The 57671-nt window shown below is 61.7% G+C and carries 52 protein-coding genes (1 of these 52 only partly in view); 32 read left to right on the plus strand and 20 right to left on the minus strand.

The window, feature by feature from the left end; translation table 11 throughout:
• On the minus strand, positions 1–197 hold the 5' end (the start) of the coding sequence (locus ACP151_RS05970) for a mechanosensitive ion channel domain-containing protein (RefSeq protein ID WP_424977946.1). The gene continues 2173 nt to the left of window position 1, outside the view; 197 of the gene's 2370 nt are visible here — the first part of the coding sequence; its start codon is at positions 195–197; its stop codon lies off the left edge, out of view.
• 405 nt (positions 198–602) lie between these two features.
• On the opposite strand from ACP151_RS05970, the gene ACP151_RS05975 reads away from it, so the two are divergent.
• The 8 genes from ACP151_RS05975 to ACP151_RS06010 all read left to right on the plus strand — a co-directional run bounded on the left by ACP151_RS05975 (position 603) and on the right by ACP151_RS06010 (position 8145).
• A complete protein-coding gene (locus ACP151_RS05975) occupies positions 603–1829 on the plus strand; it encodes a glycosyltransferase family protein (RefSeq protein ID WP_424978022.1) in 1227 nt (408 codons plus the stop codon).
• The gene (locus ACP151_RS05980; protein WP_424977947.1) at positions 1826–3070 is read left to right on the plus strand and encodes a glycosyltransferase family 4 protein; all 1245 of its coding nucleotides are present in this window, start codon (positions 1826–1828) and stop codon (positions 3068–3070) included. The genes ACP151_RS05975 and ACP151_RS05980 overlap by 4 nt, the downstream gene beginning before the upstream one ends.
• Before the next feature lie 5 nt (positions 3071–3075).
• Positions 3076–4161 carry a glycosyltransferase family 4 protein gene (locus ACP151_RS05985; protein WP_424977948.1) on the plus strand — a complete coding sequence of 362 codons (1086 nt, stop codon included), beginning with the start codon at positions 3076–3078 and terminating at the stop codon, positions 4159–4161.
• Positions 4158–4745 carry a histidine phosphatase family protein gene (locus tag ACP151_RS05990; RefSeq protein WP_424977949.1) on the plus strand — a complete coding sequence of 196 codons (588 nt, stop codon included), beginning with the start codon at positions 4158–4160 and terminating at the stop codon, positions 4743–4745. Before ACP151_RS05985 ends, ACP151_RS05990 begins: the two co-directional genes overlap by 4 nt.
• Entirely contained in the window at positions 4742–5878 is a 1137-nt protein-coding gene (locus ACP151_RS05995) for a glycosyltransferase family protein (RefSeq protein ID WP_424977950.1), read from the plus strand. Before ACP151_RS05990 ends, ACP151_RS05995 begins: the two co-directional genes overlap by 4 nt.
• On the plus strand, positions 5875–6633 hold the full coding sequence (locus tag ACP151_RS06000; protein ID WP_424977951.1) for a polysaccharide deacetylase family protein: 759 nt from the start codon (positions 5875–5877) through the stop codon (positions 6631–6633). Before ACP151_RS05995 ends, ACP151_RS06000 begins: the two co-directional genes overlap by 4 nt.
• Positions 6634–7113 (plus strand): class I SAM-dependent methyltransferase, encoded by a 480-nt coding sequence (locus ACP151_RS06005; RefSeq protein ID WP_424977952.1) that lies wholly within the window; start codon positions 6634–6636, stop codon positions 7111–7113.
• A 348-nt stretch (positions 7114–7461) separates the two neighbouring features.
• Complete coding sequence (locus ACP151_RS06010; RefSeq protein ID WP_424977953.1) at positions 7462–8145, plus strand: DUF1045 domain-containing protein; 684 nt, start codon at positions 7462–7464, stop codon at positions 8143–8145.
• A 68-nt stretch (positions 8146–8213) separates the two neighbouring features.
• Here ACP151_RS06010 and ACP151_RS06015 read toward each other — a convergent pair whose 3' ends face one another.
• Genes ACP151_RS06015 through ACP151_RS06025 form a run of 3 tightly spaced genes read right to left on the minus strand, consistent with a single transcriptional unit; the run spans position 8214 to position 10428 of the window.
• On the minus strand, positions 8214–9017 hold the full coding sequence (locus ACP151_RS06015) for a substrate-binding domain-containing protein (protein ID WP_424977954.1): 804 nt from the start codon (positions 9015–9017) through the stop codon (positions 8214–8216).
• Positions 9014–9724: an ATP-binding cassette domain-containing protein gene (locus tag ACP151_RS06020; protein WP_424977955.1), complete on the minus strand. Its 711-nt coding sequence runs from the start codon at positions 9722–9724 to the stop codon at positions 9014–9016. Before ACP151_RS06020 ends, ACP151_RS06015 begins: the two co-directional genes overlap by 4 nt.
• The gene (locus ACP151_RS06025) at positions 9724–10428 is read right to left on the minus strand and encodes an ABC transporter permease (RefSeq protein ID WP_424977956.1); all 705 of its coding nucleotides are present in this window, start codon (positions 10426–10428) and stop codon (positions 9724–9726) included. The genes ACP151_RS06020 and ACP151_RS06025 overlap by 1 nt, the downstream gene beginning before the upstream one ends.
• Positions 10429–10769: 341 nt before the next feature.
• On the opposite strand from ACP151_RS06025, the gene nadA reads away from it, so the two are divergent.
• From nadA to nadC, 3 genes are read left to right on the plus strand one after another with little or no spacing between them, the layout of a single operon-like run.
• Positions 10770–11822 carry a quinolinate synthase NadA gene (gene nadA, locus ACP151_RS06030; protein WP_424977957.1) on the plus strand — a complete coding sequence of 351 codons (1053 nt, stop codon included), beginning with the start codon at positions 10770–10772 and terminating at the stop codon, positions 11820–11822.
• A gap of 3 nt (positions 11823–11825) precedes the next feature.
• The gene (locus ACP151_RS06035; protein WP_424977958.1) at positions 11826–13382 is read left to right on the plus strand and encodes an L-aspartate oxidase; all 1557 of its coding nucleotides are present in this window, start codon (positions 11826–11828) and stop codon (positions 13380–13382) included.
• Positions 13379–14233, plus strand: coding sequence for a carboxylating nicotinate-nucleotide diphosphorylase (gene nadC / locus ACP151_RS06040; protein WP_424977959.1), 855 nt, complete (start codon positions 13379–13381; stop codon positions 14231–14233). Before ACP151_RS06035 ends, nadC begins: the two co-directional genes overlap by 4 nt.
• Positions 14234–14282: 49 nt before the next feature.
• Here nadC and ACP151_RS06045 read toward each other — a convergent pair whose 3' ends face one another.
• Positions 14283–16268 (minus strand): CocE/NonD family hydrolase, encoded by a 1986-nt coding sequence (locus tag ACP151_RS06045; protein WP_424977961.1) that lies wholly within the window; start codon positions 16266–16268, stop codon positions 14283–14285.
• A gap of 137 nt (positions 16269–16405) precedes the next feature.
• Positions 16406–17509: a CaiB/BaiF CoA transferase family protein gene (locus tag ACP151_RS06050; protein WP_424977962.1), complete on the minus strand. Its 1104-nt coding sequence runs from the start codon at positions 17507–17509 to the stop codon at positions 16406–16408.
• A 299-nt stretch (positions 17510–17808) separates the two neighbouring features.
• Here ACP151_RS06050 and zwf point away from each other — a divergent pair, with 299 nt between their 5' ends.
• The 4 genes from zwf (at position 17809) to ACP151_RS06070 (ending at position 22748) form a co-directional block, all read left to right on the plus strand.
• Positions 17809–19257, plus strand: coding sequence for a glucose-6-phosphate dehydrogenase (zwf, locus tag ACP151_RS06055; RefSeq protein WP_424977963.1), 1449 nt, complete (start codon positions 17809–17811; stop codon positions 19255–19257).
• Positions 19258–19305: 48 nt separating this feature from the next.
• The gene (gene edd / locus ACP151_RS06060) at positions 19306–21114 is read left to right on the plus strand and encodes a phosphogluconate dehydratase (RefSeq protein ID WP_424977964.1); all 1809 of its coding nucleotides are present in this window, start codon (positions 19306–19308) and stop codon (positions 21112–21114) included.
• 3 nt (positions 21115–21117) lie between these two features.
• A complete protein-coding gene (gene eda / locus ACP151_RS06065; protein WP_424977965.1) occupies positions 21118–21765 on the plus strand; it encodes a bifunctional 4-hydroxy-2-oxoglutarate aldolase/2-dehydro-3-deoxy-phosphogluconate aldolase in 648 nt (215 codons plus the stop codon).
• Positions 21766–22079: 314 nt separating this feature from the next.
• Positions 22080–22748 (plus strand): DsbA family oxidoreductase, encoded by a 669-nt coding sequence (locus ACP151_RS06070; protein WP_424977966.1) that lies wholly within the window; start codon positions 22080–22082, stop codon positions 22746–22748.
• A 6-nt stretch (positions 22749–22754) separates the two neighbouring features.
• Here the strand turns inward: ACP151_RS06070 and ACP151_RS06075 are convergent, their stop codons facing one another.
• Together ACP151_RS06075 and ACP151_RS06080 are read right to left on the minus strand one after the other, a co-directional pair.
• Complete coding sequence (locus ACP151_RS06075) at positions 22755–24083, minus strand: aspartate aminotransferase family protein (RefSeq protein ID WP_424977967.1); 1329 nt, start codon at positions 24081–24083, stop codon at positions 22755–22757.
• Positions 24084–24085: 2 nt separating this feature from the next.
• Positions 24086–24862: a 3-keto-5-aminohexanoate cleavage protein gene (locus ACP151_RS06080; protein WP_424977968.1), complete on the minus strand. Its 777-nt coding sequence runs from the start codon at positions 24860–24862 to the stop codon at positions 24086–24088.
• Positions 24863–25142: 280 nt separating this feature from the next.
• On the opposite strand from ACP151_RS06080, the gene ACP151_RS06085 reads away from it, so the two are divergent.
• The 9 genes from ACP151_RS06085 to ACP151_RS06125 all read left to right on the plus strand — a co-directional run bounded on the left by ACP151_RS06085 (position 25143) and on the right by ACP151_RS06125 (position 37963).
• Entirely contained in the window at positions 25143–26540 is a 1398-nt protein-coding gene (locus ACP151_RS06085; protein WP_424977969.1) for an aspartate aminotransferase family protein, read from the plus strand.
• Between the two features lie 327 nt (positions 26541–26867).
• Positions 26868–28328: a PLP-dependent aminotransferase family protein gene (locus tag ACP151_RS06090; RefSeq protein ID WP_424977970.1), complete on the plus strand. Its 1461-nt coding sequence runs from the start codon at positions 26868–26870 to the stop codon at positions 28326–28328.
• A gap of 257 nt (positions 28329–28585) precedes the next feature.
• Entirely contained in the window at positions 28586–30358 is a 1773-nt protein-coding gene (gene xsc, locus ACP151_RS06095; RefSeq protein WP_424977971.1) for a sulfoacetaldehyde acetyltransferase, read from the plus strand.
• A 4-nt stretch (positions 30359–30362) separates the two neighbouring features.
• Positions 30363–31109 (plus strand): TSUP family transporter, encoded by a 747-nt coding sequence (locus ACP151_RS06100; protein WP_424977972.1) that lies wholly within the window; start codon positions 30363–30365, stop codon positions 31107–31109.
• A 44-nt stretch (positions 31110–31153) separates the two neighbouring features.
• Positions 31154–32182 carry a phosphate acetyltransferase gene (pta, locus tag ACP151_RS06105; RefSeq protein ID WP_424977974.1) on the plus strand — a complete coding sequence of 343 codons (1029 nt, stop codon included), beginning with the start codon at positions 31154–31156 and terminating at the stop codon, positions 32180–32182.
• Between the two features lie 144 nt (positions 32183–32326).
• A complete protein-coding gene (locus tag ACP151_RS06110) occupies positions 32327–33358 on the plus strand; it encodes a YeiH family protein (RefSeq protein WP_424977975.1) in 1032 nt (343 codons plus the stop codon).
• 25 nt (positions 33359–33383) lie between these two features.
• The gene (locus tag ACP151_RS06115; RefSeq protein WP_424977976.1) at positions 33384–36206 is read left to right on the plus strand and encodes a molybdopterin oxidoreductase family protein; all 2823 of its coding nucleotides are present in this window, start codon (positions 33384–33386) and stop codon (positions 36204–36206) included.
• An 87-nt stretch (positions 36207–36293) separates the two neighbouring features.
• Positions 36294–37076, plus strand: coding sequence for a 4Fe-4S dicluster domain-containing protein (locus ACP151_RS06120; RefSeq protein WP_424977977.1), 783 nt, complete (start codon positions 36294–36296; stop codon positions 37074–37076).
• Positions 37076–37963, plus strand: coding sequence for a dimethyl sulfoxide reductase anchor subunit family protein (locus ACP151_RS06125; RefSeq protein ID WP_424977978.1), 888 nt, complete (start codon positions 37076–37078; stop codon positions 37961–37963). Before ACP151_RS06120 ends, ACP151_RS06125 begins: the two co-directional genes overlap by 1 nt.
• 506 nt (positions 37964–38469) lie before the next feature.
• Here the strand turns inward: ACP151_RS06125 and dapA are convergent.
• The gene (gene dapA / locus ACP151_RS06130) at positions 38470–39342 is read right to left on the minus strand and encodes a 4-hydroxy-tetrahydrodipicolinate synthase (protein ID WP_424977979.1); all 873 of its coding nucleotides are present in this window, start codon (positions 39340–39342) and stop codon (positions 38470–38472) included.
• Positions 39343–39481: 139 nt separating this feature from the next.
• Between dapA and ACP151_RS06135 the strand changes: the two genes are divergently transcribed.
• On the plus strand, positions 39482–41440 hold the full coding sequence (locus ACP151_RS06135; RefSeq protein ID WP_424977980.1) for a lytic transglycosylase domain-containing protein: 1959 nt from the start codon (positions 39482–39484) through the stop codon (positions 41438–41440).
• On the opposite strand, the gene ACP151_RS06140 is transcribed toward ACP151_RS06135, so the two are convergent.
• Both ACP151_RS06140 and mnmD read right to left on the minus strand, forming a co-directional pair.
• Positions 41414–42301: a DMT family transporter gene (locus ACP151_RS06140; protein ID WP_424977981.1), complete on the minus strand. Its 888-nt coding sequence runs from the start codon at positions 42299–42301 to the stop codon at positions 41414–41416. The genes ACP151_RS06135 and ACP151_RS06140 overlap by 27 nt on opposite strands.
• 35 nt (positions 42302–42336) lie before the next feature.
• Positions 42337–43005, minus strand: coding sequence for a tRNA (5-methylaminomethyl-2-thiouridine)(34)-methyltransferase MnmD (mnmD, locus tag ACP151_RS06145; RefSeq protein WP_424977982.1), 669 nt, complete (start codon positions 43003–43005; stop codon positions 42337–42339).
• A 58-nt stretch (positions 43006–43063) separates the two neighbouring features.
• Here mnmD and ACP151_RS06150 point away from each other — a divergent pair, with 58 nt between their 5' ends.
• On the plus strand, positions 43064–44104 hold the full coding sequence (locus tag ACP151_RS06150; protein WP_424977983.1) for an NAD(P)/FAD-dependent oxidoreductase: 1041 nt from the start codon (positions 43064–43066) through the stop codon (positions 44102–44104).
• A 252-nt stretch (positions 44105–44356) separates the two neighbouring features.
• Here ACP151_RS06150 and ACP151_RS06155 read toward each other — a convergent pair whose 3' ends face one another.
• From ACP151_RS06155 to ACP151_RS06170, 4 genes are all read right to left on the minus strand, one after another.
• Positions 44357–44899, minus strand: coding sequence for an NADPH-dependent FMN reductase (locus ACP151_RS06155; RefSeq protein WP_424977984.1), 543 nt, complete (start codon positions 44897–44899; stop codon positions 44357–44359).
• A gap of 178 nt (positions 44900–45077) precedes the next feature.
• Positions 45078–45737 (minus strand): OmpA family protein, encoded by a 660-nt coding sequence (locus ACP151_RS06160; protein WP_424978023.1) that lies wholly within the window; start codon positions 45735–45737, stop codon positions 45078–45080.
• 132 nt (positions 45738–45869) lie between these two features.
• The gene (locus tag ACP151_RS06165) at positions 45870–46559 is read right to left on the minus strand and encodes a helix-turn-helix transcriptional regulator (RefSeq protein ID WP_424977985.1); all 690 of its coding nucleotides are present in this window, start codon (positions 46557–46559) and stop codon (positions 45870–45872) included.
• Between the two features lie 268 nt (positions 46560–46827).
• A complete protein-coding gene (locus tag ACP151_RS06170) occupies positions 46828–47697 on the minus strand; it encodes a methylated-DNA--[protein]-cysteine S-methyltransferase (RefSeq protein WP_424977986.1) in 870 nt (289 codons plus the stop codon).
• Between the two features lie 159 nt (positions 47698–47856).
• Here ACP151_RS06170 and nth point away from each other — a divergent pair, with 159 nt between their 5' ends.
• A complete protein-coding gene (nth, locus tag ACP151_RS06175) occupies positions 47857–48501 on the plus strand; it encodes an endonuclease III (RefSeq protein ID WP_424977987.1) in 645 nt (214 codons plus the stop codon).
• 61 nt (positions 48502–48562) lie between these two features.
• Positions 48563–49555: an adenosine kinase gene (locus ACP151_RS06180; RefSeq protein WP_424977989.1), complete on the plus strand. Its 993-nt coding sequence runs from the start codon at positions 48563–48565 to the stop codon at positions 49553–49555.
• Between the two features lie 209 nt (positions 49556–49764).
• Here the strand turns inward: ACP151_RS06180 and ACP151_RS06185 are convergent, their stop codons facing one another.
• Positions 49765–50250 carry a MarR family winged helix-turn-helix transcriptional regulator gene (locus ACP151_RS06185; RefSeq protein ID WP_424977990.1) on the minus strand — a complete coding sequence of 162 codons (486 nt, stop codon included), beginning with the start codon at positions 50248–50250 and terminating at the stop codon, positions 49765–49767.
• A gap of 76 nt (positions 50251–50326) precedes the next feature.
• Here ACP151_RS06185 and ACP151_RS06190 point away from each other — a divergent pair, with 76 nt between their 5' ends.
• On the plus strand, positions 50327–51202 hold the full coding sequence (locus ACP151_RS06190) for an EamA family transporter (protein WP_424977991.1): 876 nt from the start codon (positions 50327–50329) through the stop codon (positions 51200–51202).
• An 18-nt stretch (positions 51203–51220) separates the two neighbouring features.
• Here the strand turns inward: ACP151_RS06190 and ACP151_RS06195 are convergent, their stop codons facing one another.
• Positions 51221–51742: a hypothetical protein gene (locus ACP151_RS06195; protein ID WP_424977992.1), complete on the minus strand. Its 522-nt coding sequence runs from the start codon at positions 51740–51742 to the stop codon at positions 51221–51223.
• 1 nt (position 51743) lies between these two features.
• Entirely contained in the window at positions 51744–52226 is a 483-nt protein-coding gene (locus ACP151_RS06200) for an RNA pyrophosphohydrolase (RefSeq protein ID WP_424977993.1), read from the minus strand.
• 136 nt (positions 52227–52362) lie between these two features.
• Here ACP151_RS06200 and ACP151_RS06205 point away from each other — a divergent pair, with 136 nt between their 5' ends.
• A complete protein-coding gene (locus ACP151_RS06205) occupies positions 52363–54390 on the plus strand; it encodes an FAD-dependent oxidoreductase (RefSeq protein ID WP_424977994.1) in 2028 nt (675 codons plus the stop codon).
• A 76-nt stretch (positions 54391–54466) separates the two neighbouring features.
• On the opposite strand, the gene ACP151_RS06210 is transcribed toward ACP151_RS06205, so the two are convergent.
• Positions 54467–54811, minus strand: coding sequence for an antibiotic biosynthesis monooxygenase family protein (locus ACP151_RS06210; RefSeq protein WP_424977995.1), 345 nt, complete (start codon positions 54809–54811; stop codon positions 54467–54469).
• Positions 54808–55143 carry an NIPSNAP family protein gene (locus ACP151_RS06215; RefSeq protein ID WP_424977996.1) on the minus strand — a complete coding sequence of 112 codons (336 nt, stop codon included), beginning with the start codon at positions 55141–55143 and terminating at the stop codon, positions 54808–54810. Before ACP151_RS06215 ends, ACP151_RS06210 begins: the two co-directional genes overlap by 4 nt.
• Positions 55144–55429: 286 nt before the next feature.
• Here ACP151_RS06215 and ACP151_RS06220 point away from each other — a divergent pair, with 286 nt between their 5' ends.
• Entirely contained in the window at positions 55430–56320 is an 891-nt protein-coding gene (locus ACP151_RS06220; RefSeq protein ID WP_424977997.1) for an AEC family transporter, read from the plus strand.
• 163 nt (positions 56321–56483) lie between these two features.
• Complete coding sequence (locus ACP151_RS06225) at positions 56484–57395, plus strand: LysR family transcriptional regulator (RefSeq protein ID WP_424977998.1); 912 nt, start codon at positions 56484–56486, stop codon at positions 57393–57395.
• Positions 57396–57671 lie beyond the last annotated feature (276 nt).

The following is a 57671-nucleotide window of genomic DNA, read 5'->3' on the forward strand; positions in this document are numbered from 1 at the left end:
CCGGTTTCCAGCGGCGCATTCAGCAACCGCCCGCTGCTGTCAACCACCAGAACACTGACGCCGTTTTCCGCCGCTTGTTCGATTGCCTGCGAAAGCGCCTCTGCGCCGCTCACATCACTTTCCTGCGCGCCCGCATGGGCCGCCGACCCAAAGATCAGCACCAGACAAAGCAGTGTCCGAAACAATGATTGCAGCATGTCTGGCTATCCTTCTAAAATCTTAAACCAAATTAACCACCTGCTGGCCCGTTGCGCAAATGGCGCGAACGCATTTAGCTGTGCACTATGCAACAAGGTCGCATGATTGCATGCACACCGTCTCCGGGCTATACAAATCCGGATAGCTGCCCTGTGGGCAGAATGCCGCAACGCTCCGCCTCGGCAGAAATGTCCGGATCGCAATAGGCAAACGTAGATATAGACCGTCCCTTTGCCGCAAATGTGCAATGGGTACCCAAACTGAGTACGCAAACTGAGGCGAACGATGGCCGAGCACGAATGCACGCGCCCGGAGACAAGCGGCAGCAAAAGCTGGCCTTTTCCAAGCAGCGCAACCGTCTGCTGGCGGTCACACGCTCTGCGGCGATCCTTCCAGGTTTTCACATGACGCACCCAGGCATCTTTCCAATTCCAGATGAGGCAGCAGAGCGCGGCCCCCGGGTTATGTTCTATAGCCACGACACTTTTGGCCTTGGGCATCTGCGCCGTTCGCGGGCTCTGGCCGGCGCGATAACCGCTGCTTACCCAGACGCCTCAGCACTGATCCTCACTGGTTCACCGGTTGCCGGACGGTTCTCTTTTCCCACCCGGGTCGACCATGTGCGCCTTCCCGGCGTGATCAAGCGCTCAGACGGTTCGTATGCGTCGCGCACAATGGGAATGAGCATTGAAGAAACCGCTGACCTGCGTGCCGCTCTGATCCGTTCGACCGTGGAGCAATATGATCCTGACGTCCTGATTGCCGACAAGGAACCCAACGGATTTCGTGGTGAACTAATGCCTGCGCTTGACCTTCTGAAGACGCGTGGACGCTGCAAGATGGTTTTGGGTCTGCGTGATGTTCTGGATGAGCCCGAAGTGCTGGCAGCAGAATGGAAGCGCAAACATGCCGTAGAAGCCACCCGCGACTTTTACGATGAAATCTGGGTTTACGGTCCGCGATCCGTTTATGATCCGGCAGCGGGCCTGCCGTTCACCCCTGAAATGCGGGCCCGGATGCATTGGACCGGCTACCTGCGCCGCGATCTGGGCCAAGTGGGCGAACCGCCAGAGCAGCCCTATTTGCTGGTCACTCCCGGCGGCGGCGGCGATGGTGAGATGATGGTGGATCTAGTACTGTCCGCCTATGAGGCCGATCCAGAGCTCTCTCCCCGTGCCGTACTGGTGTACGGACCTTTCTTGTCGGGCGAGACGCGGGATGATTTTGAGGAACGTGTCGCCCGCTTGAACGGCCGTGTCACCGCAGTCGGGTTTGAATCCCAGATTGAAACCCTGTTTGCCGGCGCCCAGGGGGTTGTTTGCATGGGCGGCTACAATACGTTCTGCGAGGTCCTGTCCTTTGACAAACCCGCTGTAATCGTGCCCCGCACCACCCCGCGTCTGGAACAATGGATACGCGCCAGCCGGGCTGAGGAGATTGGCCTTACAACAATGCTGGATGAAACCCGGGACGGGTGGACAGCCCCCGCTTTGGCGCAGGCAATCCGCGCTTTGGCGACACAGCCGCCACCATCTTCTGCCGGTTCCGAAGGGCTGCTGGACGGTCTGGACTATGTGACACGGCGTGTCGCCGCCCTGCTTCAGAACGATCATCAAGAGGCTGCTGAATGAACACTTGCCGCCCGCCCCTTGCGGTGGTGGTCAAGGGCTGGCCGCGCCTGTCCGAGACATTTATCGCTCAGGAACTGGCCGCCTTGGAGGCAGCCGGGCATGCATTGGAAATCTGGCCACTGCGGCACCCCACAGACGTCAAGCGCCACCCGTTGCATACGCAGATAAAGGCCAAAGTGAACTATCTGCCAGAGTATCTGCACGAAGAACCGGAGCGCGTCTGGCAAGCGCGTGCCGTTGCTCAGCAACTGCCCAAATACGGGGAAGCCTACGAAATCTGGCGCGCTGACCTGCGCCGTGACCCCACCCCCAACCGCATCCGCCGCTTTGGCCAGGCCTGCGTGTTGGCGGCGGAACTGCCTGATGAGGTTTTGGGGCTCTATGCCCATTTCTTGCATACGCCTTCGTCGGTCGCCCGCTATGCCGCCATCATGCGTGGCTTGCCCTGGAGCTTTTCTGCCCACGCCAAAGACATCTGGACCTCGCCGGATTGGGAGCTGAAGGAAAAGCTTTCTGCGGCCCATCACGGCGCCGATTTCGGCGCCACCTGCACCGGCTTTGGCGCCAGGCATCTGCAAGAATTGGCCGACACGCCGGACCGCGTTGATCTGGTCTATCACGGTCTGGACCTGACCCGTTTCCCGCCTCCGCCGGAACGCAAACCACGGCTGCCGTATGATCCCATTCATTTTATGTCCGTCGGTCGCCTGGTTGAAAAAAAGGGCTTTGACCGTTTGATTGCCGCGCTCGCTTTGCTGCCCACAGGGCTTGACTGGCACTGGACCCATATCGGCGGCGGTGGATTGAGCGATCTGCTGCAGGGCATGGCAGAAGATGCAGGCATCGCCAGCCGCATCACGTGGCGCGGGGCTTGCGACCAGCCCGAAGTGGTCGCAGCGATGCGCACGTCAGATGTATTTGTGCTGCCGAGCCGCGTGGCTGCAGACGGCGACAGGGACGGGCTTCCCAACGTGTTGATGGAAGCCGCGTCTCAAGCTCTTCCAATGTTGTCGACCCCGGTTTCAGCGATCCCAGAATTCATTGATCACGGCACCCATGGCCTGCTGAGCGAAGACAGCCCGGAGGCGCTGGCTGAATCCCTGCTCTATGCTGCGCGCCAGCCGCAGAAACTCGCAGAAATGGCAGGTGCGGCACTTGTCCGACTGCGCACGGACTTCGGTATGGACCCCGGCATCGCTCAGCTGTCCAAACGGCTGAATGCGATGCTTCAAGGCAGCTGAAACCGATGCAACCGGGAGCCGGAAAGCGGGTCGCCTTCTACGCACCGATGAAGCCGCCGCACCATCCAGTGCCGTCCGGCGACCGCGAAGTTGCCCGCAACTTGATGCATCTTCTGGCTGCCAGCGGCGCCGACGTGCAGCTGGCGTCTGATCTGAGGATCTATGACAAGCACGGCACCCCCCAAAACCAAATCGCCCTGCGCGCCAAAGCGCAAACAGAGACCGCCAATTTGATCGCACAAATGGGGGAGGCGGACCTTTGGGTCACATACCACAACTACTACAAAGCCCCTGATCTGATCGGCCCTGCCGTCGCCCACGCCCGAGGCATCCCCTATGTCCAAATTGAATCCACCCGCGCCAAAAAACGCCTGACCGGCCCATGGACAGAATTCGCCAAGGCCGCGCATTTGGCTGCTGATGCTGCTGACGCGGTGTTTTACTTTACCGAGCAGGACCGCTTTGCCCTGGAGCGCGACCGCTGCGGGAACCAAAGCATCGCTCATTTGCCACCTTTCCTGCCGGTAACGGAACTGCCCGAAGCCTCCGTGTTGGCGGGGCCAATGCTGGCGGCCGGCATGATGCGGGCGGGTGACAAGCTAGCGTCCTATCGCATCATCGCCGAAACCTTGACTTATCTTGCAGGCGATTGGCGCCTGGAGATTGCCGGCGATGGCCCCGCACGTGCAGAAGTCGAAACACTGATGGCTCCCTTTGGCGAAAAAGTCCGCTTCCGTGGCCAGCTGACCCGCACAGAACTGGCCGCAGCCTATGCAAAGGCCAGTCTGTTTCTGTGGCCCGGCGTAAATGAAGCCTTTGGCATGGTCTACCTGGAAGCACAGGCCCATGGCCTGCCCGTCGTCGCCCAGGACCGGCCCGGCGTACGGGACGTGCTGCTTCCCAGGACTTACCCAGCTCCGGAAGGCGGGGCGCCAGCACTTGCATCAATGATCAGTCATCTGCTTGCAAACCCGCCGGTGCGCAACGAAACTGCCCGGGATGCGCGTGAATTCATTTCAAACAGCCATCTCGCACCCGCCGCCGCCAGGCGCTTCTGGGAAACCGTCCTGCCGCTGATGGAGACACCGTGATCCGCCTTGCCCTTCTCCGCCACGGACACACTGACTGGAACCGCGCTGGCCGCATTCAAGGCCGCAGTGACATCCCACTGGACGAGGCAGCCCGCGCGGAACTGCGCAGCTACGCCCTGCCCGCTGGCTGGCAGCAAGCAGAGCTCTGGTCCAGCACTCTGATGCGTGCGTCGGAAACCGCAGAGCTGGTTGCCGGACGAAAACCCCGCACAGCACCCGAACTGATTGAAATGAACTGGGGCGACTGGGAGGGGCTGCATGGCCTGGACTTGAAGGCAGATCCCGGCAGCGGCTTTCGGGATATTGAAAACTGGGGCTGGGATTACCGCCCGCCAGGCGGCGAGACACCGGCAGAGGTATGGGACCGTCTTGAACCCTGGCTTGCCAGCCTGACTCGGGACAGCATTGCTGTCTGCCATATCGGCATCATGCGGATGATACTGGCTCGGGCGCATGGCTGGAACTTTATCGGTCCCGCCCCCTTTCGAATCAAGCGCAACCGTCTGTTCGTCGTGGAGATCAGCGGATCGGGTCTCAATCCTTTGGCGGATCCGGTGCGGCTGCACCGCAGGGATACATTATGAAAGTCCTCATTGCAGTCACACATCTGCTGGGCACCGGCCACTTGGCTCGGGCCTTGACCCTGGCCCGGGCCTTCCTTGCAGCGGACCACAAAGTGCAGGTCGTAACTGGCGGGTTTCCGGCGCCGCATCTCAACGCCGAAGGCATTGAGCTGATTCAGCTGCCACCGCTGCGATCAGATGGCGTGAATTTCACCAGGCTGCTAGCAGAAGACGGTTTACCTGCGAATGCTGACTACTTTTCCCGCCGTCAATCTGCACTTTGTGCTGCCTTGCAGGATTTACAGCCTGACGTGCTGCTGACGGAGCTTTATCCTTTTGGCCGCCGTTCGCTGCGCAAGGAATTTCTGGCGTTGCTGGATGCTGCCTGCGCAATGAAGCAGCGGCCAGTCGTCCTGTCCTCTATTCGCGACATCCTTGCGCCGCCGTCCAATCCCGAAAAAGCAGCAAAAGCCGATGCCATCATCGGGCAGTACTACGACGCGGTTCTGGTGCACTCCGACCCGGGTGCCACCCGGCTGGAAACCAGCTGGCCAGTCTCCAGCATGCTGGCAGAGAAATTACGCTACACCGGCTATGTCGCGCCAGCCGCCGCTGGCCCCCACCCGCTCGCAGCCGGCAAGGGCGAGGTGCTGGTCAGTGCAGGCGGCGGCAGCGTTGGCACGCCGCTTTACCTTTGCGCACTTGAAGCCGCCAGACGGATGCCTGACACGCCTTGGCGGCTGCTGATTGGCGGCGCAGATTCCCGCGAGCGGATTGCGGAATTTGCCAAGGCAGGCTCTCCTGCTCTTTTGGAACCCGCCCGCAAGGACTTCCGGCAGATGCTCTCCCATGCTGCGGCCTCTGTCAGCATGTGCGGCTACAACACAGCGCTGGACCTTCTGCAGGCGGGGACACCGGCCGTTTTGATCCCCTTTGATGCTGGCAATGAGACAGAACAAGGACTGCGGGCCGCCAGTCTCTCTCCCTTGAATGGCATTCAAGTCATCAAGACTGAACAGCTCAACCCAGAGAGGCTATGCGCTGCGGTCAAGGCGGCAATGCAAGCGCCGCCGCGCCTTTCTGGCGGTTTCAGGTTTGACGGAGCCGCCCGGAGTGTGGAGATTGCCGCAGAGCTTACGGGAGGGCGGGGATGACACCGGATTGGAGTAGTCTGGAGCAGGAACTGGAGCAGTGGCAGGACGCAGGCCTTACGCTGCCTCTGTGGTGGCGGGACGACGATGCAATGTCTCAATCAGCAGAACTGGATCGCTTGACAGAGCTGTCTGCTGAACTGGATCTGCCGGTGCATCTGGCCGTGATCCCGCAGGGGGCAACGCCTGACTTGGCCCGCTTTGTTGCCAGCCATCCGCACCTGATCCCTGTGGTTCACGGCTGGGCGCATCAAAACCACGCCCCCGCCGGAGAAAAGAAGGCCGAATTCGGCACGCACCGTCCGCTGGAAGAACTTTTGGACGACGCAGAACACGGCTTGAGCGCATTGCAAGAACTGTTTGGAAACAGCTTGCGTCCGATGTTCGTGCCGCCATGGAACCGGATCTCGCCAGAGATGCTGACCTGGCTTGCCGGGGCCGGGTACACGGCAGTCTCCACCTTCGCCCCCCGCACATCTGCCAAGCCCGCATCTGGACTGCTGCGCGTCAACACCCATCTGGACCCGATTGACTGGAAGGGCGGCCGCGGCCTATTGACTCCGCAGAAACTGATCGCACAAGTAACGCGCCAATTGCGTGACCGGCGGCTGGGTGAGACGGACAACACAGAGCCCTTTGGGCTGCTGACCCATCACCTGGTGCATGACGAAGCCATCTGGTCTTTTACAGCGGCCCTGGCGAAACACCTGCTGGATGGTCCGGGAGAGGCCTGGATCTATGATGAAAGGATGTCCTGAATGAGCCGTCTTGATTCCATGCTGCGCCGTCTAACAGCCCAGCGCGATGGACTGAACTGGGCCGCTGCACAGATCAGTGGAATGGACGGTGACGTCTTGGACATGGGACTTGGCAACGGGCGGACATACGATCACCTGCGCGAAACCCTCCCCGACCGCCGGATCTGGGTAATCGACCGGGTGCTGCAATGCCACCCTTCTTGCATCCCGCCAGAGCAGGATTTCCTGCAGGGCGAAGCACGTCCAATGCTGAAACAGCTGGCCGCCGAAGGACACAAAATTGCTCTGGCACATTACGACTTCGGTTTCGGTGTCAAAGAAAAGGACGTGGCCGAGGCCACCGCCCTGTCGTCGGCCATTGCCAAGGTCATGACACCGGGCGGTGTTATCGTTTCCGGCCAGCCATTGACCGGTTTCGATGAACTCAGCGGGCCCCAGGACATCCCGCCCGGGCGTTACATGTTTTACCGCTCAGGCTGATCGACGTTCGCCCAGACTAGGAACAAGCCACACTTACGGCGCGGCTCCGCAGGCGTGGTTGCATTTTCCATCAGGTCAAGTTCCATCAGGTCAAGTGACGCGCAGCCCCCGCGCGACCAGCCGCGGCGGAGGGCCAGAGGCCTGCCTTGATGATCATGCCACAGGCTTTTCCGGCTCCAGCCGCCCGCTGTCAGCTCATCCTCGGCGACATGTCCCGAAGGCGACCGGCCGCAGATCAGGCGCAGACTTCAGCCGACAGAACAAGCGTGGCATTGGCAAGGATCCATTCATCTGTCATCTGAACTTCACATCTTTCAAGACATGTAAGGCCACGCCGAGGAGGCCAACGTGACATTCACGCGATATGCGATCTATTACGCCCCACCCGCCGATGCGGACTGGAGCCGGTTTGCTGCCAGCTGGCTGGGCTGGGACATGGACACAGGTAGGACTCTGGCACACCCGACAGGGACCGGGCTGGATGTCGCTGCCATCACGGCCGTACCGGGCAGATACGGGCTGCACGCAACGATGAAACCTCCGATGCGCCTTGCGGATGGTCAGGCGCAATCCGGGCTGGAAGATGCCTGTGCTGCATTGGCGGCCACCCTGGGGCCTGTTGCGCTAGACGGACTGCAACTGGCCCGGTTCGGCCGATTTCTGGCTCTGCGTCCAGCCGGGGATCAGACTGCGTTGAAAACACTGGCTGCTGCCTGCGTCACAGAACTCGACCAATTCCGCGCGCCTGCGCCCAAAGCCGAGCTGGACCGCCGCCGCACCATTGGCCTGACACCGCAACAGGAAGCGAACCTTACCCGCTGGGGCTATCCTCATGTGCTGGACCAGTTCCGCTTTCACATCACTCTGACAGGCCGGCTGCCCAAGCCAGAACTGCCTGCGGTGGAGGAAATACTGAACACACATCTTGTGCCGCTTCTGCCCGCCCCATTTGAAATCCGGGATCTGGCGCTAGTGGGCGAGGCCGATGACGGTAAGTTCCATCTGATCCACCGCTATCCCCTGTCCGGTTAAAGCGCGGCCCACCCCGGCTGTTCGGCGTATCCCTGACAGCCGGAATGGGCAGGTGTCACCCTGACGCGTTACTGCTCAGCGTTGAAAACAAACAGCGCTTCTCCATTGATCATATAGGTGTTGATCAACATTTTGGCCTTGTCGGAAACCAGCCATTCTTCCAGACGCGTGGCCAGCCCGTCTTTTACGTGACTATGCATCTGGGGATTCACCGGGATAAAGGCGTATTGGTTGAACAGAACCGGATCACCCGCGAAAAGAAGCGCCAGCCCGCCTTTGTTGCCAAAGTTCAGCCAGCTCGCCCGGTCTGACATGATGTAGCCATCCATACCCGAAGCCGTATTGAGAGCCGCCCCCATGCCGGCGCCGACTGCGCGGTACCAAGGACCGAAAGCCTCGGTATTCAACCCGGCAGACGCCCACAGGTTCAGCTCTTTCTTATGCGTGCCGCTGTCATCACCGCGACTGACAAAGGACGCTTCAGCATTTGCAATCCTCTTCAGCGCCTCCGCAGCATCTTCAGCATCTGCTATGCTAGCTGCATCCTCTTTGGGTCCGATGAACACAAAATCATTGTACATGATTTCGCGTCGGTGGGTGCCATGCCCAGCCGCCAGGAACGCCTCCTCAGCATTCTTCGAATGCACCAGAATCGCATCCACGTCTCCCGCTTCACCCAAGCGGATCGCCTGGCCGGTCCCAACAACCAGCAAGTGCACGTCCAGATTCAGATCTTTCTTGATTTCCGGCAGCAGCACCTCTGCCAGGCCGGAATTGTGGAATGAAGTGGTCACCGCCATCTTCATCTCTTCCGCCAAACCGGCCGTGGCCAGCGCTGCGGTGGCAGCAGCAGCCAAAATCAAACGTTTCATTCGACAATATCTCCGTTCAGAAATGCGCGTCCCTGAGAGGTTCCGGGCCCAGCAAAAAAAGGTTTCGCCGGGCTGAATTCGTGAATGCGGCCGCCAAGGACAAAGATCACCTCATCTGCCAGCCGCCGGGCCTGCCCCATGTTGTGGGTGGACATGATCAGCCTGGTGCCATTGTCCGAAGCTTGCGCCAGGATTTCTTCGATCTCGCGGGTGGCGCGGCCGTCAAGAGCCGCGCAGGGTTCATCGAGAAACAGAACATCCGGTTCTCGGACAAGCGCGCGTGCCAGCGCCAGTTTCTGCCGTTCGCCCCCTGAAAGCATGGTGGCCTGACGCTGCAGGATCTCTCCCAGCCCAACCCGAGAGGCCCAATCCGCCGCCCGTTCCCGCGCGTCCTTGCGCCCCACGCCGGTCAGCCGCAAAGGGTAGGCGACATTGTCGATCACCGTGCGCCGCAGCATCACCGGGGTCTGGAACACAAAGGCCTGCCGCTTCTGCGCTTCCTCCAGCGGACAGGCCCAATTGAGGCTGCCGCCATTCATCCGCACGATCCCGTGCAGCATCTTCAGCAGCGTTGTCTTGCCCGCACCGTTGGGGCCAATCACAATCGACGTCCCCTGCCCGCCCAAAGTCAGGTCAACCGGACCAACCAGCACCTTGCCGCGGCGGCGCACCTGCGCGCCTTTGGCTACCAGCGGGAACATCTGCATCACCAGCGCCCCTCGCTCTCGGTACGGCCCAGCCAATGGATGCACAGGTTCACCGCAATCGCCAAGGCGATCAGCACAAAGCCCAGACCCAGCGCCATGGCGAACTCACCCTTGCCGGTCTCCAACGCAATCGCCGTCGTCAGCACACGGGTGGCATGATCGATATTGCCGCCCACCACCATAATCGCCCCGACTTCTCCAATGGCCCGGCCAAAGCCCGCAAGCGCCGCCGTCAGCAGCGCCCGCCGCCCGTCCCACAGCAATGCCTGGATGCGCTGCAGCTGGGTTGCATTCATCGAGATCAGCAAATCGTGATAGTCGCTCCACAGTTCCCTGAGCGACTGATGGGCAATAGAGGCCACCAGCGGCACCACGATGATCACTTGTGCAATGATCATAGCCGTGGGCGTAAACAGCAGGCCGAATACTCCAAACGGCCCGGCACGCGACAGAAACACATAGACGACCAAGCCAACCACCACCGGTGGCAGCCCCATCAACGCATTCAGAACAGCAATTGTGGCCCGGCGCGCCCGGAACCGGCGCACCGCCAGAAAGGCCGCCAGCGGCAAGGCGATCACACAGGCAATGGCCAGCGCTGTCAGAGTCACCCGCAGCGACCGCAGGGTAATTTCCACCAGATCCGCGTCCAGTGTGACCAGCAACCAGAAGGCCTGGCTCAGTCCTGCCCACAGATCATCCATCCCGCCCGGCTTGCTCCCTTCGGCCCTAACGCTTGCGCGGTCTAACACCTGCTGCCCGATTTCAAAATCACAGGACAAGGCATTGGAACAGTCAAAAACGGCAGGCCACTGGAAAATGGCTGCTTTGACCATCATATTTCAACTGTCCGCCGCCTGCAGCGGACAAAAAAGCCCGCCTGCCGCACTAACAGATGGCAAAGGCTCAAAAAACCTTGCCGACTGTTAGCGCCAAATCACCGCATTTGGCTGCAAATCCGCCTGCACGCGCTTGCGTGCGCGATATGAACGTGAAACAAACCGCGCCCAAAGTGTCACCCCGGATGCAACTTTGAGGAAACGCCATGTTCGACCTGCAATCCATGCGGGATCAGCTCGCCAACCATTATGATTTGGCGCCGAATCCGGCTCTTGCCGAGAAAATGGCAGACATTTATGGCCGAATGGACCGGGTCGTGAACCCTGTCGAATGGGTCACCCATGCGCCTTATGTTGCGGCGATTCTAGAACTGAAAAAGCAGCGCAATGCGGTGATCCTGGCGCATAACTACATGACGCCGGAAATTTACCACGGCATCTCGGACGTAGTTGGCGACAGCCTGCAGCTGGCGATCGAGGCCACCCGTGTCGAGGCTGACGTGATTGTGCAATGCGGCGTTCACTTCATGGCCGAAACCTCCAAGATCCTCAGCCCGGACAAAACCGTTCTGATCCCCGATATGGAGGCTGGCTGTTCGCTGGCGGAATCGATCACCGCCGAGGGTGTTGCAGAGATGCGCCGCCGCTACCCCGGCGCACCAGTGGTCACCTATGTGAACACCACCGCCGAGGTGAAGGCAGCCTCTGACATCTGCTGCACTTCCTCCAACGCAGCCCAGATTGTGGCCGCACTGGAAGAAGACACCATCATCATGACCCCGGACCAGTATCTGGCGCAGAACATCGCCAATCTGGTGCCGCAAAAGAACATCGTCTGGTGGGAAGGCTCCTGCATCGTGCACGAGCAGTACACTGCCCAGGATCTGCGCGATTTCCGCGAATGGAATCCGGGCACCCGCCTGATCGCCCACCCGGAATGCCCCCCGGATGTAGTGGCCGAGGCAGACTTCTCTGGCTCCACCAGCGGCATCGTCAAATATGTGACCGACGAAAAGCCGGAAAAGGCGCTGCTGATCACCGAATGCTCGATGGCGTCGAACATTGCCGACCAACTGCCTGAGGTGGAATTCGTCGGCCCCTGCAACATGTGCCCCTACATGAAAAAGATCACCCTGGAGAAGATCCTGTGGTCGCTGCACACCATGTCCGAACCGGTCGAGGTCGATCCAGTAGTGGCCGACAAGGCGCGCATTGCGGTGCAGCGGATGATCGACCTCAGCCAGAAACTGGGCATCTGACCAGTGATTGAAACCGGCCGTATCGTTATTGCCGGCGCAGGTCTGGGCGCACTTTACGCCGCACTTGAACTGGCGCCGCGACCGGTGCTGGTGATCTCGCCGGAAACTCTGGGCGAAGGGGCAAGCTCTGCCTGGGCGCAGGGCGGCGTTGCTGCGGCGATGGCAAACACGGATACACCCGAAGCCCATGCGGGCGACACTCTGCTGGCTGGTGCTGGCACCGTCGACGCAGAGGTTGCCGCGATGGTCACCCGGCTGGCCCGCGAACACATCCTTGACCTGACAGAGCTTGGCACGCCCTTCGACCGCGACCCCGACGGAAACTATGTGATGAGCCGCGAAGCCGCCCATTCCGCCGCCCGCGTGGTGCGGGTGAAAGGCGATCAGGCCGGTGATCGGATCATGCAATCGCTGATTACCGCCGTGCAGGCCGAGCCCTCAATCCAAGTGCTGGAAAACACCCAAGCCGTACGGCTGGAAACAGAAGGGCAAGCCGTCACCGGCATCTGGATCAGCCGCGCCGATGCCGCTTCCGCTTCGGTGCTGATCAAATGCCCCGGTGTGCTTCTGGCAGGCGGCGGCTCTTGCGGGCTTTTTGCCCACACAACCAATCCGCCCCGCATCCGCGGCCAGGTGATCGGCTTTGCCGCCCGTGCCGGCGCCCGCATCGCTGACCCCGAATTCGTGCAATTCCACCCCACCGCTTTTGATATCGGCGAAGATCCGGCTCCGCTGGCCACCGAAGCTCTGCGCGGCGAGGGTGCGGTCCTGATCAACGCGGATGGCGAGCGTTTTATGGTCTCGGCGCACCCGGATGCTGAACTAGCTCCCCGTGATATTGTCGCCCGCGCGATCTTTGCCGAAACACAAGGCGGCCGCCGCCCGATGCTCGACACCCGCGAGGCCCTTGGCGCCGAGGTTCTGACCCGGTTCCCCACCGTCGCCGAAACCTGCACCCGCGCAGGCATCGACCCGGTGGCACAGCCGATCCCCGTTGCCGTCGCCGCCCATTATCACATGGGCGGTGTCGAGGCCGATCTTCAGGGCCGCACCAGCCTGGCCAACCTCTGGGTCTGCGGCGAAGCCTCTTCTACCGGCTTGCACGGCGCCAACCGGCTTGCATCAAACGGCCTGCTGGAAGCGCTGGTCTATGCCCGTAACGCAGCGCAGGATATCGGCGGCCTGGACCTGCCTGCAACAGCCGACGAGATCCGCCCAAAGTTTCCGGAAGGCGGCCAGGAACTTGCCTCCGCCGCTGTGAAATCCCTGCGCGAAGCCATGACCGCCCATGCGGGCGTCCGGCGTACGGCTTCTGGCCTAAAACAGGCACTCGCCACCATCGCCCGGCTTGAGGATGAACAGGCCACAGACGAGAACTTCCTCAATATGTGCGCCACCGCCACGCTGATCGCTGCGGCTGCGCTCAAACGTGAGGAAAGCCGCGGCGGCCACTTCCGCGACGACTTCCCCGAGACCGACCCGGCACAGGCGCATCGCACCCGCCTCACCCTGAATGAGGCCATGGCCATTCGCGCCAAGGTTCAAGAGGAGCTGACATGAGCACCCAATTCGCCACCCTGCCCGATCTGATCCTGGAACCGATGGTGCGATCCGCACTGATGGAAGATCTGGGCCAGAACGGCGACGTCACCACCCGCGCGGTGATCCCGGCTTCTGCCACCTATTCCGCCCGGCTGAACGCCCGCGAGGCCGGCGTGGTCTCCGGCATGCAGATCGCCCGCATTGCGTTCCACTTGGTAGATGCCGGGCTGAAGATCGAAACTCTCCTGCCCGATGGCTCATCTTGCAAAAAGGGCGACACGCTGATGACCATCGAAGGCTCAGCCGCTTCGATCCTGTCAGGTGAACGCGTGGCGCTGAACTTTGCCGGGCGCCTCACCGGCATCGCTACCCTGACTGCCGCATTCGTCGCCGAGACCAAAGATACTGCCACCCGCATCACCTGCACCCGCAAGACCACGCCGGGTCTGCGGATTGCCGAGAAACAGGCCGTGCTGCACGGCGGCGGCTACAATCACCGTTTCGGCCTGTCGGATGCGATCCTGATCAAGGATAACCATATCGCTGCCGCAGGCGGTGCGCGCGCCGTTCTCGAGGCCGCCAAGGCCTCTGTCAGCCACATGATGAAGGTGGAGATCGAAGTCGACACCCTGGACCAGCTGGCGGAGGTCATCACTACTGGCGGTGCCGATGTGGTGCTTCTGGACAATATGGACACCCCCACCCTGATCAAGGCCGTGGAAATGGCCAAGGGCCACGTGATGACCGAAGCCTCCGGCAACATGCGGCTGGAACGTATCGCCGAAGTGGCCGCCACCGGGGTTGATTATATTTCCTCCGGCGCGCTCACCCATTCGGCCTGCACATTGGATCTGGGCCTCGACTTCTGATCCTGGAGGTCCGGGCGATTTCCCGGGCCTCAACAGCGCCCAGCAGCTTTTACAGAAGCCCGCGCGGAATGGTCTCCTGCCACTCTTTGCTCAGCACAACTTCCTTGCTGGCACCTTCATAGGCAGTGACCCTGCGCCAGAGGTAGAAGTTCTCCCTATCGCAGGTCATCTTGTTCTCGGTATCGATTGAGACCTGCCAACTGCCGCGCTCGAACTCGAAATTCCAGTTGCTGGCAAAGGCAGCCGTCGCCGGGTCATCGGGATGCACCTCATAGTGCATCGCAACATGGCTGCCAACGCACATGCCATGATATGGATCCACGGATTTGCCATAGTCGTCAAAGGTGTCCAGCACCAGCGCCCCATCCTCGCGGGTCCAGGTCTTGGAGCTGCCGCCTGCCTCTCGCAGGTTCCCCGATTTCAGCAGCGGGTAGTCGCGCGGCGGCCCGGGGTTTTGCGGATCGATTTCCACCGCAACCCTGCGTTCCGGCAACACCAGCGTACAGCCTTCCAAATGCAGCGTCACTTCCGCGGCTTCTGGCGCAGGCCAGACAATCGGCCAATAAGACGTTGACAGCGCCAGCCGCAGCACATGCCCTGGCTGCAGGCGGTGGGCGCATTCGTTGAGTTCAATCTCCGCCTCGTAACGCTCTCCGGGCACCAGAATCTCCGGCGCCTCGAACCCGTTCCGGCAGGCGAGGTTCAGCGCCCTGAAGGTAATCCGCTGCGACACGCCCTCGGGCGATACATCGCACAGCCGCGCCGCCAGTTGCGCAACCGGCTTGTCCACCGAGAAGGCAATCTTCACCCGCGGCCGGCCCAGCAATTCCAGCGGCACCGCCAAAGGCGCCGTGTCAAAACAGGCAGACAATCTGTCATCCCCGGCCTGATCACCTGCCAGTTCATTGTCAAACCGCATACCGGGACAGAAATAACCGCCCGCCTGCCCCACCGTTGCCGGGCTGCTGACCACCACTGTGCCGCTTGTGGCGCCTTCTGCCAGCTCAGCTTCCCCCAGATGCATCACCCGTTCCTGCACATTGGGAGAGGGCCAAGCGGCCTCTGCTGCCCAGCGCCCCTGGCGCGGCTTGTTCTGCATGGTCGGGTTGAAATGCTCCTGAATATAGACGCGGTAGTCCGGCAGATCGTCTGCCCCTGTCTCTTCACCTTTCAGCCATTTGCCGAACCAGGCCAGCACCTCGCCATGGAAATCCGCCGGGTCCAGCTTGGCAATATGGGCATAACGGTGCTCCCACGGGCCGATCATCGCTTTGGCGGGAACTGTCAGATTTGCCGCCAGCGCGGGCGGCGCGTTCACATAGGCATCTGCCCAGCCGGTGATCGCCAGCACCGGCGCCTGGATGGCGCTCCAATCCTCGCAGACCGAGCCATGTTTCCAGAACCCCCCGCGTGTCTGCCGCCGCAGCCATTCTGCCGACATAAACGGCATATCTTCGATCCGCCTGATCCAATCCTCGCGCCAGTCCGGCCGGTGCTCCGGATCTGCAGGGCGGGACTGATAGGCAAACATCTGGCTGCCCCAATTGGCATTGTCGCTGAGCAGGCAACCGCCCATGTAATGAATATCGTCAGCATAGCGGTCCACGGTTGAGGCCACCGAGACCACTGCCTTCAACGCTTCGGGGCGGCGGCACGCCAGCTGCAGCCCGTTGAAACCGCCCCAGCTGATGCCGATCATGCCGATACTGCCAGTGCACCAGGGCTGCGCCGCAATCCATTGCAGCACCGCCTCGCCATCACTCAGCTCCTGCTCGGAGTATTCATCATCAAACACCCCTTCGCTGTCACCGGTGCCGGCGATGTCCACCCGCAGGCAGGCATAGCCTTCGGAGGCAAAGACGGTATGCGTGGTCTCGTCCCGCGGTGCGGTTCCGTCACGCTTGCGATAGGGCAGATACTCCAGGATCGCCGGAAACGTTCCCTCATGTTCGGGCAGCCACATTCGGGCGGCAAGCCTGCGCCCATCGGGCAGCGGGATCCAAGTATTTTCAATAATGCGGCACGCTCCGGCCATAGGCTGTTCCTTTGGTTGTTTTTGCGCCCAGCTGTGTCCGCATTTTCACCCAAACCACGGCCGCTGCAAAGTGTGCTTTCTCACGCCAATGCAATCGCAGCCACAGCTTTGCGGAAACGCGATGATTGATGCGGCAGCTATTCCGGCAGTTTCGGCGCTGTTTTTTCCAGCGCAAGCTCCGCATCGGAAAACTTCCATGGCCCGCGCACACCCGGCACGCCTTCTGGCGCTATTTGCATTTGTCTGTGTCTCATCTGCGGATCCTCAAATGCCTGGCTGATTGTGTTGATTGGACCCGCTGGCACGGTTGCCGCCTCCAGCGCCGACAGGAGCTCGGCTTGTGTCCATCCGAGCAGGGCTGCTTCCAGAAGAGCCGTCAGCTCTTGGCGGTTTGCCACCCGCAACTGGTTGGTCAGAAATCGCCTGTCGGATTTCAATTCAGCCAACCCAAGGACGTCACACAGCCGTTGAAACTGGCCGTCGTTCCCAACCGCCAGGATCACATGGCCGTCACTGACCGCCATGACCTGATAAGGTGCGATATTCGGGTGGTCATTTCCCAGCCGTTGCGGACTTTCCCCGGTCGCCAGATAGTTCATCGCCTGATTTGCCAGCAAAGCCGTGGCGCAATCCATCAAGGACATGTCCAGATGCTGGCCGCGCCCGGTTGTGTGCCGCTGTTCCACCGCCGCAAGAATACCGATTGTGCCATAGAGCCCTGTTACAATATCCGTAATCGCGACCCCGACTTTCTGCGGCTGTCCGTTTGGTTCACCGGTGATTGACATCAGCCCGGACATCCCTTGCAGCAAGAAGTCATAACCGGCACGCGCCGCATAAGGGCCGTCCTGACCAAAACCTGTCACGGAACAATAGATCAGCCGGGGATTGATCTTTGAGAGCGTGTCGTAGTCCAGCCCGTATTTCTTCAGCCCGCCCACCTTGAAGTTCTCGATCAGAATATCAGCATCCTGGATCAGACCGATTACCACCTGTCTGCCCTCTTCAGTGCGGAAATCGGCGGTAACACACGCCTTGCCCCGGTTGGCGGCATAGAAGTAAGCCGCCGACCTGTCACCGTCCCGCTCGATGAATGGTGGCCCCCATTTGCGAGTGTCATCGCCATCTGGACTTTCCACTTTGACCACATCTGCACCCAGATCCGCGAGTGACTGTCCAATCCAGGGCCCCGCAAGGATACGCGCAAGTTCCACCACTTTAAGGCCTGCCAGCGGGCTCATGACCATTCCTTTCGAACAGATAACGCATTCGCTCCGCCATACTTAGCCGCTGTGGCCCGTCCGGGCAATATTTGATCAAATTTACAGCCGCCGACGAGCATCGCTGACTGTTCTGAATGCATCTCCCAATCCGCCTGACAGAAATCTGTGAAAATTTCTATGGCCCCCATCTCGCATCCATGTTAGCGATAACACGATTTTTACCCGGCCCAATGCTGGCAGAGGGAATTGAATTGCCGCGACGAAGGCGGCACAATACCCCGTCCCTGCGGCCCCAATGGAACAGCGATGTAATATCAATGGTTTCCCGCGTCATTCCAGTTGAACCCTTTGATCTCGTGCTGTTTGGCGCCACTGGCGACTTGGCACGCCGCAAAATACTGCCGGCCTTGTTCCATCGGTTTCAAATCGGCCAGTTCAACACAGACTGCCGGATCATCGGCTCGTCTCGCAGCGAGTTGACGGCAGAAACGTTCCGAAGCCAGACAGCCGATGCGATCCGCGAGTTCGGCCAGAATGTGGAAAGCACCCCCGAAGAGATTTCTGCTTTCACAGCTCTTCTGGACTATGCCGCCGTGGACGCACGTGGTGACGCAGGCTGGGACAACCTGCGGGAAAAACTGCGAGATGACGTGGTTCGGGCATTCTATCTGTCGGTTGCTCCATCCCTGTTCACGGATATAGCCCGCCATCTAAGCGAAACTGGCATTGCCACATCAACAAGCCGGATCGTTCTGGAAAAACCATTCGGTCACGACTTGACCACGGCACGAACCTTGAACGCCGCGCTGCGGGAGCATTTCGAGGAACGGCAGATCTACCGGATCGACCATTATCTGGGCAAGGAAACCGTGCAGAATCTGATGGCGCTGCGCTTTGCCAATTCGCTGTTCGAACCGCTTTGGAATTCGTCGCATATTGACCACGTTCAAATCACTGTGGCGGAAAGCATCGGGGTCGAAGGGCGCGGCGATTATTATGACAAGTCCGGCGCCATGAGAGACATGGTCCAGAACCACCTCATGCAGCTTTTGTGCCTGACCGCGATGGAGCCCCCCGCGCAGTTCACACCGAACTCAGTGCGAGACGAGAAGGTCAAGGTCATCGAGGCGCTGCGCCCGGTGCCACAGTCCTGCATTGCCCGCGGCCAATACCGCGGCAAGGACGGCGATGGTTACCGCGATCACGCAGGCAACCCGGCCAGCCGCACCGAAAGCTATATCGCGCTCAAAGTGGACGTGGCGAACTGGCGCTGGGCCGGCACCCCCTTCTATTTACGGACAGGCAAGTGCTTGCGCGAAAGAGTGAGCGAGATTGCGGTCTACTTTCGCGATCCACCGCACAACATTTTCGAAGGCTCCGGCCCGGTGCATGGGAATGTGCTGGTGATCCGGCTGCAGCCAGATGAAGGCATCACGCTGAAAACCACCATCAAGGACCCCGGCCCCGGCGGCATGCGGCTGACAGGCGCCAACCTGGATATGACCTTTGCCGAAGAGCTGCCGGACTCGGGGCGTCCGCAGGATGCCTATGAACGCCTGATCATGGATGTGATCCGCGGCAATCAGACGTTGTTTATGCGCGGCGACGAAGTCGAAGCTGCCTGGGCCTGGGCCGATCCCATCATCACCAACTGGCAGGACATAGGCGACACGCCGCAACTCTATGACAAGGGAAGCGCCGGTCCTGATGACTCTCTCCTGCTGATCCACCGCGACGGGCGGCGCTGGCGCGGTATCGGAGCCTAGCATGTTTCACCTCACGCCCGCCCTCGCAGCTTGCAACAAAGGCAGATCATGACCTTGAATTCCACACTGGCCGCCGTGACAGAGCGCATCATACTTCGCAGCGAGGTCACGCGCGCAGGATATCTAGATCGGATGGGGGCCGCCCGCGGCAAAGGACCGGCCCGGGCTCATCTCAGCTGCTCCGGCCAGGCCCATGCCTATGCCGCCTCTGGCACAGACCAGCAAGCTTTGGCCCAGGCGACAACGGGGCACCTGGGGATCGTCACTGCCTACAATGACATGCTGTCGGCGCATCAGCCGTTTGAAACCTACCCCGCTCTGATCCGCGATGCAGTGCGCCTGGCAGGCGGCACCGCACAAGTAGCAGGCGGAGTACCTGCCATGTGCGACGGGGTCACCCAGGGTGAGGCAGGAATGGAGCTCAGCCTGTTTTCCCGCGACGCGATCGCCATGGCCGCGGGCATCGCACTGAGCCACAATGTTTTTGATGCGGCTGTGTTTCTTGGCGTCTGCGACAAAATCGTCCCCGGCCTCGTGATCGCGGCCCAGGCTTTTGGCCATATCCCGGCAATATTCCTGCCTGCAGGCCCGATGACCAGCGGCCTGGCCAATGACGAAAAGGCGCAGATCCGCCAGAAATTCGCGGCTGGAAAAATATCCCGCGAAGAACTCCTGATGGCGGAAATGGCCGCCTATCACGGCCCCGGCACCTGCACCTTCTATGGCACCGCCAACACCAACCAGATGCTGATGGAATTTATGGGGCTGCACCTGCCCGGCTCCTCCTTCGTCACCCCTGGCACGCCCCTGCGTGAAGCCTTGACAATGGAGGGCGCAAAGCGTGCGCTGTCTCTCAGTGCGCTTGGCAACAGCTACACCCCGGTCTGCGACATTTTGGACGAGAAGGCCTATGCCAACGGCATCGTCGGATTGATGGCGACAGGCGGCTCCACCAATCTGCTGATCCACTTGATCGCCATGGCACGGGCAGGCGGCATCATCCTGGACTGGCAGGATTTTGCGGATCTGTCTGAAGCCGTGCCGATGCTGGCCAAGGTCTATCCCAACGGTCTGGCGGATGTGAACCATTTCCACGCAGCAGGCGGGCTGGGCTTCATGATTGCCGAGCTGCTGAAGGCAGGCCTTCTGCATCCGGACACAAGGACAGTCGCGGGCGAAGGGCTGGAACACTACACGCAGGAACCCTTCCTGTCAGCAGACGGCCTCACTTTCCGCCCCGGCCCGGGCCAAAGCCTGAACGACGCAGTCCTGCGCCCAGCAGATGCGCCGTTTCAGAAAACCGGAGGCCTGAAACGGCTGACCGGCAATCTCGGCACCGCCGTCATTAAGGTGTCAGCAGTTGCGAAACAGCATCAGGTGATCGAAGCCCCGGCCCGGGTGTTTCACGACCAAGAAGAGGCCAAGACCGCCTTCAAGGCAGGTGAACTGACCGGCGATGTAATCATCGTCGTGCGGTTTCAGGGTCCCAAAGCCAACGGCATGCCGGAACTGCACAGCCTGACGCCATTCTTGGGCATCCTGCAAGGCCGTGGCCAGAAGGTGGCTCTGGTCACCGACGGGCGAATGTCCGGCGCCTCCGGCAAGATCCCCGCTGCGATCCATGTGGTGCCTGAGGCCCTCGATGGTGGTCCAATTGCCCGGATTCGAGACGGCGACCTGCTGCGGCTTGATGCCGTGCAAGGCACCCTGGAAGTTTTGACTGAATCGGCGATGGAGCGCGACCCTGCCACCGCCGATCTCAGCACATACCAGCACGGCATAGGCCGTGAACTGTTTTCCCTGTTCCGCCGCTCGGTTGCCTCAGCCGACGAAGGCGCCAGTGTGTTTGGAGACTGACCGATGCCGATCCACCCTTCCGAGGCCAGCCGCCGCACCCGTGAAATCTGCAGCCTGGCGCCGATTGTCCCGGTGCTGGTCGTCGAAGACTCCGCCCATGCCCAGCCACTGGCCGAAGCGCTGGTGGCAGGCGGCCTGCCTGCACTGGAAGTCACCCTGCGCACACCCGCGGCATTGGACGCGATCCGCGAAATGGCCCAAGTGCCCGGCGGTGTGGTCGGCGCCGGCACGCTGATCACACCGGATGACGTGCAGGCTGCCGTGGCAGCAGGAGCGCAATTCGGTGTCTCCCCCGGCGCCACCGAGGAGCTGCTTGCCGCCTGCGAGCAGGCGGGCCTGCCGCTCCTGCCCGGTGCGGCCACTGCCTCTGAAGCCATGCGACTGCTCGCACGCGGTTATGACATGCAGAAGTTCTTCCCGGCCGAGGCTTCCGGCGGCGTTCCTGCACTCAAAGCGATCGGCGCCCCCCTGCCGCAAATCTCCTTCTGCCCGACCGGCGGCATCACCCCCACCAATGCCGCAAGCTACCTCGCCCTGTCCAACACGGCCTGCGCAGGCGGAAGCTGGGTGGCCCCCAAAAACCTCGTCCAAACAGGAAACTGGCACGCCATCGAAAATCTCGCACAAGAGGCCGCGAAACTCGGCCACTAAAGAGAGCGGTCGGCGTCAGCTGCCTGGTCCCGCCGCACAAAACAGGTTTGCTCCGCAGCACGAAACTGCCGCTGCCGCAGCTTGCACGGCGCAACGCAGCCAGGCTTCCAGATCTTCTGCACCCATGGGTCTCACTGCCGCAGTCCACAGCAGGCCCACACCAGCCCGCCAGCAGGCCCAGTTCCTGAACCATTGCCAGAAAACCTGCAGTGAAGTCATCGCCCGGCCCATCGGTACCGGCGCGCGCCTGGTTGCACTGCGGTCACTTCGCCCCCATCTTCAGCGCAACATACAGATAACAAGGACACTCCCTCATGGCGGATACTTCCAGCCTTCCGGTGCTGCGCGTAGACATCGTCTCGGATGTGGTCTGCCCCTGGTGCGCCGCGGGATACAGTCAGCTGGCCTTTGCCGCCCGCCGTGCGGGTGTATCACTGGATGTCCATTGGCAGCCGTTTGAGCTGAACCCGGACATGGCGCCCGAAGGTGAAGACCTGCGCGCGCATCTGGCAGCCAAATATGGCAGCACTGCAGAGCAATCGGCGCAGGTCCGGGCGCAGCTGACGGAACTGGGGGAGGCTTTAGGGTTCACCTTCAATTTCTTTGCCGGCATGCGGATCTACAACACATTCCAGGCGCATCAGCTGATCGAATGGGCCGAAGAACGCGGCAAGGGTCATCCCATGAAACAGGCGCTGCTGCAGGCCTATTTCACCGATGGCAGGGATATTTCCGACGTGGGCGTTCTGATCGAAACGGCCGACAGCCTCGGGCTGGACGGCTCAGAGGCGCGGGCGGCACTGGAAAGCGGCAAACACGCCGACAGCGTGCGTCAGCGCGAAGCGTTTTGGGTGGGCCAAGGCATCCGCGGGGTTCCCGCCATGGTGTTCAACGGCCGTCACCTGGTGACCGGTGCCCAGGGCATTGAGAATTACACCAGTATTCTGGAGCAGCTTGGCGCCGCTGAAACTGAATTGCGATAAGACTGATTAGCTGTTCGGCAGGCACTGGGTGATAGCGGCTTCCAGCTTGTCCACGACTTCGGTGATCTGTTCATCGGTGATTATGAAAGGCGGTGCCAGCAGGATGTGGTCGCCGTTTCTGCCGTCGCGGGTACCGGACATCGGGTAGCAGATCAGCCCGGCCTGAAACGCGGCCTTCTTGATCCCGGCAGCCAGCCCCAGCGCAGGGTCGAAAGGTTCCTTGGTTGCGCGGTCGGCGACCAGCTCCACCCCGCGGAACAATCCGCGGCCACGGATGTCGCCGACATTAGGATGCTGGCCAAAGCGCGCCTCCAGCGCTGCTTGCAGCTTTTCTCCCATGTCCGCGCAGCGCTGCACCAGACCGCGCTCCAACATAGCCTTGACCACGGCAAGACCGGCAGCAGTGGCAACCGGGTGACCGATATAGGTGTGCCCGTGCTGGAAGAAGCCGGAGCCACGTTCAATCGCATCGTAGATCTGTTTGGTACAAAGCATGGCGCCAATCGGCTGGTAACCCGCCCCCAGGCCCTTGGCGATACACAGGATATCAGGCGCCACACCGTCTGCTTCGCAAGCAAACAGATGGCCGGTACGGCCCATGCCGCACATCACTTCATCCAGGATCAGCAGAACGCCGTACTGGTCGCAAATCTCGCGGATGCGCTTGAAATAGCCCTCAACCGCCGGAACCGCGCCAGCGGTCGCACCGACCACCGGTTCCGCCATGAAGGCCATCACGGTCTCCGGGCCTAGGCGGAGGATTTCCTCCTCCAGTTCGTTTGCCACCCGCTGACCGTAACCGTAGCTGCTCTCTGCCTCTGTCCGGCCAACGTATTCGTAGCAGGGCGAGATGTGGGAGATTTCGATCAACAGCGGCGCAAACTGGGCGCGGCGCCATGCGTTGCCGCCAGCGGCCAGGGCCCCAAGGGTGTTGCCGTGATAGCTTTGCTTGCGGGCAATCAGGTGTCGGCGCTGCGGCTCACCGCGTTCCAGGTGATACTGGCGGGCCAGTTTGATCGCCGCCTCGGTCGCCTCTGAGCCGCCGGATACGAAATACACCCGGTCAATATCTCCCGGCGCCTGGGCGACCAGCAGGTCTGCCAGTTCCTCGGCAGGTCCCGAAGTGAGGAAACCGGTGTGGGCAAAGGCCAATTTGCCGACCTGATCCTGCACCGCCTTGATGACATCTGCGTCGGAATGGCCAAGGCAGGACACCGCAGCACCGCCAGAGCCGTCAAAGTAGCGCTTGCCGTCTGCGTCGATCAGATAGCAGCCATCGCCGGAAACGGCGGCGGGCAGTGCAGCCCTGGTGTGGCGTGGGAAGACATGAGACATGTTCAGTTCTCCTTGAGACGATGGCCTGCGTCCCGCGCGGCCTGAACGAAGGCCGCAACCGACGCAGCATTGTCTGCCAGCAGCCCGCCCTCCGGTGTTTCAATGTTATTCTCAAATCCGATTCGCACATCCCCGCCTGCAGCCACCGCAGCCAGCAGACAGGCGTGCTCGTTGCGGCCAAAGGCGCAGACAGTCCAGTTCAGGCGCAATTCTGCCGTTGCGTCACGGAAAGCAGCCAATCCTTCGGGCCGCGCCAGAACCGGCGGGGTGTATGTGCCCAGAACAAAGATGGCATCGCGCATGCTGTCCGGTACCGTGCCGTCCATATACCAGGCCTTCAACCGGGCAATGCAGCCAGGGCCATAGAGGATATGCTGCACGCGCGTGCCAGTCTCCAGACACAGCGCATAGGCACATGCAGCCAACTGCGGATCACGCGCCATTTCCCGCACCGAGATCGAAGCTGCATGTGGGCGCAGCGCCTCCAAGCAGCCGAGCTGAGCTGCCGGATCATAGATGCCGGCGCTTTCGGTGGTGATCTGCACCGCCATCCCCGGCGCGCTTTCCTGCACCGCATCAATAGCTTCGCGGTAGCGCCCCGGATCCAGCGAGTGACGCCCCTCATCATCCCGAACATGCAGGTGCAGCGCCCCGGCGCCTGCAGCAAAACAGGCTGCGGCGGTCCGGGCTGTTTGCACTGGGGTCACCGGCAGCTGCGGATGCTCCGCGCCTGTGCGCCGGGCGCCGTTTGGCGCCACCATCAGAGTGAACTCAGCCACTGGCCCTCTCCTTTTTGGCCTGCCCAGCCGCAACAGGCGGCCCGGGTTTGCACAGTCTGGCTCGACAGAACGCCCGATCTCAACAAGTCAAATTGCAAACAAATGTTTTTTTAAATCGTATCAGCCTGCCGCCCGAAACAGACCACGCTGGACTTAAGCAAGCACATGCTCTGGCCCTAACGAATTACACGGAACTGACGTTTCTGGTACATAATACGCCTCAAAGCCAATGTAGGCTGACAGGCAGCTTTATTCACTTCTAACGCCGAAAGGACATGTCATGGACGGCACGTTCAAAGAAAACGATCTCTCCCGCGTGGTCGAGGCCGACAAAGCAAATGTTTGGCATCACCTGATCCAGCACAAACCCTTTGAAGAAAACGACCCCCGCATCATTGTCGAGGGCAAGGGCATCCGGGTCTGGGATCAGAACGGCAAGGAATACATCGACGCGGTGTCCGGCGGCGTCTGGACCGTCAACGTCGGCTATGGCCGCGAGCAGATCGCAAATGCCGTCCGCGACCAGCTGATGAAAATCTGCTACTTCGCCCAGACCGCAGGCTCCATCCCCGGCGCGCTGTTTGCTGAAAAACTGATCAGCAAGATGCCCGGCATGTCCCGCGTCTACTACACCAACTCCGGTTCCGAGGCGAACGAGAAGGTGTTCAAAATGGTGCGTCAGCTGGCGCACAAGAAATACGACGGCAAGAAAACCAAAATCCTGTACCGCGACCGCGACTACCATGGCTCCACCCTGGCGACCATGTCCGCCGGCGGCCACGAGCAGCGCAACTCCCAGTACGGTCCCTTTGCACCTGACTTCGTCAAGGTTCCGCACTGCATGGAATACCGCAAGCACGAGCTGGGTCTGGAGCATCTGTCGGGCCGCGAGTTCGGCATCGCCTGCGCCAACCAGATCGAAGAGGTCATCCTGCGCGAAGGCCCGGAAACCGTTGGCCTGCTGTGCCTGGAGCCGATCACCGCTGGCGGCGGCGTGATCGAAGCACCCGAAGGTTACTGGGAGCGGGTTCAGGAGATCTGCAAACAGTACAATGTGCTGCTGCACATCGACGAAGTGGTCTGCGGCGTGGGCCGTACAGGCAAATGGTTCGGCTACCAGCAGTTCGGCATCGAGCCCGATTTCGTCACCATGGCCAAAGGCGTTGCGTCGGGCTATGCGGCAATCGCCTGCATGGTCACCACCGAAGAAGTCTTTGACATGTTCAAGACCGACCCGACTGACCCGCTGAACTACTTCCGCGACATCTCCACCTTCGGTGGCTGCACCGCAGGCCCGGCGGCGGCGCTGGAAAACATGCGCATCATCGAAGATGAGAACCTCTTGGACAACACCGTTGCCATGGGTGAGCGCATGAAGGCGAACCTGCTGGCGCTGCAGGAAAAGCACAGCGTTGTCGGCGACGTGCGCGGCATCGGCCTGTTCCAGGGCCTGGAGCTGGTCTCCGACCGCACCAGCAAGGAACCGGTCGAAGAAGCCAAGGTTGGCGCAGTCGTGGCAGAATGCGGCGCCCTGGGTGTGCTGATCGGCGCCACCAACCGCTCGCTGCCAGGCCGCAACAACACCCTGTGCTTCAGCCCTGCGCTGATCTCCACAGCTGACGACATCGACGCGATCTGCGACGCGGTCGACAAGGCCCTGACCAAAGTATTCGGCTGACACCCTCTCCCTGTCGGACGACCAAACTGCGCCCCGGATTTTCCGGGGCGTTTTTCTTTTGAAACCCGCCTGCACGGATCACCGCAGCTGGACACGGGCACCTCTGTCGGCTGCCATCAACACGTCCGTCACCAAGCGGGATCGGTCCGGCAAGTGCAGCAGCCCCGCCTCGGCAGGTTCCTGGCCTCCGCCATGCGTTTCATCGGATGCAGCTCCGCAACAGCGCACTCACTTGCCCCCCCTGCAGCCACAGCAGGCAGCAGTTTCCTCCAAACTGGCCCTAAGTCCAGATTGCACCCGATTTAAGTCCACCCTAAGGTGATGGGCATGGCAATCTCTGTTGACACTTTTTTCTTGAATCCGGACGCCCAAGGCACTCTGCAAGCCCAGATCCAGGAGATGATTGCCGAAGGCATTCTTTCCGGCCGGTTCCGGGTCGGAGAAAAGCTGCCGTCCTCGCGCAAGCTGGCAGCACATCTCGGTATCAGCCGGATCACGGTGACACTGGCCTACACGGAGCTTCTGGCCAATGACTATCTGACCTCGCGCGGACGGTCCGGGTATTTCGTTTCAGATAACGCGCCGGTACCGCCTTCCTATACGCCGCAGCAAAAATCCGGTGACATGGTGGACTGGGGCAAGGCGATGGCGCGCAGCTTTACCGGCGGGGACACCCCGCGCAAACCGCAGGACTGGCGCGACTATCGCTATCCCTTCATTTACGGGCAGGCGGATGCGTCACTGTTTGACCATGCCAACTGGCGCCTGTGCGCGCTGCGCGCCCTGGGGCAGAAAGATTTTTCTGCGCTGGCCAATGACTATTTTGACCAGGACGACCCGCTGCTGCTGGAGTATATCGCCCGGCATACTCTCCCGCGCCGCGGAATAACCGCACGACCAGAGGAGATTCTGATTACCCTGGGGGCACAGAATGCTCTTTGGATTACCTGCCAGCTGCTTTTGAACCGCAGACGGCGGGCCGCCGTGGAAGATCCTGCCTACTACACGCTCCGGGATCAGGTTGTGCAGACCAAGTGTCAGGTGGATTGTATCCCGGTGGATGAGGCCGGGCTGCCCCCTGAACAGGTTTCGCAGGACACCGACGTGATTTTCTGCACCCCCAGCCACCAAAGCCCAACAACCTTCACAATGCCCATGGAACGGCGCAAAAAGCTGCTGCAGCGAGCCAGCGACATCGACGCGGTCATCGTCGAGGACGACTACGAATTCGAAATGTCTTTCCTAGGCGCTCCTTCGCCTTCGCTAAAGTCGCTCGACACCGAGGGGCGGGTGATCTACGCCGGCAGTTTTTCAAAATCGCTGTTTCCGGGGCTGCGGCTGGGCTATCTGGTCGGGTCAGAGCCTTTCATCCGCCAGGCCCGTGCCCTGCGCGCCAGCGTGCTGCGGCACCCGCCAGGGCACGTGCAGCGCACCGTCGCCTATTTCCTGTCGCTCGGACATTACGACGCCCAGATCCGCCGGACTGCCAAGGTCCTGCACGACCGCCGCGCGGTTATCGAAGATGCCATCCGCAAACATGAGCTGACCATTGCCGGCGTCGGCAGCTTTGGCGGCTCGGCATTGTGGATGCAGGCCCCAGAGAATGTCGATGCCACCGCTGTTGCCGAGCGGCTCAAGGAGAAGAGTGTCATTATTGAACCTGGCGCCCCGTTCTTTGCCGCTGAACACCGCAAGCAGAACTTTTACCGGCTGGGTTACTCCTCAATTCCCGCCACCCGAATCGAGCCCGGACTGGCATTGCTGGCCAAGGCGCTGAACCAGGGGTGACACCTCCGATTCGCGAATACCTATGAAAAATGATACTTTTAGTATCAACTATCGAGACACTGTGCCTCGGTACTCTTACGCTGTGACTGACTGATGATAATGCGAAAATCCAGAGGTGCTGTTTTTTCAGATCCGATTTTGGATCTATCCGGGTTTCATAACTGGCCCTAACCCGGTCTGCACCGGCCCCCTAAACCAGTGTCAATTCCCGGCAGTGCGCCCGGGGGAATTCCGCGTCTCATTCAGGAGAACCCGCCATGAAAATGACCACCGAAGAAGCCTTCGTCAAAACCTTGCAGATGCACGGCATCGAGCATGCCTTTGGCATTATCGGCTCGGCAATGATGCCGATCTCGGATATCTTCGAGCCTGCAGGCATCACCTTCTGGGACTGCGCCCACGAAGGCTCCGGCGGCATGATGGCCGACGGCTATACCCGCGCCACCGGCAAGATGTCGATGATGATCGCCCAGAACGGCCCCGGCATCACCAACTTTGTGACCGCTGTCAAAACCGCTTACTGGAACCACACCCCGCTGCTGCTGGTCACCCCGCAGGCCGCGAACAAGACCATGGGTCAGGGCGGTTTCCAGGAAATGGAACAGATGCGCATGTTTGCCGACTGCGTCTGCTACCAGGAAGAAGTCCGCGATCCCTCCCGTATGGCTGAGGTTCTGAACCGTGTGATCATGCAGGCCAAGCGCAACTCTGCGCCGGCCCAGATCAACGTGCCGCGCGACTATTTCACCCAGGTTATCGACATCGATCTGCCTGCCGTTGTCGACTTTGAACGCCCCGCAGGCGGCATCGACGCCGTGAACGAAGCGGCTGAGCTGCTGTCGAACGCAAAATTCCCGGTCATCCTGAACGGTGCCGGCGTTGTCATCGGCGGCGCAATCCCCTCCTCGATGGCTCTGGCCGAGCGCCTGGACGCACCGGTCTGCGTTGGCTACCAGCACAACGACGCCTTCCCCGGCACCCACCCGCTGTTTGCCGGCCCGCTGGGCTACAACGGCTCCAAGGCAGGCATGGAACTGATCTCCAAGGCGGACGTCGTTCTGGCCCTCGGCACCCGACTGAACCCGTTCTCGACCCTGCCGGGCTACGGCATCGACTACTGGCCGACCGACGCGAAAATCATCCAGGTCGACATCAACCCGGACCGCATCGGCCTGACCAAGAAAGTCACTGTCGGCATCGTCGGCGACGCCAAGCAGGTTGCAGACACCATCCTCGAGAAACTCTCCGGCACCGCAGGCGATGAGGGCCGCGACGAGCGCAAAGCGCTGATCTCGCACACCAAATCCGCCTGGGCGCAGGAACTGTCCTCGATGGACAGCGAGCAGGACGATCCCGGCACCACCTGGAACGAACGTGCCCGCGCTGCCAAGCCTGACTGGCTCAGCCCGCGCCGTGCATGGCGTGCGATCCAGGCAGGTCTGCCGAAGGATGCGATCATCTCCTCCGACATCGGCAACAACTGCGCCATCGGCAACGCCTACCCGTCCTTCGAAGAAGGCCGCAAATATCTGGCCCCTGGCCTGTTCGGCCCCTGCGGCTACGGCCTGCCGGCGGTTGTCGGCGCGAAAATCGGCTGCCCGGACGTTCCGGTCGTTGGTTTCTCCGGCGACGGCGCCTTTGGCATCGCAGTGACCGAACTGACCGCAATTGGCCGCGAAGAATGGCCCGCCGTGACCCAGGTTGTCTTCCGCAACTACCAGTGGGGCGCGGAAAAGCGTAACTCCACCCTGTGGTTCGACGACAACTTTGTCGGCACCGAGCTGGACACACAGGTGTCTTATGCCGGTATCGCCAATGCTTGCGGCCTGAAAGGTGTGATTGCCCGCACTCAGGACGAGCTGACCGACGCCCTGCGTCAGGCCTGCGAAGACCAGAAAAAAGGCATCACCACCCTGATCGAAGCGATGATCAACCAGGAACTGGGTGAACCCTTCCGCCGCGACGCGATGAAGAAGCCGGTGCAGGTTGCAGGCATCAGCAAGGACGACATGCGTCCGCAGAAAGTCTGAGACTGTGGAACTGCCCTTTGACCTATCCACTGGCCAAGGGGCATTTCTGGCCGCCGCGTTATTCGCGGCGGCCCTCATCCGGGGTTTCTCCGGCTTCGGTTTTTCCGCGATCTTCATCATCCTGGCGGCACTGATCACCAATCCTTTGCCGCTGATCCCGGTGGTGTTTTCCTGCGAAATCGCCATGACTGGCTTTCAGGCACGCGGCATCCGCCCGCATATCGACTGGCGCCGCGCCTTTGCCCTGCTGGCAGGCGCCGCAATTGCCACTGTTCCTGCCATCGCCATCATGGCCCGGCTGGGAGAATATGAGGCCAGGCTGGCGATCTCATGCCTGATCCTGGTGCTGAGCCTGATCCTGCTGAGCGGCTGGCAAATGAGCCGCCCCGTCGGGCGCAACGCTACAGCAGGCGTTGGTGCGCTGTCGGGCATTGCCAACAGCGCCGGTGTCGGCGGCCTTGTCGCAGCGGCCTTTCTGACCGCCCAACCGGTCGCACCTGCGGTGTTTCGCGCCACGATGATCGTATTTCTGACCGGCATCGACGTCATGGCGCTGCCGGTGATGGCCGCAAACGGGCTGGTGGGGCCACAAACCCTGACCGGCATCTTGCTGGCTTTTCCCATTCTGGGCCTCGGCATCTGGGCCGGGTCCCTGACATTCCAGGCGGTTTCGCAAACGCTGTTCCGCCGCGCGGTGGTGCTGATGCTGACCGCACTGTCGCTCATCAATATTGCACGGCTGGCGTTCTGACTGCCGCGCCCTGCCCCGAAACCACTGTTACAGGACGCACGCCCGTGACCCATACCTTGTCTCCGCTCGAATTGCTCAGGGCCGAAGCCCCGGCCACCCGCCCTGTTATTGCGCTAAGCGAGGGCACCGACCCTCGTGTGGTGGCAGGCGCTTTAGCCGCGCATCAGGCCGGAATCACCGACGTAATTCTGGTCGGCCCGCAGGCCGAGGTCGAAGCCGCGCTGCAAGCCGAAGACTCTGCAGCAAGCGATGGCATTGCGATCCACGACCCTGCCACCTCCGATCTGACCGCCCGTTTTGCCGCCGAATACTATGAACTGCGCAAGCACAAGGGCGTGGACGAAGCCAAAGCCCGCGCTGCAGCAGAAACGCCGCTGGTCTATGCCGCGATGCTGGTCCGTCTGGGCCACGCGACCGGCACTGTCGGCGGCGCCGTGCACACTACCGGTGACGTGGTGCGCAGCGCCATTCAGGTAATCGGCATGGCGCCGGATGCGGGCATGATCTCCTCCTTCTTTCTAATGTATCCGCCGGAGGGAGCGCCAGCAGGCGCCCGCGCGATGCTCTATTCCGACTGCGGCCTTGTGATTGATCCCAAACCTGCCGAGATGGTCTCCATTGCCGCTGCGTCGGCCCAATCAGCCAACGCACTGCTGCGCACAGATCCAAAGCTGGCATTTCTCAGCTTTTCAACCAAGGGCAGCGCCAAGCACCCGGCGGTAGACAAGGTGACCGAAGCCCTGGGACTGTTCCAGGACGCGCACCCAGACCTGCAAGCCGACGGCGAACTGCAGTTCGATGCGGCCTTTGTCCCTTCGGTGGGGGAGCGTAAATCCCCTGGATCAGCCGTTGCAGGCCAAGCCAATGTGATGATCTTCCCGAATTTGGATGCAGGCAACATCGGCTACAAAATCACTCAGCGCCTGGGCGGCTACTCCGCCATCGGCCCGGTTCTGCAGGGACTGGCCAAGCCCGCTAACGACCTGTCGCGCGGCTGCAGCGCCGAGGATGTGACCCAGATCATCGCTGTCACCATCCTGCAGGCAGCAAACATCAAGCATCCAGAAGTTTGAACATATGTTCCAAAAGCCAAAGCCCCCGCAGAACACTATTCCCAAATAGAGGCATTCCGTCATACGGTCGCCCGCAACACCAACAGGACCAGCCAATGCTCGTCAGCAGCCACTCCTAATAAAATGCATCCAAGGTTTCCTGTCATGTCCATCTCAACCACTGTCGCATCGCTGCAATCAGGCGCCCTGAAAGAGAAGCTGAGCCAGCTTCTGCCGGGCGTCGCAGTGTCAGCCATTGTTGCCATTACCGCCCAGTTCCTGGCGGAACATTATGCCACGCCTGCCATGCTGCTGGCGCTGCTTCTGGGCATTGCCGTCAGCTTTTTGGGCGAAGAGGGCAAAACCGTGCCCGGAATCGCCTTTTCCGCCCGTTCGCTGCTGCGGCTGGGGGTTGCGCTCTTGGGGGTGCGGGTGTCGATGGTGTTGATGATGGGCCTGGGCTGGGACCTGATCGCCTTGGTTGTCGGCGGCGTGATTGCCACCATCGGCTTTGGCCTGGCAGTGGCACGGTTCTTTGGCCACAAGTGGCGCTTTGCCTTTCTGACCGCCGGTTCAGTCGCCATCTGCGGCGCATCCGCGGCGATGGCGATCAGCGCCATCCTGCCCCGCGATGAACGGTCTGAGGAACGTCTGATCTTTACCGTGATGGGCGTCACCGTGCTGTCGACCATCGCGATGATTGCCTATCCGATCCTGGTGAACCTACTGGAGCTGAATTCGCTTCAGGCCGGTGTGTTCCTGGGCGGCACGATCCATGACGTTGCGCAGGTGGTGGGCGCGGGCTTCTCGATTTCCGAGCAGACCGGCGACACTGCCACCCTGGTCAAGCTGATGCGGGTCGCCATGCTGGCGCCGATCGTGCTGGTCGCCTCGCTGATGATCCGTTCTTTTGCCGAGCTGCCCAAAGACGGCAAACGCCCGCCGATCCTGCCGGGCTTCGTGCTGGCATTCCTCGTGCTGGCCGGAATCAACTCCTTTGGTGTGATCCCGCCGAGCGTCACCGAATTCCTCAGCCAGTCGTCGCGCTGGCTGCTGCTCACCGCCATTGCGGCGGTGGGAATGAAAACAAACTTGAAACAGGTTCTGGCCGTCGGAAGCGCGGCCATAGCCCTGATCATCGTCGAAACTTTGTTCATTGCCGGGCTGATCCTGGCGGGGATCGAACTATTGACCTGATCAGGGAAACCAGAAGGGAGGCCAGATGACATTCCAGCAACCCCGGGTGGAAACTTCACCCGCCGTATCCGATGAGGTGCGAAAAACAACCTGCTACATGTGCGCGTGCCGCTGCGGCATCAACGTGCACATGAAGGACGGCAAGGTTGCCTATATCGAAGGCAACCGCGATCACCCGGTGAACAAGGGCGTGCTCTGCGCCAAAGGGTCAGCCGGCATCATGCAGGTCAACGCGCCATCGCGCCTGAAGGCGCCGATGATGCGCACCGGCCCGCGCGGCTCCGGCCAGTACAAGGAAATCACCTGGGACGAGGCACTGGCGATTGCGGTGGGCTGGCTGGAGCCAATCCGCCACGAGGCGCCCGAAAAACTGGCGTTTTTCACCGGCCGCGACCAGTCCCAAAGCTTCACCAGTTTCTGGGCGCAAAGCTATGGTACCCCGAACTATGCGGCGCATGGCGGTTTCTGCTCGGTCAATATGGCGACGGCAGGCATCTACACCATGGGCGGCGCCTTCTGGGAGTTCGGCCAGCCCGACTGGGACCACACCAAACTGTTTATGCTGTTCGGCGTCGCCGAGGATCACGATTCCAACCCGATCAAGATGGGACTGGGCAAGATCAAAAAACGCGGCGCGCGGGTGATCGGGGTCAATCCGATCCGCTCAGGCTACAACGCGATCGCAGATGAATGGGTTGGCATCACGCCGGGCACCGACGGGCTGTTCATCCTGTCGATGATCCACGTGCTGATGAAGGCCGGCAAGATCGACCTCGATTATCTCAGCCGCTACACCAATGCACCGGTTCTGGTGAACGCCTCTGAAGGGCCGGACAAAGGCCTGTTCCTGCGCGACGACGACGGCAAGATGCTGGTCATCGACCGCAACACCGGCAAGCTGACACCGTTTGACCAGCCCGGCGTGCGGCCCGATCTGGCGGCAGTGTATGAAAAAGACGGCATCACCCACCGCCCGGTCTTCCATCAGATGGCCGAACGCTACCTGGCAGAGGAATACGCGCCCGAAGCCATCGCAGACAAATGCGGTATCCCGGCCAAGCGTATCCGCGCCATTGCCGGTGAGCTGGCCCGCGTCGCCTTTGACGAAGCGTTTGAGCTGGACGTCGAATGGACCGATTTCCGCGGCGAAAAACACACCAAGATGACCGGTCGCCCGGTCTCCATGCATTCGATGCGCGGCGTGTCGGCACATGCCAACGGCTTTCAGACCTGCCGCGCCCTGCATGTGCTGCAGATCCTTTTGGGCACGGTTGAGGTTCCCGGCGGCTTCCGCTTCAAACCGCCCTACCCCAAGCCGGTCGAGGCCCATCCGACCCCCCACTGCAAGGCCACGCCCGACGCCCCGCTGGACGGCCCGCACCTGGGTTTTGTCCGCGGACCGGAACATCTGGCACTGAAAGAAGACGGCAGCCCGGCGCGGATCGACAAGGCGTTCACCTGGGAAAACCCGATGTCGGCCCACGGGCTGATGCATATGGTGATTTCCAACGCACATGCGGGCGACCCCTACAAGATCGACACGCTGTTCATGTATATGGCCAACATGTCGTGGAACTCCTCCATGAACACCAAAGGTGTGATGGAGATGCTGACCGACAAGGATGAAAACGGCGACTACAAGATCCCGCATATCATCTACTCGGACGCCTACAGCTCCGAAATGGTGGCCTTTGCCGACTTGATCCTGCCCGACACCACCTATCTTGAACGCCACGACTGCATCTCGCTGCTGGACCGGCCGATCTGCGAGGCGGACGCAGCAGCCGATGCCATCCGCTGGCCGGTGATCGAGCCGGACCGCAATGTGCGCGGCTTCCAGACAGTGCTGGTCCAGTTGGCCAACCGGATGAAGCTGCCGGGCTTCACCAATGAGGACCGCAGCGCCAAATGGCAGGATTACGCCGACTATATCGTCAACCACGAGCGCAAACCCGGAATTGGTCCGCTGTCCGGTTTCCGCGGCACCGACGGCAGCAAAACCGGCCGCGGCGAAGTGAACCCCGAACAGCTGAACCAGTATATCGAAAACGGCGGCTTCCATGTGGCCCACATCCCGGCGGGTGCGGATTACTACAAACCCTGGAACACAGCCTACCAGGACTGGGCCGTGGACATGGGCATTTATGACAGCCCGCAGCCCTATCTGTTCCAGCTTTACGTCGAGCCGATGCGCAAATTCCAGCTCGCCGCCGAAGGCCACGGCGACCGGCAGCCCCCGGATCATCTGCGCCAGCGCGTGAAGGACGTGATGGACCCGCTGCCGATCTGGTATGAGACCGATCAGCAAGGCAACGAGGGTTTCACCGTCAACGCGCTGACCCAGCGCCCGATGGCAATGTATCACTCCTGGGGCACCCAGAACGCCTGGCTGCGCCAGCTGCATGGTCGCAATCCGCTCTATGTACCAACCAAGCTGATGCACGAGAACGGCCTGCAGGACGGCGACTGGGCCAAGGTCACCTCACCGCATGGGTCGATCACCGTGCCGGTGATGGAAATGGCGGCGCTGAATGACAACACCGTCTGGACCTGGAACGCCATCGGCAAACGCAAAGGCGCCTGGGCACTGGAGGAAGATGCGCCGGAGGCCACCAAAGGCTTCCTGCTCAACCACCTGATCCACGAGCTGCTGCCACCCAAGGGCGACGGCATGCGGTGGGCCAACTCGGACCCGATCACCGGCCAGGCCGCCTGGTTCGATCTCAAGGTCAAAATCGAAAAGGCTGCCGCACCGGCAGATTTGCAGGAAAGCCAACCCGCCTTCCCGGCCCAGGAGTCGCCTGTCGGCACTGGCCCGAAAGAACTGAAATGGAAGGTGGGCAAATGACCCGGCTTCTTCTTCTGGCGAAAAATATCCCGGGGTCTGGGGCAGCGCCCCAGCCTGCCCTCACCCCTATCGCAGAGGTATGCTGAAATGACCCAGCTCCCCAACTCCACAGACCGCAAAATGGGCCTGGTCATCGATCTGGACACCTGCGTCGGCTGCCATGCCTGTGTGATCTCCTGCAAAGGCTGGAACACGGAAAACTATGGCGCGCCGCTCAGCGATCAGGACCCCTATGGCAGCGACCCGTCTGGCACATTCCTGAACCGGGTGCATTCCTACGAGGTACAGCCAACGCCTTGCAGCAGCCAGCCCGCCCCGGCGGCACAGCTGGTCCATTTTCCCAAGTCCTGCCTGCACTGCGAGGATGCGCCCTGCGTTACCGTCTGCCCCACCGGCGCCAGCTATAAACGTGTCGAAGACGGCATCGTGCTGGTCAATGAGGACCATTGCATCGGCTGCGGCCTCTGCGCCTGGTCCTGCCCCTATGGCGCACGGGAACTGGATCTGGCCGAGGGTGTCATGAAGAAATGCACCCTTTGCGTTGACCGGATCTATAATGAAAACCTGCCAGAGGTGGACCGCGTCCCCTCCTGCGTGCGGACCTGCCCCGCAGGCGCCCGCCATTTTGGCGATCTGGGCGATCCCGACAGCGATGTCTCCAAACTGGTGGCAGAGCGCGGCGGCATGGACCTGATGCCTGAGATGGGAACCAAGCCGGTCAACAAATACCTGCCACCCCGCCCCAAGGATACGATCGAAGAGGAAATCGACATCCTCGCACCGCTGCTGGCACCGGTTGCTGAGGAGCCGCAAGGCTTCATGGGCTGGCTGGACAAAGCTCTCGACAAACTTCCGGGAGGAGCGCACTAATGCACCCCGCACCCTCAGTCATCATCTTCACCACCCTGTCGGGGCTGGGCTTCGGACTGCTATTCTTCCTGGGCCTCGGCCAGCCTGCGGTAACCGGGACAGTGGCCCTTGTCTTTTATGCCATCGCCTTTGGCCTGGCCTGCGGCGGCCTCCTGGCCTCTACCTTCCACCTGGGCCATCCGGAACGCGCCTGGCGGGCCTTCACCCAGTGGAAAACCAGCTGGCTCAGCCGCGAGGGCGTCTGCGCAGTTGGGGCGCTGACTGTCATGGGACTCTATGCGCTTGGCGCGATCTTCATGGACAGCCATTGGACCCTGCTGGGCTGGATCGGCGCAGCACTCAGCCTGGCCACCGTGTTTACCACCTCGATGATCTACACCCAGCTGAAGACCATCCCGCGCTGGAACATGGAGCTGACTCCGGCCGTTTTCCTTTCCTACAGCCTGGCAGGCGGCGCGCTGCTGGCCGGTGCCGAGACCGCGGCCCCCTGGCTCCTGGCCATCGCAGGTGCAGTGCAGCTCGCCTATTGGGCCAAGGGCGATAAGGCGCTGGAAACCTCGGGCACCGATATCGGCACCGCAACCGGTCTGGGGGATCGCGGCGCAGTGCGGGCGTTTGAGCCGCCGCACACCGGCTCCAACTACCTCTTGCGCGAGTTTGTGCATGTGGTGGGCCGCAAACACGCGCAGAAGCTGCGGATGATTGCCTTTGTCCTTGGTTTTGCACTGCCGCTTCTGCTGATCCTGGCCCCGGTTGAGGGTATGGTGATCAAACATATATTTGCCGCCCTTGCAGTGCTGTCGCATCTGGCCGGTGTCGCCACCTCGCGCTGGCTGTTCTTTGCCCAGGCGGAACATGTGGTCGGCCTATATTACGGCAAACGCTGACAGTCTCCGGGGCGCCCGATGCGGCGCCCCGTTTTGTTTCAGATACATTCTTCTGGCGGCGCCAGCGCCCCCTTGTGCTGTTCCTGATGTCATCAACAAAGGAACAGGCCGCGCCCGCACTACAATGAAATCACTACCGTCTCCGACCAGTTTCAGCCGATGCCGGAGCAGACAAACTTCGAAGCGGAAAGCCTCTGGAGTAAGGCCGCATAGCGGCGGTGACATTGCACACCTCACAGATCAACGGCTGCGAGGCCCATCAACGACGCAGAAGACATTCCGCTGGGGTTTAACGGCGCTGGCAGGCGGCACCGCAGATCGCAGATTCAGAACCGGAAACCTGATGCGGATCCTAACCCGGCTGTGCCTGCAGTGACCGGAAAGGAGGGGCCAGCCTCTCTTGCCCCTGCGGGGCAATTCACCCCGGGGTATTTCGAACCAGAAAGAAGCAAAAAGGGCGGCGCTCCCTCGGAGGCCGCCCTTGCTGATTGAATAGGCGCTGCGGTTTACAGCAGGCCTGCATGCCCCATGGCCGCGTCAATGGCTGCCTTTGTGCTGTCTTCCAGCGTGGTTAGCGGCGAACGGACCTCTTGTGAGCACATACCCAGTTTCGACAGGGCATATTTTGCCCCCGCCACACCCGGCTCCATGAAAATGGCCTCGTGCAGGGGCATCAGGCGGTCCTGATAGCCCAGCGCCTTGGCATAGTCCCCCGCCAGGGTTGCGGCCTGGAACTCCGCGCACAGGCGCGGTGCCACATTGGCAGTGACCGAGATGGCGCCGACGCCGCCATGGGCGTTGAAACCCAACGCAGAGGCGTCCTCGCCCGACAGCTGGATGAAATCCGCACCGCAGGATGCGCGCTGCTGGCTGACGCGGGCGATGTCACCGGTGGCGTCCTTCACCCCTACGATGCGCGGCAGCTTGGCCAGCGCGCCCATGGTGGCCGGTGTCATATCGACAATCGAGCGCCCCGGGATATTGTAGATGATGATCGGGATATCGGCGCAGTCATGGGCTGCAGTGAAATGCTGCAGAAGCCCGCGCTGGGTCGGCTTGTTGTAATAAGGGGTCACAACCAGGGCGCCGTCGGCACCAACGGTCTGGGCAAACTCGACAAAGCGAATCATCTCGACCGTATTGTTGGAGCCCGCACCCGCGATCACCGGCACCCGGCCGGCCGCTGCCTTTACGGTTTCCGCGATCACCCTCTCATGCTCTTCATGAGTCAGGGTCGGGCTTTCACCGGTGGTGCCAACCGGCACCAGCCCGGTCGAACCTTCGGTGATCTGCCACTCCACCAGACGTTTGAGCGCATCCAGATCCAGCTCGCCGTTCGAAAACGGGGTAACGAGTGCTGGCATAGAGCCTTTGAACATGAGCACGCTCCCTTCGCTGCAGGTGCAGGCGGCAATCCGCCGCCGTCAAGATGCGGAATGCCGGGAATTTGAGTTGATACCGGCACGCCAATGAGTAACGTTCATGCCTCTATCCCCGGTCCGCTGGAAATTGCAAGAGATGACACGCATTCTGGTCTTAATTCTGCTGATTGCGGCAGCCCTGCCCGGCACGTCGGCGCAAGCGCGCGAATTGGGCAGTGCCCTTGCGCTGATGCGGTCGGAAAAATGGGACCAGGCAGCGCGCGAGGCCGCACGACAGAACAGCGTGGCGCGCGACATCATTGAATGGCACCGGCTGAGAGCCGGGTTGGGATCGGCCGGCGACGTCACGGCCTTTCTGAAACGCCGTCCGGATTGGCCCGGGCTGGCCTACTTGCGACGCCAGAACGAAGACGCAATCGCCAGCGGGAGCCATAGCATCGTTCTGGACTTCTATGCCGACGCCCGGCCACAAACCGCCGAAGGCGCGCTGAGCCTGGGCAGGGCGTTGATTGCGTCCGGACAGCGCGGCGAAGGCGAAGCAGAGATCGTTCTGGCTTGGCGGACCATGGCGATGGGAAGCGCTATCCAGAAGGATTACCTGCGCGCGTTCTCCAAACTCTTGAAACCGCATCATGCAGCCAGGCTGGACAGGTTATTGTGGGACAACCATCTGGTCAGTTCCAAACGGATGCTTCTGCTGGTGTCCAAGGACGAGCGCAAACTGGCAGAAGCCCGTATTGCCCTGCAAGAAGGCGCGCCCGGCGTCGATGGCAAAATCGCTGCGGTTCCTGCCCGCCTGAAAGGGGCTGCGGGCCTCGCCTATGACCGCTTTGCCTGGCGCGACCGCAAGCGGCTGCAGGACGGTGCCATCAGCATGATGATGGAACGCAGCACCAGTGCCGAACGGCTGGGCGAGCCCGGAAAATGGCTGCGCCGCCGCCGGGATCTGGCCCGGCAGCTTATGCGCGACAAGGCATATGAACGCGCCTACCAGCTGGCTGCTTATCATTTCTCCGCGCCTGAAGACGGCTACGGGTATTCAGACTGCGAATGGCTGGCTGGCTACATCGCCCTGCGCAAGCTGCGCGACCCGGAACTGGCCTCGGTGCATTTCCGGCGGTTTCTGGCCTCTGTCGAAACCCCGATCTCGCTGGGCCGCGGCGGCTATTGGCTGGGCCGCGCCTATGCCGAGATGGGACAGGCCGACAAGGCGCATGAGGCCTATGCCAAAGGCGCAGACTACCAGACATCTTTCTACGGGTTGCTGGCAGCAGAGAAGCTTGGCCGCCCCTTTGCCCCGGAACTGGCCACCCCCTCCTCCTTGCCGGACTGGCGCAAGGCGAATTTCATGCGAACCTCGGTGGCTGAAGCCGGTCTGTTGTTGCTGCAGGCCGGAGAAATGGCACTGGCCGAGCGTTTCTTCACGCATCTGGTCGAGACCCTGCCCCCCGATCAGGCCCGGCAGCTGGGAAAAATGGCGGTGGATTTGGGCCAGCCGCATCTGGCTGTAATGATCTCAAAGCGCGCGGCCCGCAGCGGAATAGAGCTTGAGAGCGCGTATTACCCGCTGCACCCGGTCGCCAAGCGGCAACTGCCGATGGCAGAGGAGATGACACTGGCGATCGCCCGGCGCGAAAGCGAATTTGATCCAGCAGTGATCAGCCACGCGGGCGCGCGCGGATTGATGCAGGTGATGCCGGCAACCGCCACGCTGGTGGCGACCCAGCTGGGGATACTGGCAAACCACAAGACGTCGCGGTTGACAACGGAATGGGACTACAATGCCAAGCTGGGCGCCGCATATCTGGCCGGGCTGGCCGGCGACTTCAACGGAAATGTCGTGATGATGGCAGCCGGATATAATGCAGGCCCTCACCGCCCCAGAGCCTGGATGGAACGCTATGGAGATCCTCGCGATGGAACCCCCGACATCATCGACTGGATCGAGCATATCCCCTTTAATGAGACCCGCAATTACGTGATGCGCGTGACCGAAAGCCTGCCGGTCTATCGGGCGCGGCTGGGCAAGACTCCGCTGCCTGTTGCCTTTTCCAAGGAACTAACGGGCTCAACCCTTCACGCGTTCGCGCCATAGGGTGAACAGGCCCGCCGCAATGATGATCCCGGCACCGATGGCCACATTGGCGCGGATCACCTCGCTGAACACCACCATGCCCAGCATCGCGGCCCAGATCAGATGGAAATAGGCAAATGGCTGCACCGCGCTGGCCTCGGCCATCTCATAGCATTTGATCAGCAGCCAGTGGCCGGTCACGCCGGAAACGCACAGCAGCGCCATCCAGAACCAGTCGCCCTGGCTCATCGGCTCCCAGAACCAGATGCCGATAGCTGTCATGAACACCATGCCCGCAATCCCGGTCCAGAAAAAACTGGTGGCGGTGCTGTCTTGGCGTGCGGCGTAGCGCGTCAACAGGCCGTAAACCGCAAACATCAGGGCCGAGACAAAAGGAATAACAGCCGCCGGGTTAAACACGCCCATGCCAGGCTGCAGAATGATCAGCACCCCGATCAGGCCGACACCGATGGCGGCCCAGCGCCGCCAGCCGACGCTCTCGCCCAGAAGCGGGCTGCTCAGCGCGGCAATCAGCAGCGGATAGCAGATAAACACCGCCTGACTTTCGATCAGGCCCAGCACGGTGAAACCATAGACGGCGATGCAGATTTCGCCGACCAATAACACGCCGCGAAAGATCTGCAGCCACAGCTGGTCGGTGCGGGCCGTCTCTTTTATTCCGCCCGGTGCGCGGGCAGCCAGAAACACCACGAAGGCGGCAAAGAACCAATACCGCACCATCACAACCATGTAAGTGTTGTAGGTGCCCGCCAGATGGCGCGAGATGCCGTCCTGCAGCGCAAACACAATGGTTGCGCCAATCATCAGCAGGATGCCGAGCGGCACGTTGTTGGTCTGAACCTTTGCCAGAGGATTGGCCATAGATTTAGCCTGAGGCTTGGCGGGAGCCGCCTGTGTCATGGCTTCACTGCCTTTGTCATATGCCGCTTGCGCCCGTAGCCGGGAATGCGGGTCACTTCAAATCCTGCAGTCTCCAGCCCGCGGCGGACAAACCCTGCCGCAGTGTAGGTCGCCGCTGACCCGCCCGGTACGGTATGCGCCGCAACCTGCGCCATCAGTGCCTCTTCCCACAATTCGGGGTTCTTGGCCGGAGAGAACCCGTCCAGAAACCAGGCATCCGCCTCACCTGTCCACTCTGGCAGCGACATGCGCGCGTCGCCTTGGATCACCTCCAGGTGCAGACTGCCCAGATCGCAGATGCCTGCGCCCTGCCATTTTGCCAGAAACCGCTCTGCCCAAGGTGCCACTGCCGGGAAAGCCTCCAGCGCCCTGCTCATATCTTCGGGCGCCATCGGGAAGGCCTCGAAACTGGTAAAGCGCAGCGGTGCCGCCTGCCCCGCCGCCTCCCAGGCGCGCCAGGCCGCCAGCATGTTCAGCCCGGTGCCAAAGCCCAGCTCGGCAATATGGAAACCGGGCGCAAACCGTGCAGGCAGATCATTTCCGGCCAGAAATACATGATCGGTCTCCGCCAGCCCGTCATGGATCGAGAAATATGGGTCGTCAAACTGATCCGACACCGGCACGGTGCCATCACGCCAGCTGAGCCGGGCCTGCTGGTCTGCCATGCTATTATCCTCTAAGCGGTTGTCCGGAACGGCGCGACACTGGCGAAAGGATCAGCAAATGGCAATGGCGGATATCACGGTGCGGGGCGCGGGCATCTTCGGCCTGTCGATCGCCTGGGTCTGTGCCCGGCGCGGCGCGCGCGTGCACGTGATCGACCCCTATGGCGCAGGCGCCGGTTCCAGCGGCGGGCTGGTTGGCGCCCTTGCCCCGCATGTGCCCGAGAACTGGAACCCCAAGAAGCAGTTCCAGCTGGAAAGCCTTTTGATGGCGCAACGTTTCTGGGCCGAGGTCGAGGCCACCGGCGGCGTCTCGCCCGGCTATGGCCGCACCGGACGGCTGCAGCCGATCAATGACGAGCGCACGTTGGAACTTGCCCGCCAGCGCGAGGTTTCGGCCCGCGAACTGTGGAGAAATCAGGCAGAATGGCGGATCTGCGCGGCGGCTTCGCTCGGCCCTTGGGTGCCGCCCAGCGCCACTGGATATGTCATCCGCGATACCCTCAGCGCCCGCATGCACCCCCGCCGTGCCTGTGCTGCACTGGTCTCTGCCTTGACCGTCATGGGTGTTGAGATCCAGCCGGAGGCCCCGGATCAGGGCAAGGTGGTGCATGCCAAGGGCCATGCCGGGCTGCTGGAGCTGAACGGCGCCTTCGACAAAACTGTCGGCGGCGGGGTCAAGGGCCAGGCTGCCCTGCTGCGCTTTCACGAAGGCGAGGTGCCGCAGCTCTATGCCGACAGCCTGCACATCATCCCCCATGCCGACGGCACTCTGGCCATCGGCTCCACCAGCGAACGGGATTTTGAGGACGGCAAGGCGACCGATGAACGGCTTGACGATGTGATCGAACGCGCCCGCGCGGCGGTGCCCGTTCTGCATGGCGCCGAAGTCATCGAACGCTGGGCAGGCGTGCGCCCCCGCGCCAAATCGCGCGCGCCAATGCTGGGCGCCTGGCCCGGTCGGGACGATCACTTCATCGCCAATGGCGGTTTCAAGATCGGATTCGGCATGGCCCCCAAAACGGCGCATGTGATGGCAGACCTGCTGCTGGAGAACCAAGACAGCATCCCGCAAGGGTTCCGGGTCAAAGACAATCTCTGAGCCGCGCCTGATCTGCTGTGGGGCAGGCGTGGTGCCAACCACCGCACGGTCTTAGCAGCCTGCCCTTGTGGCCACGCACGGCCTGTGCAGCCTGCCCTTGTGGCAGCGCGCGGCACCCACACTCCAAGCGGCGCTTTACAGCGCGCGCCCTGCGCTGCGCAAGCAGCGCCGGGCCCAAGCCCCTAATCTGCCCGCAAGGGCAGCTTGGGGCGCGGGAGCACTGCGCCAGTGGCACCTGCAAGCAGCAAAGGTTCAGCCGAGCGCTTCCGCTCTCAACTTTTGCATCAGGCCGACCAGCGCCGTCTCATAGCGGTCATTGGCAAGCCGCCCGGCCTCATCAAAGGCCTGACCGCTGCCCGCCAGATGCACTTGCGGACCTGTGATCAGCCGGGGCTGGAACGGCACCAGAAATCCCCGCAGCAGGGCCTGTGCCTGCTCGCCGCCCGCCCGGCCTGCCGCTGCCGACATCACGGCGACCGGCTTATCCGCCCAGGGATTGCCTTCGGTGCGGCTGACCCAGTCCAACGCGTTCTTCAGCACGCCAGACGGCGCCTTGTTGTATTCCGGCGTCGATATGGCCACCGCATCCGCCGCCGAAATCTGGTCTGCCAGCGCCTGAACGGCAGCCGGAATGCCTGCTTCTGCTTCAGCATCGCCGTCATAAAGCGGCAAGTTCAAATCCGCCTCTGTCACATCGGCAGCGCCGAACACGCGGGCGGCCTCTGCCAGAAGCTTGCGATTTGTCGCCTCCCGGCGCAGCGAGCCGGAGACTATGAGTAATACGGGATCAGCCATGTGGAGGTTTCCTTCTGTTCACATCTCTGTTGCCGCACCATGTATGAGACAAGCCGATCCATGAAACAGCAGTCGCCGCGCAGTCAATGTGCATCCTTGCGTGAACCACGGCTGAAATGAAAACAGCCCGCTCACCAAACCGGAGCGGGCTGCCAGTGCAGAATGACCTGGGGATGGATCAGGCGGCCTGCGGTATGACCACCACTTCGACCCGGCGGTTCTGCGCCTTGCCTTCCGGTGTCAGGTTAGAGGCCACTGGCTGGTTCTCGCCCCGGCCGATGATCCGCAACCGGTTAAAGGACACACCGCCTGCTTGGATCTGGTCCGCCACAGCATTTGCCCGGCGTTCAGAAAGACCCTGATTGTAGCCTGCGTCGCCGTCACTGTCGGTATGGCCGATCACTTGCACAATGCTGTTGGGATAGCGGACCAGGCTGTCAGCGACACGGCGGAGATCGCCCTGCACCGCCGGGGAAACCGCAGCACTGTCGGTGGCAAAGGTCAGGTCATTCGGGAACGACAGGATCAGCCGGTCGCCGGTGTTGACGATGGTGATATCATCATTGGCCAGGGTCTGGCGCAGCTCGCGCTCCTGCGCATCCAGCTGGTTGCCAATCACCCCGCCTGCGGTTGCACCGACCAATGCGCCGGTCACGGCCCCAAGCCCGCGGTCGGAATCATTGGCTATGGCCCCGACCCCTGCGCCGATAATGCCGCCCAGGATCGCCCCCCGCTGGGTCTTGCTGCCCGGCGTGGCAACGGTTGCCGGATCCGTACAGGCGCCAAGACCCAAAGCTGCGGCAACAATACCTGCCGTGGTGAGTTTCATCTGCATCATCAAATCTGCCTTTTGCTTACTCAAACCCGGGCCAATGCCCGGCAGTCCGCAAGAATATCATGGCGCAACGCCCAGTTCACAAGGCAAGAGCTGCCTGTTTCGGCGATTTCCCGCGCAAACCGCCCTTTTCCATTACGGCGCAAAGGCGAAATCCCAGCCTTCCTGCTCCATCCACAGCTTGCGCAGGGCCTGTGCCTCGGCCGCGAAACTTTCCTCCATCAGGTCGGCCGCAAACATCCGGTCGGTGCGAAAATGCCGGAACCCGCCGCGCAATTCGCACCAGGCTGCCAGCATCGTGCATTCGATATGGTAGATCAGCGCCAGCGGGCGTAGGGTGCGGCAGGTTTCACCCCTGTCAGCACTGACATAGGAAATCTGCAATTTACGGCACTCACGGACCGCCTGCCGCAGCAGCCCTTTGGACACGCAGCCCTGTTCGGGATCATCAAGCGGCGCGCCCCAGGGGGCCACTTGCAGCCATTCCGCCGAGGCGTGCACATCGCTGATCTTGCGGCTGACACGGGCTGCAGCTTGCTGCATGGCCCCATCGCCCGTGCGCATCAGCATCGCCAGCCCCACATGCAACGCCTCCAGCTCCTCCTCGTCAAAATTCAACGGTGGAAGATCATAGCCTTTGCGCAGCATATAACCGATGCCGGCCTCACCTTCGACCGGCGTCCGCATCGCCTGCAGCGCCACGATATCGCGGTAGATGGTGCGCTTGCTGACCTCCAGCTGCGCCGCAAGATCCTCAGCCCGCACAGGTGACGCCGCGGTGCGCAGGATCTGGATGATTTCAAACAGGCGGCCGGTACGGGGCATGGGCAGGTTCCAGTGACATTCTGCTGACATCCTAGCACATGCAGCTGACAACAGCCTGTCAGCAGCAATCGGCTTTTCTGTTCTTCAGAAAAGGAGACACCGATGCTGACCTATGAATGGATTGCCATGATCACCCTGGGCCTGGAGCGCTGGGATACACGGCCGCGTTGCCTCAAACCCTATGAAGCTGAACGGGACGCCGCCCGCAGGCAACATGAGGCCCGGCAGAAGACGGCACCGGCGCCACCCGGCCTGCTGCAGCGGCTGTTCAGTCGGCAGCGTGCATATCACCTGCCCCAGCCTCCTCGCCGCGCGCCGCTTCAAAAGCAAGCATCGCGCGTTTGACTGGCAGCCCCCAATGGTATCCGCCCAGCGCGCCGGACTTGCGCAGGGCCCGGTGGCAAGGGATCAGCCAGCTGACCGGGTTGCGCCCGACTGCCGTGCCCACGGCGCGCACTGCCTTGGGCGCGCCGATGGCCTGGGCCAGTTCGGAATAGGTGGTGACATGACCCGAGGGGATGCGCAGCAGCGCCTCCCATACTTTGATCTGCATAGGTGCACCGATCAAATGCAAGGCAGTTTCCCCCTTCTGGGCAAAGGCCGCTTCCGCCAGCGGTGCCAGATAGCTGGGGTCTTCGATGAATTCCGCCTGCGGCCATCGGGCGCGCATATCTGCCATGGCAGGCTCTGCGCCAGTCTCGGCGGCAAAGGCCAGGCCGCAGATGCCTTTGCCCGTGCCCATCACCAGCGCCAGTCCAAAAGGGCTGTCAAACCAGCCCCAGAAGACACGCAGGCCCTCCCCTTTGCGGGCGTATTCGCCCGGGCTCATCGCTTCCCAGCGCAGGAACAGGTCATGCAGGCGGCCTGAGCCCGACAATCCCACCGCGTGCGAGGCCTCCAGCGTGGTAAATCGGTCGCGCAGCAATGCCTTGGCGTGACCCAGCCGCAGGTACTGCTGATACCGTTTTGGAGACACACCAACCCAGGCTGAAAACACCCGCTGGAAATGTGCCGGGCTCATATCCATGCGGGCAGCCAGCTGCTCCAGAGACAGATCATCACCGCCATCGTCGATCAGTTCGATCGCCCGGCGCATAACGCCGTAATGATAAGTATTTTCCCGCGCTTCGATGTTCATCGGTCCAGCCTGTTATTGAACGTGCGCTTTCAAGGTAATCCAGTCACTTCGGCCAATCGACCCGGAACTTGCGACAAAGCTGCGGCCCAGCCGCAGCAGCCGATTGCAGGCCGCAAATTCAATTGCGCTTTCAGCGCGGCCCTGTACATATGGCGCGCAATGGCAAAGCAACTCGATTATCATACACTCCGCGAGATCTTCACGCGGTTTCAGGCAGCGGAACCGGAGCCCAAAGGCGAACTGGAGCATGTCAACGCCTACACGCTGGTGGTCGCGGTGGCGCTGTCGGCACAGGCAACGGATGCCGGTGTCAACAAGGCGACCCGTGAATTGTTCAAGATCGCGGACACTCCGCAAAAAATGCTGGACCTGGGCGAAGAACAGCTGATTGAACATATCAAAACCATTGGTCTGTTTCGCAATAAGGCCAAGAACGTGATCAAGCTGTCAAAAATCCTGGTCGAAGACTACGGCGGCGAAGTGCCGAACTCCCGCGCCGCGCTGCAGTCCCTGCCGGGCGTGGGGCGCAAGACGGCAAATGTGGTCCTCAACATGTGGTGGAAACAGCCTGCCCAGGCGGTGGACACCCATATCTTCCGAGTCGGCAACCGCTCTGGCATCGCGCCGGGCAAGGATGTGGACGCGGTGGAGCGTGCGGTGGAGGACAATATCCCCGCCGATTTCCAGCAGCATGCCCATCATTGGCTGATCCTGCACGGACGCTATTACTGCAAGGCACGCAAACCGATGTGCGGAACCTGCCTGATCCGCGACCTTTGCATGTACGAAGACAAGAACCTGTAAACTTTTTGGGCGGCATAGTTGCCACGACCAAATTCGCTCTGGAATTCCCCAAGGAGGGACCATGACCAAATCCTATCAGCTCGTCGGCATCGGCAACGCCGTGGTGGACGTGATCGCACAGTGCGAGGACAGCTTCCTCGCAGAACAGGGTATCGAGAAAGGCATCATGCAGCTGATCGAACGGGATCGCTGCGAGGATCTGTATGCATCGATGGGTAACCGCGTTCTGACTCCGGGCGGCTCGGTTGCCAATACCATCGCCGGGGCTGGCGCCCTGGGGCTGGAGGCTGCTTTCATCGGCCGGGTCCGCGATGATGCGCTTGGCAAATTTTACGCCGATGCGATGAGCAAAGAAGGCGTCGCCTTTGTGAACCCGCCGGTTACAGAAGATGACCTGCCGACCTCGCGCTCGATGATTTTTGTGTCGCCTGATGGCGAACGGTCGATGAACACCTACCTGGGCACATCGTCCGAGCTGAGTTCAGCAGATGTGCCGGAAACAGCTGCGGGCAATGCCCAGATCATGTTCCTGGAGGGCTACCTGTTCGACAAGGACAAGGGCAAGACCGCCTTCATGGAAGCCGCGCGCGCCTGCCGTGAAGGCGGCGGCAAGGTCGGCATCTCGATCTCCGACCCTTTCTGCGTCGAACGCCATCGCGCGGATTTCCTGACCTTGATCGGCGAAGAACTGGATTTCGTGATCGGCAATCAGGATGAAATCTGCGCCCTGTTCGAGACCGACAACCTGGAAGACGCTATGGCCAAGACAGCCGTGATCTGCCCGCTGGTTGTCTGCACCCGCTCCGGCGACGGGGTGACTGTTCTGAACGAAGGCGTGCGCATCGACGTGCCGGTCGAAGCGATTGTGCCGGTCGATGCAACCGGAGCAGGCGACCAGTTTGCGGCCGGTTTCCTGTTCGGCATGGCAACAGGGCGCAGCATGGAAGTCTGCGCCCGGATGGGCTGCATCTGCGCAGGCGAAGTGATCCGCCACATCGGCCCGCGCCCGGAAACCAATGTGGGCCAACTGCTGGAAGAGGCCGGTCTGGTTTAAGCCGCCCCGCTTAAAAAACGGCCAGTTTCTGACAGCCAGGGCGCTCCCGCCCGCCGGAACAGCACCAAATGGTGCTTTCCCGTCCGTTGGGCCCGGCGCGGGGCGGCAAAGCCGCCCCGCAACCCCACGTGGGGGGGGGGCCGGGGGGGGGGGGGGGGGGGGGGCCGCGCCCCCCCCCCCCCCCCCGGGGCCGCCGCAATTGCAGCGCCTCAGTTATCTGCTGCGGTCTGAGCCTTGCTCAGCAGTGAATTGAGCATCGCCATATCCCCGCTGCTGAGCCCCTCCACCAGTTGTGCCTGTGTCTGCACATGGGCTGTCACCGCCCGGTCAATCAGGGCAAAGCCTTGCTCTGTCAGACCGACCAGAAAGCTGCGGCTGTCCTGCGGGTTCACTTCGCGCTTGACCAGCCCATCCGCCTCCAGCCGGTCCAGCCGATTGGTCATCGTGCCAGAAGCCACCATCGTTGCCTTCAGCAAATCCCCCGGCGACAGCGCATATGGCGCGCCAGAGCGGCGCAGCGTGGCCAGCACGTCGAACTTGGCCGCATTCAGGCCAAACTTTGCAAAGGTCTTATGCATCTCGCGCTGATAGGCCAGATACAGCCGCGCGACCCGGCCGATGATCCCCATGGCCGTAACATCCAGATCCGGCCGCTCCCTTTCCCATTGCTGGGTCACAAAATCCACATGGTTCATTCTTCATTGTTTAGCCACGCATATCTTGACGTCAAGATAAAACCCATTATCTCGATGTCGAGACATGGAGATTGACATGCCGAACCGAACCCTTCTGCTGACCGCGCTGGCGCCCGCCATCTGGGGCAGCAGCTACATCGTGACGACCTCTCTCTTGCCGGGGCATTCGCCGCTGACCGTCGCCTTGCTGCGGGCGCTGCCTGCCGGGCTTTTGCTACTGGCATGGGTGCGCCAGCTGCCGCCTCTGAACTGGCTGCCGCGCCTGGCCGTGCTGGGCGCATTGAACTTTTCGCTGTTCTGGGTGTTGCTGTTTGCCGCTGCTTACCGCCTCCCTGGCGGAGTGGCTGCAACGCTCGGCGCCGTGCAGCCACTGATTGTCGTATTTCTGTCAGCCTTGATTCTGAAGACGCAGATCCGGTCCGCATCAATTGCCGCCGCCGTGCTGAGCATTGCCGGAGTCGCTCTGCTGGTGCTGACTCCGGCAGCGCAGCTTGATGTACTGGGCGTGCTGGCAGGCCTTGGCGGTGCGTTGTCGATGGCGGCGGGTGTTGTCCTCACCCGCAAATGGCAGCCGCCGGTGCCGCCTCTCACCTTCACGGCCTGGCAATTGACTGCAGGCGGGCTTTTGCTGGTGCCTGCTGCACTATGGGTCGTGCCGGAATGGCCGGTCTTCACTGCAGCCAATATTGCGGGATTGGCCTATATGAGCCTGATCGGCGGCGCGCTGACCTATATCCTCTGGTTCCGCGGCCTGGCCCGGATAGATCCTGCGCAGGTTTCTCTGCTTGGCGTGCTCAGCCCCTTGTCGGCTGTGGGCCTTGGCTGGCTGTTTCTGGCCGAAACACTGACGCTCAACCAGATGCTGGGTGCCTTTCTTGCGCTGTTCAGTCTTTGGCTCGGCCAATCGGGACTGAGACGGCGCAAGAAACGCGCTGCCGCACCGGCAGAGTAACCGGCAGAGCTACCCGCGTCATCGCGACAGAGCTGGCACGCAGGCCTTGCCGCGGTGGCAATCTATCACTTGCTTCCTGACCTGTGGCGTGTCCGGAAAGACAAAGCCGGGACAGGCATTGACACGGATCACCAGCGCGCCGCCCTGCTGCTGCGCAAAAAACATGTAGTCTGATCCCGGTTCAATCCCGGCGCACCAGGGCCCCAGGCATTCGACTTCCAGCACTGCCGGCACATTGACCCGCTGCGAGAAATACCGGCCGTCCAGCATCTTGCCTGTCAGGCGCGCCGGTATGCGGGTCAGCGGCGGTGTATCGTTGGGATCTTCCGCGTGGGAAACCGGCAAACGCGCTTTGTCGAACTGCACCTCGCCCGCAATAATGTTGTAGACGCTTTCAGACTTTGCAGCCGCAAGATAGGCATCTGTTGCCTCAAGCGGCCTGCAGCTGAGCGCCAAGGCTGGCGCGGCGGAAACGGCCAAAACGCCCGCAGCAGCTGCACCAGCTGCGGCAACGCGCAGATTTCTGAAAATCCAATTCATTCTACAGATACTCCCTGAACTCCTCGATAACCCGCACATAGACCTCGCGTTTGAATGGCACGATTTTCTCGACCAGACTTTCCACCGGCTGCCAGCACCAGGCCGAAAACTCAGGATGATCCGTCTCGATGTTGATTTGATCATCCGCCCCCAGAAACCGCATCAGATACCACTTCTGCTCCTGCCCGCGGTATTTGCCACCCCAGAATTTCGGCACCACGTCATGCGGCAGGTCATAGGGCAGCCAGCCGTTGCTTTCTGCGATGATCTCCACCAGTGCGGGCGCCACACCGGTCTCCTCTTCCAGCTCGCGCAGAGCTGCGGCGCGCGGATCCTCGCCTGCATCAATCCCACCCTGCGGCATCTGCCAGGCGTCCTTGTACCGGTCCTTGCGCTGGCCGACCCAGACGCCGCCATCAGCATTGATCAGCATCACGCCGACATTGGGGCGGTAAGGCAGTTCGGCAATCTCTTCGGGTGTCATCCGGCTCTCCTCGGCATGTCTTTCATAACCTTAGACCGCTTGCCGCAGAGGCACGCAAGAGGGTGACGCCGCGTTTCCACGTGACAAGCGCCCTGCGCCCCGTGATCCTGGGACCAACTGCCAGGGAGAGTTTAAGATGACTGCGTACCCCAACCTGCTTGCCCCGCTGGATCTGGGCTTCACCACACTCAGGAACCGGGTGCTGATGGGCTCGATGCACACCGGGCTTGAGGAAACCAGCGACTGGAACCGGGTGGCCGAGTTTTATGCCGCCCGTGCCCGTGGCGGGGTCGCGCTGATGGTGACCGGTGGCATCGGCCCCAACCTGGAAGGCTCGGTACTGCCCGGTGCCTCGATGATGACCACTGCCAAGGATGTTGAGAATCACCGTGTGGTGACACAGCGGGTGCATGAGGCCGACAGCAAGATTGCCATGCAGATCCTGCATGCGGGACGTTATGCCTATGGCCCAAAATGCGTGGCCCCCAGCCCAGTGAAATCCCCGATCTCTCCTTTCGCACCGCATGAACTGGACGAGGACGGCATCGAGAAACAGATCGCCGACATCGTGAACGCCGCCCGCCTTGCACAAGAGGCAGGCTATGACGGCGTCGAAATCATGGGGAGCGAAGGATATTTCCTGAACCAGTTCCTGGTTACCCACACCAATAAACGCAGCGACCGCTGGGGCGGGTCTTATGAGAACCGGATGCGGTTGCCGGTTGAGGTCGTGCGCCGCACGCGCGCGGCCGTGGGCCGTGACTTCATCATTATCTACCGCCTGTCGATGATCGACCTTGTGCCAAATGGCTCCACCCATGAGGAAGTCGTGCAGCTGGCGCAGGAGATCGAGAAGGCCGGCGCCACCATTCTGAACACCGGCATCGGCTGGCACGAGGCGCGCATCCCGACCATCGCCACCAGCGTGCCCCGCGCGGCCTTTGCCTGGGTGACGAAGAAACTGATGGGCAAGGTGGGCATCCCGGTGATCACTTCCAACCGCATCAACACGCCAGAGGTGGCCGAAGAGGTTCTGGCAGAAGGCTGCGCCGACATGGTGTCGATGGCGCGGCCGATGCTGGCAGACGCAGATTTCGTGGCCAAGGCGGCGGCCGGACAGGCAAGCCGGATTGCCCCCTGCATCGCCTGCAACCAGGCCTGCCTCGATCATACCTTCGGCGGCAAGCTGACCTCTTGCCTGGTGAACCCGCGCGCCTGCCACGAGACAGAGCTGGTGATCGAACCTGCTGATACGCCCAAATCCGTGGCCATCGTCGGCGCCGGCCCCGCAGGCCTTGCCACCGCCCTCACCGCCGCCCAGCGCGGCCATCTGGTGACACTGTTCGACCGTGCAGATGAAATCGGCGGCCAGCTCAACATGGCCAAACAGGTGCCGGGTAAGGAGGAGTTTTGGGGGCTGGTGGACTGGTACCGGACCATGGTGGCCGATGCCGGCATCACGCTGGAGCTGGGCCGCGAGGTTTCCGCGGATGACCTGACTGGTTTCGATGAGGTTGTCATTGCCACTGGCGTGATACCGCGTGACCCCGCGATTCCGGGGCAGGACGGCGAAAATGTGCTGAGCTATATTGACGTGCTGCGGCACAAGAAGCCGGCCGGAAAACGGGTGGCCGTGATTGGCGCCGGCGGCATCGGGTTTGACGTGTCGGAGTTTCTGCTGGAACAGGGGCACAGCCCCGCCACCGACCTGCCCGCCTGGATGAAGGAATGGGGGGTGGCAGACCCGGAAGAGCACCGCGCGGGCCTTGCTCCAGAAGGCCCACAGCCTGCAGCCCCGGCCCGCGAGGTGACACTCCTGCAGCGCAAGGCCGAACGCCATGGCAAGCGGCTGGGCAAGACCACCGGCTGGATTCACCGGGCCACGCTCAGGATGAAGGACGTGCAGTTCGTGGGCGGCGTCAACTACGAGCGCATAGACAGTGAAGGCCTGCATGTCAGCTTTGGCGAGGCACGTGAAAACCCCAAGGTGATCCAGGCGGACACAATTGTGCTCTGCGCAGGCCAGGTATCAGAGCGCTCGCTGGCGGACAAACTGGCGGAACACGGCATCACGGCGCATGTGATCGGCGGCGCAGATGTAGCAGCCGAACTGGACGCCAAGCGGGCGATCAATCAGGGCACCCGGCTGGCTGCCAGCCTGTAGGTCAAGACCCCCGCCATGCATCAGATCTTTGCAAGTCCGGTGTGCAGGCGGGGGCGTGCCGCACTGTGCAGGGTTTTCAGCCCAATACCGCCAGGCTGTCTTTTGGGGCCTGCTCCCGGTCGGACATGCCATAATCCCGGATGACCCCGGCCACCCGCAATCGGTAATCTGCAAAAATCCCCGCCCTGCCCTGCGCCTGCGCCGCACGATGGGCCATCAGTTGCCGCCAGCGCTGCACTGCAGCCTCGTCCCGCCAGAAGGATAGCGACAGCAGCTTGTCCGCTGCGCTCAGACTTTGAAAGCGCTCGACCGACAGGAACCCGTCCACCTGCTCCAGCACAGGTTTCAGCTCCGCCGCGATCTCCAGATAGGCGTCCTTCTGCCCGGCGGCGATCTCCACTTCGAAAATCACGGCAATCATCTGCCCCCGTCTCCTTCACGGCTATGCGGTGCTGAAGCCAGCTTCAGCCAGGTCCGGTCTTCGCGCAGCAGGAACCGCTCACTTTGCGCGAACTCATAGTTCTCCTGTCCCAGCGGGTCCGCGGCCAGCCGCGCCCGGTAGGCCTCATAGGCTGCGAGGCTTTCAATGTTGTAGATCCCGTAAGCCAGGGTCGAAGACCCCTCATGCGGTGCGAAATAGCCAACAAGGTCAGCACCACAGCGCGGGATCGCCTGCCCCCAGTTGCGGGCATATTGCTCAAACTGCGCCTTTTTCGCGGGATCGATTTGGTAACGGATGATACAAGTCAGCATGGAAGGTCCTTTGACAATCTGGACCTCCTGCCTAGCCCGCCCTTCCAGGCGGATGCTTCGGTCCGGACCGAAACGTCACTCGACGCTGAGAGCAATCACGTCGAAAACCACAAAAAGGCATGCGGCACATGGCCCGCGTCGTCCAGCACAAATTTTGTGCCATTTCCCCCGCCCCCCCCACAAGGCCAGGTCGGCCGCCCGGTTCTGCTTGCCTGCATGGCTGCATGGCGCCAGTGTCGCAGCAAGACCGTAACACGAGGGCACCGTGGTTTTTGCAGTCATACTGATGGGCCTGACCCCAAGTTTCCTGATGGTTGCCCTTGGCGGCCTGGTACGCAGGCGCCTGTCGCCGCAGGCCTGGCAAGGTCTGGACAAGCTCAACTTTGAAGTGCTGTTTCCTGCGCTGCTGTTTTTTGCCGCCAGCGGCCGCCCGATTGCCATTACAGACCTTGCCCGTACCGGCCCTGCTGTCTGGAGCATCCTGGCGCTGGCGCTCTGTCTGGGTTTGGCTGCGCGCCGCTTTGGACCAGCAAAGTTCCTGGACTTCGCGGGCGCATGGCAGGCCGCGTGGCGCTTCAACACGGCGATTGCCTTTGTCGCGCTGCCGTCAATCGGCAAGGAACTGACCGGCCAGATGGCAGTCGCCATCGGCATGGCGGTGCCTGTGGCCAATGTGATGGCGATCAGCGCCCTTTCACGCGGCGGCAGCCTGTCGCTTCGGGAAACAGTGGCCAAGATCGCGCTGAACCCGTTTCTGCTGGCATCAGTCGCAGGCGTTGCCGTCGGGCTGTCCGGCTACAGGATACCGGCGCCTGTTCTGGCCCCTGCCGAAATGCTGGCCCAAGCCGCAATCCCCATTGCGCTGCTGTCGATCGGCGCCACAATGAACTGGCGGGCGTTGGCACGCCTTGATCTGTTCAACGGCTATCTATGCCTGGTGCGACTGATTTTGGTCCCCGCCATCGTTCTTGCAGCCTGCCTGCTGCTGCAAGCCGAGCCCGGTTTTACAGCTGTGCTGGTTCTGTTTGCCGCCCTGCCCACAGCATCAGCCGCACATGTGCTGGCCTCGGCCTTTGGCGCCGACCGCACGCTGGCAGCCACGCTTATTGCGCAATCCACCTTGCTCAGCTCTGTGACACTGCCCCTGTGGATCCTGACGATCCGGCTTGCCGCCTAGGCATTCATTTGTTCTGTTGAGATCCGGATGCAGCCTGCGCCCCTTTCGTTTCCACAGCGCAAACGATCCCCTCGAAACCTCGCAATTATCCCACCTCCGCCCCGTTCTTGCCCGATTTCCCCGGCAATGTCAGGGCAACACGACTTTACGAGGATGGGTGAATATGGACCGGCTGATGGAAATGGAGGCCTTTGCCAATGTGGTGGACCAGGGCGGTTTCACCGATGCGGCAAGGAAAATGGGGATCTCAAAGTCGGCGGTCTCTAAACACGTCTCCAGCCTTGAGGCACGCCTGGGCGCGCGCCTGCTCAACCGCACAACCCGGCGGGTGTCACCAACTGAGATCGGGCTGGCCTATTATGACCGTGCCCGCCGCGTGCTGAACGATGCAGGCGAAGCGGACGCGCTGGTCACCTCGATGCAATCGGCCCCTTCCGGCCTGCTGCGGATATCCGTTGCGACCGATTTCGGTGTCAATCACCTGTCGCCGGTGCTGTCGGACTTCCTGCGCGATTTCCCGGATATCACCGTCAACATGGTGCTGAACAACCGCTATGTGGAGCTGATCTCCGAAGGGTTTGATATGGCTCTGCGGATCGGCGAGCTGGAGGACAGCTCTCTGCGTGCCCGCAAGCTGACTGAGACCACCAAACGGATGATCGCCTCGCCGGAATACCTTGAAAAATATGGTCGGCCCCAGAAAATCGATGAACTGAACACACACAAACTGCTGCACTATTCCAGCCAGTCCAGCGGCAATGTCTGGAAAATCACTGCGCCGTCCGGTGAAAAGCGCCAAGTGCGCACCTCCGGCTGGCTCTCGGTGAATGACGGCCAATCGCTGCTGAATGCCGCCATCTCCGGCCTCGGCATCGCTTACCTGCCAAGTTATCTCTATTCCGAGGCGCTGGAAGAAGGGCTGATCGAAGACGTCATGCCCAGCCTGCCAATGGAGACCCAAGGCATCTATGCAGTCTATCCGCCGGGCAAGTTCACGCAGCCCAAAGTGCGCGCCTTCATCGACTTTCTGGTTGCCGCATTTGCCGACCGCGACCCGTCCGAATGGAAAACCTGACGCGGCCCTGCGGATAACCGGACCCTATTCTCCCTCGAAGACCTGCCCCCGCGCCTCCCGCGGGGGCTTTTTTGGTCAAGCGGTCACAGCACTCAGGTCCGGCGCGGCAGAACACTCCCGCCCGTCCCGGGGCAATCATAGATTGACCCGCTCCCGTTGGGCCAAGCGCCGCTGCGCGGCGCGGGCAAAACCGCCGCAGCTGCGCTCCGCTTTGGGCCAGGTCCGGCGGGGCATCCGCTTCCTCTGGGCCAGCGACGCGGGCAGCTATGGGCCAAA

Origin of the sequence: Leisingera sp. S232, assembly GCF_049800895.1 — a bacterium.
Classification (GTDB): domain Bacteria; phylum Pseudomonadota; class Alphaproteobacteria; order Rhodobacterales; family Rhodobacteraceae; genus Leisingera.

Bases quoted from the DNA above. Each gene is read 5' to 3' on its own strand.
- ACP151_RS06155 (WP_424977984.1), bottom strand. From the start codon at position 44,899: ATGGCTGATCCCGTATTACTCATAGTCTCCGGCTCGCTGCGCCGGGAG.
- ACP151_RS06110 (WP_424977975.1), top strand. From the start codon at position 32,327: ATGTCCATCTCAACCACTGTCGCATCGCTGCAATCAGGCGCCCTGAAA.
- ACP151_RS06205 (WP_424977994.1), top strand. From the start codon at position 52,363: ATGACTGCGTACCCCAACCTGCTTGCCCCGCTGGATCTGGGCTTCACC.
- dapA (WP_424977979.1), bottom strand. From the start codon at position 39,342: ATGTTCAAAGGCTCTATGCCAGCACTCGTTACCCCGTTTTCGAACGGC.
- ACP151_RS06195 (WP_424977992.1), bottom strand. From the start codon at position 51,742: ATGAATTGGATTTTCAGAAATCTGCGCGTTGCCGCAGCTGGTGCAGCT.
- ACP151_RS05975 (WP_424978022.1), top strand. From the start codon at position 603: ATGACGCACCCAGGCATCTTTCCAATTCCAGATGAGGCAGCAGAGCGC.
- ACP151_RS06190 (WP_424977991.1), top strand. From the start codon at position 50,327: ATGCCGAACCGAACCCTTCTGCTGACCGCGCTGGCGCCCGCCATCTGG.
- ACP151_RS06220 (WP_424977997.1), top strand. From the start codon at position 55,430: ATGGGCCTGACCCCAAGTTTCCTGATGGTTGCCCTTGGCGGCCTGGTA.
- ACP151_RS06075 (WP_424977967.1), bottom strand. From the start codon at position 24,083: ATGTCTCATGTCTTCCCACGCCACACCAGGGCTGCACTGCCCGCCGCC.
- ACP151_RS05985 (WP_424977948.1), top strand. From the start codon at position 3,076: ATGCAACCGGGAGCCGGAAAGCGGGTCGCCTTCTACGCACCGATGAAG.
- ACP151_RS06180 (WP_424977989.1), top strand. From the start codon at position 48,563: ATGACCAAATCCTATCAGCTCGTCGGCATCGGCAACGCCGTGGTGGAC.
- ACP151_RS06185 (WP_424977990.1), bottom strand. From the start codon at position 50,250: ATGAACCATGTGGATTTTGTGACCCAGCAATGGGAAAGGGAGCGGCCG.
- ACP151_RS06115 (WP_424977976.1), top strand. From the start codon at position 33,384: ATGACATTCCAGCAACCCCGGGTGGAAACTTCACCCGCCGTATCCGAT.
- ACP151_RS06025 (WP_424977956.1), bottom strand. From the start codon at position 10,428: ATGGATGATCTGTGGGCAGGACTGAGCCAGGCCTTCTGGTTGCTGGTC.
- ACP151_RS06165 (WP_424977985.1), bottom strand. From the start codon at position 46,559: ATGCCCCGTACCGGCCGCCTGTTTGAAATCATCCAGATCCTGCGCACC.
- ACP151_RS06020 (WP_424977955.1), bottom strand. From the start codon at position 9,724: ATGCAGATGTTCCCGCTGGTAGCCAAAGGCGCGCAGGTGCGCCGCCGC.
- ACP151_RS06150 (WP_424977983.1), top strand. From the start codon at position 43,064: ATGGCAATGGCGGATATCACGGTGCGGGGCGCGGGCATCTTCGGCCTG.
- ACP151_RS05980 (WP_424977947.1), top strand. From the start codon at position 1,826: ATGAACACTTGCCGCCCGCCCCTTGCGGTGGTGGTCAAGGGCTGGCCG.
- ACP151_RS06120 (WP_424977977.1), top strand. From the start codon at position 36,294: ATGACCCAGCTCCCCAACTCCACAGACCGCAAAATGGGCCTGGTCATC.
- ACP151_RS06135 (WP_424977980.1), top strand. From the start codon at position 39,482: ATGACACGCATTCTGGTCTTAATTCTGCTGATTGCGGCAGCCCTGCCC.
- ACP151_RS06210 (WP_424977995.1), bottom strand. From the start codon at position 54,811: ATGATTGCCGTGATTTTCGAAGTGGAGATCGCCGCCGGGCAGAAGGAC.
- ACP151_RS06070 (WP_424977966.1), top strand. From the start codon at position 22,080: ATGGCGGATACTTCCAGCCTTCCGGTGCTGCGCGTAGACATCGTCTCG.
- ACP151_RS06200 (WP_424977993.1), bottom strand. From the start codon at position 52,226: ATGACACCCGAAGAGATTGCCGAACTGCCTTACCGCCCCAATGTCGGC.
- ACP151_RS06085 (WP_424977969.1), top strand. From the start codon at position 25,143: ATGGACGGCACGTTCAAAGAAAACGATCTCTCCCGCGTGGTCGAGGCC.
- nadC (WP_424977959.1), top strand. From the start codon at position 13,379: ATGAGCACCCAATTCGCCACCCTGCCCGATCTGATCCTGGAACCGATG.
- eda (WP_424977965.1), top strand. From the start codon at position 21,118: ATGCCGATCCACCCTTCCGAGGCCAGCCGCCGCACCCGTGAAATCTGC.
- edd (WP_424977964.1), top strand. From the start codon at position 19,306: ATGACCTTGAATTCCACACTGGCCGCCGTGACAGAGCGCATCATACTT.
- nadA (WP_424977957.1), top strand. From the start codon at position 10,770: ATGTTCGACCTGCAATCCATGCGGGATCAGCTCGCCAACCATTATGAT.
- ACP151_RS06005 (WP_424977952.1), top strand. From the start codon at position 6,634: ATGAGCCGTCTTGATTCCATGCTGCGCCGTCTAACAGCCCAGCGCGAT.
- zwf (WP_424977963.1), top strand. From the start codon at position 17,809: ATGGTTTCCCGCGTCATTCCAGTTGAACCCTTTGATCTCGTGCTGTTT.
- ACP151_RS06015 (WP_424977954.1), bottom strand. From the start codon at position 9,017: ATGAAACGTTTGATTTTGGCTGCTGCTGCCACCGCAGCGCTGGCCACG.
- ACP151_RS06125 (WP_424977978.1), top strand. From the start codon at position 37,076: ATGCACCCCGCACCCTCAGTCATCATCTTCACCACCCTGTCGGGGCTG.
- mnmD (WP_424977982.1), bottom strand. From the start codon at position 43,005: ATGGCAGACCAGCAGGCCCGGCTCAGCTGGCGTGATGGCACCGTGCCG.
- ACP151_RS06160 (WP_424978023.1), bottom strand. From the start codon at position 45,737: ATGATGCAGATGAAACTCACCACGGCAGGTATTGTTGCCGCAGCTTTG.
- ACP151_RS06215 (WP_424977996.1), bottom strand. From the start codon at position 55,143: ATGCTGACTTGTATCATCCGTTACCAAATCGATCCCGCGAAAAAGGCG.
- ACP151_RS06140 (WP_424977981.1), bottom strand. From the start codon at position 42,301: ATGGCCAATCCTCTGGCAAAGGTTCAGACCAACAACGTGCCGCTCGGC.
- ACP151_RS05995 (WP_424977950.1), top strand. From the start codon at position 4,742: ATGAAAGTCCTCATTGCAGTCACACATCTGCTGGGCACCGGCCACTTG.
- xsc (WP_424977971.1), top strand. From the start codon at position 28,586: ATGAAAATGACCACCGAAGAAGCCTTCGTCAAAACCTTGCAGATGCAC.
- ACP151_RS06000 (WP_424977951.1), top strand. From the start codon at position 5,875: ATGACACCGGATTGGAGTAGTCTGGAGCAGGAACTGGAGCAGTGGCAG.
- ACP151_RS06050 (WP_424977962.1), bottom strand. From the start codon at position 17,509: ATGAGCCCGCTGGCAGGCCTTAAAGTGGTGGAACTTGCGCGTATCCTT.
- ACP151_RS06225 (WP_424977998.1), top strand. From the start codon at position 56,484: ATGGACCGGCTGATGGAAATGGAGGCCTTTGCCAATGTGGTGGACCAG.
- ACP151_RS06090 (WP_424977970.1), top strand. From the start codon at position 26,868: ATGGCAATCTCTGTTGACACTTTTTTCTTGAATCCGGACGCCCAAGGC.
- nth (WP_424977987.1), top strand. From the start codon at position 47,857: ATGGCAAAGCAACTCGATTATCATACACTCCGCGAGATCTTCACGCGG.
- ACP151_RS06170 (WP_424977986.1), bottom strand. From the start codon at position 47,697: ATGAACATCGAAGCGCGGGAAAATACTTATCATTACGGCGTTATGCGC.
- ACP151_RS06045 (WP_424977961.1), bottom strand. From the start codon at position 16,268: ATGGCCGGAGCGTGCCGCATTATTGAAAATACTTGGATCCCGCTGCCC.